Annotated in this window: 54 protein-coding genes and 1 riboswitch (2 of these 55 running past the window's edge); of the genes, 12 read left to right on the top strand and 42 right to left on the bottom strand. The window is 39.3% G+C overall.

Annotation, left to right across the window (positions count from 1 at the left end):
• The 22 genes from ACFPU1_RS10415 to ACFPU1_RS10310 all read right to left on the bottom strand — a co-directional run.
• Nucleotides 1–245 carry the 5' portion of a hypothetical protein gene (locus tag ACFPU1_RS10415; protein WP_054636753.1) on the bottom strand. It extends 151 nt beyond the left edge of the window, so only the first 245 of its 396 coding nucleotides appear in the window; it begins with the start codon at nt 243–245; the stop codon falls past the left edge of the window.
• Nucleotides 246–450: 205 nt separating this feature from the next.
• On the bottom strand, nt 451–900 hold the full coding sequence (locus tag ACFPU1_RS10410) for a hypothetical protein (RefSeq protein WP_385940802.1): 450 nt from the start codon (nt 898–900) through the stop codon (nt 451–453).
• A gap of 67 nt (nt 901–967) precedes the next feature.
• Entirely contained in the window at nt 968–1,318 is a 351-nt protein-coding gene (locus ACFPU1_RS10405) for a DNA primase (RefSeq protein WP_385940799.1), read from the bottom strand.
• 133 nt (nt 1,319–1,451) lie between these two features.
• Entirely contained in the window at nt 1,452–1,937 is a 486-nt protein-coding gene (locus ACFPU1_RS10400) for a hypothetical protein (protein WP_385940796.1), read from the bottom strand.
• 115 nt (nt 1,938–2,052) lie between these two features.
• Nucleotides 2,053–3,360, bottom strand: coding sequence for a lysine N(6)-hydroxylase/L-ornithine N(5)-oxygenase family protein (locus ACFPU1_RS10395; RefSeq protein ID WP_385940793.1), 1,308 nt, complete (start codon nt 3,358–3,360; stop codon nt 2,053–2,055).
• Between the two features lie 327 nt (nt 3,361–3,687).
• Complete coding sequence (locus ACFPU1_RS10390; RefSeq protein ID WP_385940790.1) at nt 3,688–4,992, bottom strand: Na+/H+ antiporter family protein; 1,305 nt, start codon at nt 4,990–4,992, stop codon at nt 3,688–3,690.
• Between the two features lie 161 nt (nt 4,993–5,153).
• Complete coding sequence (locus tag ACFPU1_RS10385) at nt 5,154–5,381, bottom strand: hypothetical protein (protein WP_054636747.1); 228 nt, start codon at nt 5,379–5,381, stop codon at nt 5,154–5,156.
• A 67-nt stretch (nt 5,382–5,448) separates the two neighbouring features.
• Nucleotides 5,449–6,216 (bottom strand): TspO/MBR family protein, encoded by a 768-nt coding sequence (locus tag ACFPU1_RS10380; protein WP_385940787.1) that lies wholly within the window; start codon nt 6,214–6,216, stop codon nt 5,449–5,451.
• A 97-nt stretch (nt 6,217–6,313) separates the two neighbouring features.
• Nucleotides 6,314–8,002 carry a M20/M25/M40 family metallo-hydrolase gene (locus ACFPU1_RS10375; RefSeq protein ID WP_385940784.1) on the bottom strand — a complete coding sequence of 563 codons (1,689 nt, stop codon included), beginning with the start codon at nt 8,000–8,002 and terminating at the stop codon, nt 6,314–6,316.
• Between the two features lie 167 nt (nt 8,003–8,169).
• A complete protein-coding gene (locus tag ACFPU1_RS10370) occupies nt 8,170–8,625 on the bottom strand; it encodes a precorrin-2 dehydrogenase/sirohydrochlorin ferrochelatase family protein (RefSeq protein ID WP_385940781.1) in 456 nt (151 codons plus the stop codon).
• Nucleotides 8,600–9,376, bottom strand: a complete 777-nt coding sequence (locus ACFPU1_RS10365) for a sirohydrochlorin chelatase (protein ID WP_385940778.1) — start codon at nt 9,374–9,376, stop codon at nt 8,600–8,602. Before ACFPU1_RS10365 ends, ACFPU1_RS10370 begins: the two co-directional genes overlap by 26 nt.
• 12 nt (nt 9,377–9,388) lie before the next feature.
• Nucleotides 9,389–10,828 (bottom strand): uroporphyrinogen-III C-methyltransferase, encoded by a 1,440-nt coding sequence (cobA, locus tag ACFPU1_RS10360; RefSeq protein ID WP_385940776.1) that lies wholly within the window; start codon nt 10,826–10,828, stop codon nt 9,389–9,391.
• Nucleotides 10,829–10,830: 2 nt separating this feature from the next.
• A complete protein-coding gene (locus ACFPU1_RS10355; RefSeq protein WP_385940773.1) occupies nt 10,831–11,880 on the bottom strand; it encodes an anthranilate phosphoribosyltransferase in 1,050 nt (349 codons plus the stop codon).
• A 368-nt stretch (nt 11,881–12,248) separates the two neighbouring features.
• The gene (gene cysC, locus ACFPU1_RS10350) at nt 12,249–12,848 is read right to left on the bottom strand and encodes an adenylyl-sulfate kinase (protein WP_100397990.1); all 600 of its coding nucleotides are present in this window, start codon (nt 12,846–12,848) and stop codon (nt 12,249–12,251) included.
• A gap of 41 nt (nt 12,849–12,889) precedes the next feature.
• Nucleotides 12,890–13,969 (bottom strand): inorganic phosphate transporter, encoded by a 1,080-nt coding sequence (locus ACFPU1_RS10345; RefSeq protein ID WP_100397989.1) that lies wholly within the window; start codon nt 13,967–13,969, stop codon nt 12,890–12,892.
• Between the two features lie 20 nt (nt 13,970–13,989).
• A complete protein-coding gene (sat, locus tag ACFPU1_RS10340) occupies nt 13,990–15,129 on the bottom strand; it encodes a sulfate adenylyltransferase (RefSeq protein ID WP_054636741.1) in 1,140 nt (379 codons plus the stop codon).
• Nucleotides 15,130–15,161: 32 nt separating this feature from the next.
• On the bottom strand, nt 15,162–15,869 hold the full coding sequence (locus ACFPU1_RS10335) for a phosphoadenylyl-sulfate reductase (RefSeq protein WP_385940770.1): 708 nt from the start codon (nt 15,867–15,869) through the stop codon (nt 15,162–15,164).
• Nucleotides 15,870–16,051: 182 nt separating this feature from the next.
• The gene (locus ACFPU1_RS10330; RefSeq protein ID WP_385940768.1) at nt 16,052–17,143 is read right to left on the bottom strand and encodes a serine hydrolase domain-containing protein; all 1,092 of its coding nucleotides are present in this window, start codon (nt 17,141–17,143) and stop codon (nt 16,052–16,054) included.
• Between the two features lie 70 nt (nt 17,144–17,213).
• Nucleotides 17,214–17,585 (bottom strand): DnaJ family domain-containing protein, encoded by a 372-nt coding sequence (locus tag ACFPU1_RS10325; protein WP_385940766.1) that lies wholly within the window; start codon nt 17,583–17,585, stop codon nt 17,214–17,216.
• A 21-nt stretch (nt 17,586–17,606) separates the two neighbouring features.
• Nucleotides 17,607–18,047: a hypothetical protein gene (locus ACFPU1_RS10320; protein WP_385940764.1), complete on the bottom strand. Its 441-nt coding sequence runs from the start codon at nt 18,045–18,047 to the stop codon at nt 17,607–17,609.
• 411 nt (nt 18,048–18,458) lie between these two features.
• Nucleotides 18,459–18,692, bottom strand: coding sequence for a hypothetical protein (locus tag ACFPU1_RS10315; RefSeq protein WP_385940762.1), 234 nt, complete (start codon nt 18,690–18,692; stop codon nt 18,459–18,461).
• A 560-nt stretch (nt 18,693–19,252) separates the two neighbouring features.
• The gene (locus ACFPU1_RS10310) at nt 19,253–19,615 is read right to left on the bottom strand and encodes a hypothetical protein (protein ID WP_385940760.1); all 363 of its coding nucleotides are present in this window, start codon (nt 19,613–19,615) and stop codon (nt 19,253–19,255) included.
• A gap of 267 nt (nt 19,616–19,882) precedes the next feature.
• Here ACFPU1_RS10310 and mreBH point away from each other — a divergent pair, with 267 nt between their 5' ends.
• The 5 genes from mreBH (at nt 19,883) to ACFPU1_RS10285 (ending at nt 27,954) form a co-directional block, all read left to right on the top strand.
• Complete coding sequence (gene mreBH, locus ACFPU1_RS10305; protein ID WP_054636732.1) at nt 19,883–20,887, top strand: rod-share determining protein MreBH; 1,005 nt, start codon at nt 19,883–19,885, stop codon at nt 20,885–20,887.
• A 586-nt stretch (nt 20,888–21,473) separates the two neighbouring features.
• Entirely contained in the window at nt 21,474–22,892 is a 1,419-nt protein-coding gene (gene treP / locus ACFPU1_RS10300) for a PTS system trehalose-specific EIIBC component (RefSeq protein ID WP_385940758.1), read from the top strand.
• Between the two features lie 103 nt (nt 22,893–22,995).
• Nucleotides 22,996–24,672: an alpha,alpha-phosphotrehalase gene (treC, locus tag ACFPU1_RS10295; RefSeq protein WP_385940756.1), complete on the top strand. Its 1,677-nt coding sequence runs from the start codon at nt 22,996–22,998 to the stop codon at nt 24,670–24,672.
• Between the two features lie 24 nt (nt 24,673–24,696).
• A complete protein-coding gene (treR, locus tag ACFPU1_RS10290) occupies nt 24,697–25,410 on the top strand; it encodes a trehalose operon repressor (RefSeq protein ID WP_385940754.1) in 714 nt (237 codons plus the stop codon).
• Nucleotides 25,411–25,668: 258 nt separating this feature from the next.
• On the top strand, nt 25,669–27,954 hold the full coding sequence (locus ACFPU1_RS10285) for a 5'-nucleotidase C-terminal domain-containing protein (RefSeq protein WP_385940752.1): 2,286 nt from the start codon (nt 25,669–25,671) through the stop codon (nt 27,952–27,954).
• A gap of 156 nt (nt 27,955–28,110) precedes the next feature.
• Here ACFPU1_RS10285 and ACFPU1_RS10280 read toward each other — a convergent pair whose 3' ends face one another.
• Entirely contained in the window at nt 28,111–29,199 is a 1,089-nt protein-coding gene (locus ACFPU1_RS10280; RefSeq protein ID WP_385940750.1) for a PRK06851 family protein, read from the bottom strand.
• Between the two features lie 182 nt (nt 29,200–29,381).
• Here ACFPU1_RS10280 and ACFPU1_RS10275 point away from each other — a divergent pair, with 182 nt between their 5' ends.
• Nucleotides 29,382–30,332: a PD-(D/E)XK nuclease family protein gene (locus ACFPU1_RS10275; protein WP_385940748.1), complete on the top strand. Its 951-nt coding sequence runs from the start codon at nt 29,382–29,384 to the stop codon at nt 30,330–30,332.
• 226 nt (nt 30,333–30,558) lie between these two features.
• Here ACFPU1_RS10275 and ACFPU1_RS10270 read toward each other — a convergent pair whose 3' ends face one another.
• Entirely contained in the window at nt 30,559–31,104 is a 546-nt protein-coding gene (locus ACFPU1_RS10270; protein WP_385940746.1) for a cysteine hydrolase family protein, read from the bottom strand.
• A gap of 294 nt (nt 31,105–31,398) precedes the next feature.
• Nucleotides 31,399–31,644, bottom strand: coding sequence for a mechanosensitive ion channel family protein (locus ACFPU1_RS10265; protein WP_385940937.1), 246 nt, complete (start codon nt 31,642–31,644; stop codon nt 31,399–31,401).
• A 154-nt stretch (nt 31,645–31,798) separates the two neighbouring features.
• Here ACFPU1_RS10265 and ytvI point away from each other — a divergent pair, with 154 nt between their 5' ends.
• Complete coding sequence (gene ytvI, locus ACFPU1_RS10260) at nt 31,799–32,929, top strand: sporulation integral membrane protein YtvI (RefSeq protein ID WP_385940744.1); 1,131 nt, start codon at nt 31,799–31,801, stop codon at nt 32,927–32,929.
• A gap of 84 nt (nt 32,930–33,013) precedes the next feature.
• Here ytvI and ACFPU1_RS10255 read toward each other — a convergent pair whose 3' ends face one another.
• Nucleotides 33,014–34,378, bottom strand: coding sequence for a hypothetical protein (locus ACFPU1_RS10255; protein ID WP_385940742.1), 1,365 nt, complete (start codon nt 34,376–34,378; stop codon nt 33,014–33,016).
• 594 nt (nt 34,379–34,972) lie between these two features.
• On the opposite strand from ACFPU1_RS10255, the gene ACFPU1_RS10250 reads away from it, so the two are divergent.
• Nucleotides 34,973–36,352 carry a peptidoglycan-binding protein gene (locus ACFPU1_RS10250; protein WP_385940740.1) on the top strand — a complete coding sequence of 460 codons (1,380 nt, stop codon included), beginning with the start codon at nt 34,973–34,975 and terminating at the stop codon, nt 36,350–36,352.
• A gap of 55 nt (nt 36,353–36,407) precedes the next feature.
• On the opposite strand, the gene ACFPU1_RS10245 is transcribed toward ACFPU1_RS10250, so the two are convergent.
• From ACFPU1_RS10245 to ku, 11 genes are all read right to left on the bottom strand, one after another.
• Nucleotides 36,408–37,187, bottom strand: coding sequence for a (2Fe-2S)-binding protein (locus tag ACFPU1_RS10245; protein ID WP_385940738.1), 780 nt, complete (start codon nt 37,185–37,187; stop codon nt 36,408–36,410).
• Nucleotides 37,188–37,613: 426 nt separating this feature from the next.
• On the bottom strand, nt 37,614–38,612 hold the full coding sequence (pdxA, locus tag ACFPU1_RS10240) for a 4-hydroxythreonine-4-phosphate dehydrogenase PdxA (protein ID WP_385940736.1): 999 nt from the start codon (nt 38,610–38,612) through the stop codon (nt 37,614–37,616).
• 15 nt (nt 38,613–38,627) lie between these two features.
• Nucleotides 38,628–39,824, bottom strand: a complete 1,197-nt coding sequence (locus ACFPU1_RS10235) for an iron-containing alcohol dehydrogenase family protein (RefSeq protein ID WP_054637265.1) — start codon at nt 39,822–39,824, stop codon at nt 38,628–38,630.
• Nucleotides 39,825–39,836: 12 nt separating this feature from the next.
• Nucleotides 39,837–41,273 carry an aldehyde dehydrogenase family protein gene (locus ACFPU1_RS10230; RefSeq protein WP_385940734.1) on the bottom strand — a complete coding sequence of 479 codons (1,437 nt, stop codon included), beginning with the start codon at nt 41,271–41,273 and terminating at the stop codon, nt 39,837–39,839.
• Between the two features lie 29 nt (nt 41,274–41,302).
• The gene (locus ACFPU1_RS10225) at nt 41,303–42,556 is read right to left on the bottom strand and encodes a nickel pincer cofactor-dependent isomerase, group 22 (protein WP_385940732.1); all 1,254 of its coding nucleotides are present in this window, start codon (nt 42,554–42,556) and stop codon (nt 41,303–41,305) included.
• A gap of 12 nt (nt 42,557–42,568) precedes the next feature.
• Entirely contained in the window at nt 42,569–43,843 is a 1,275-nt protein-coding gene (locus ACFPU1_RS10220) for a TRAP transporter large permease (RefSeq protein ID WP_385940730.1), read from the bottom strand.
• 5 nt (nt 43,844–43,848) lie between these two features.
• Nucleotides 43,849–44,322 (bottom strand): TRAP transporter small permease, encoded by a 474-nt coding sequence (locus tag ACFPU1_RS10215; protein WP_232725383.1) that lies wholly within the window; start codon nt 44,320–44,322, stop codon nt 43,849–43,851.
• Between the two features lie 69 nt (nt 44,323–44,391).
• The gene (locus ACFPU1_RS10210; RefSeq protein ID WP_385940728.1) at nt 44,392–45,423 is read right to left on the bottom strand and encodes a TRAP transporter substrate-binding protein; all 1,032 of its coding nucleotides are present in this window, start codon (nt 45,421–45,423) and stop codon (nt 44,392–44,394) included.
• Entirely contained in the window at nt 45,420–46,703 is a 1,284-nt protein-coding gene (locus ACFPU1_RS10205; RefSeq protein ID WP_385940934.1) for a four-carbon acid sugar kinase family protein, read from the bottom strand. Before ACFPU1_RS10205 ends, ACFPU1_RS10210 begins: the two co-directional genes overlap by 4 nt.
• 121 nt (nt 46,704–46,824) lie before the next feature.
• A complete protein-coding gene (locus ACFPU1_RS10200; RefSeq protein WP_385940726.1) occupies nt 46,825–48,687 on the bottom strand; it encodes a sigma-54-dependent Fis family transcriptional regulator in 1,863 nt (620 codons plus the stop codon).
• A gap of 160 nt (nt 48,688–48,847) precedes the next feature.
• A complete protein-coding gene (ku, locus tag ACFPU1_RS10195) occupies nt 48,848–49,681 on the bottom strand; it encodes a non-homologous end joining protein Ku (RefSeq protein WP_385940724.1) in 834 nt (277 codons plus the stop codon).
• A 130-nt stretch (nt 49,682–49,811) separates the two neighbouring features.
• On the opposite strand from ku, the gene ACFPU1_RS10190 reads away from it, so the two are divergent.
• The gene (locus ACFPU1_RS10190) at nt 49,812–51,647 is read left to right on the top strand and encodes a DNA ligase D (protein WP_385940722.1); all 1,836 of its coding nucleotides are present in this window, start codon (nt 49,812–49,814) and stop codon (nt 51,645–51,647) included.
• A gap of 152 nt (nt 51,648–51,799) precedes the next feature.
• Nucleotides 51,800–51,979 carry an SE1832 family protein gene (locus tag ACFPU1_RS10185; RefSeq protein ID WP_054637259.1) on the top strand — a complete coding sequence of 60 codons (180 nt, stop codon included), beginning with the start codon at nt 51,800–51,802 and terminating at the stop codon, nt 51,977–51,979.
• A 7-nt stretch (nt 51,980–51,986) separates the two neighbouring features.
• Here the strand turns inward: ACFPU1_RS10185 and cls are convergent, their stop codons facing one another.
• The 4 genes from cls to nhaC all read right to left on the bottom strand — a co-directional run bounded on the left by cls (nt 51,987) and on the right by nhaC (nt 55,928).
• Nucleotides 51,987–53,435, bottom strand: a complete 1,449-nt coding sequence (cls, locus tag ACFPU1_RS10180) for a cardiolipin synthase (protein WP_385940720.1) — start codon at nt 53,433–53,435, stop codon at nt 51,987–51,989.
• 195 nt (nt 53,436–53,630) lie between these two features.
• Nucleotides 53,631–53,765, bottom strand: coding sequence for a hypothetical protein (locus ACFPU1_RS10175; RefSeq protein ID WP_269758338.1), 135 nt, complete (start codon nt 53,763–53,765; stop codon nt 53,631–53,633).
• A gap of 133 nt (nt 53,766–53,898) precedes the next feature.
• Entirely contained in the window at nt 53,899–54,300 is a 402-nt protein-coding gene (locus ACFPU1_RS10170) for a hypothetical protein (RefSeq protein WP_385940718.1), read from the bottom strand.
• Nucleotides 54,301–54,539: 239 nt separating this feature from the next.
• Nucleotides 54,540–55,928 carry a Na+/H+ antiporter NhaC gene (gene nhaC, locus ACFPU1_RS10165; protein ID WP_385940716.1) on the bottom strand — a complete coding sequence of 463 codons (1,389 nt, stop codon included), beginning with the start codon at nt 55,926–55,928 and terminating at the stop codon, nt 54,540–54,542.
• 166 nt (nt 55,929–56,094) lie between these two features.
• Between nhaC and ACFPU1_RS10160 the strand changes: the two genes are divergently transcribed.
• Together ACFPU1_RS10160 and ACFPU1_RS10155 are read left to right on the top strand one after the other, a co-directional pair.
• Nucleotides 56,095–56,331, top strand: a complete 237-nt coding sequence (locus tag ACFPU1_RS10160; protein ID WP_054637257.1) for a hypothetical protein — start codon at nt 56,095–56,097, stop codon at nt 56,329–56,331.
• A 522-nt stretch (nt 56,332–56,853) separates the two neighbouring features.
• Complete coding sequence (locus ACFPU1_RS10155) at nt 56,854–57,204, top strand: helix-turn-helix domain-containing protein (protein WP_054637255.1); 351 nt, start codon at nt 56,854–56,856, stop codon at nt 57,202–57,204.
• A 213-nt stretch (nt 57,205–57,417) separates the two neighbouring features.
• Here ACFPU1_RS10155 and ACFPU1_RS10150 read toward each other — a convergent pair whose 3' ends face one another.
• A complete protein-coding gene (locus ACFPU1_RS10150; RefSeq protein ID WP_385940713.1) occupies nt 57,418–57,552 on the bottom strand; it encodes an anti-repressor SinI family protein in 135 nt (44 codons plus the stop codon).
• A 37-nt stretch (nt 57,553–57,589) separates the two neighbouring features.
• Nucleotides 57,590–57,671: riboswitch (cyclic di-GMP riboswitch) on the bottom strand (it continues 1 nt past the right edge of the window).

Raw genomic sequence — 57,671 nt, 5'->3', positions numbered from 1 at the left:
TATGCATAGAGAAAAGCAGTTCCCCAGCCATTTTCGCTGATCCCTCCCCTGACCACGCCGCTTATAGAAAGAGAAATCGTTCCAAATGTCATAAGGGTAAATATAACATTAAACAGATGAAAAGCAAAAACAGGCTGTTTATTATTTACCTCTCTCTCTAGCATCCATTTCATTTTTAAAGCAATAACCATTGTAATCAAAGCTCCTGAAAATGGCAGTAAAATAAGAAAAAGCAAGTTTCCCATGATCCTACCCACCACCCTATTATCGTTGCTCTAATTATAGAAGAAGCCACCCGCCATTAAAAAGTTAGTGGACTCTCATTATATATAATTCTTCTTTAGTAAAAAGCATACCTTTGTTTCTTTAATACATGTTTTCTATTTTTATATTATTTTCAACGAAAAAGAGCTCTCAGAAATTGAGAGCTCTCATACTACTATTCAAATATTATTCTTCCTCGTCCTCTTCGTCTTCTTCATCTAAGCCTTCTTCTGTGCCTTCACCATCTTGATCAACATCAAAACCATCTTCATCTTCTTCTAAGCCTTCTTCTGTACCCTCATCTTCCTGGTCAACATCAAAGCCGTCGTCGCCTTCTTCACCATCTAGAAAGTCTTCATCATCTTCTTCGTCCTCTTCATCACCATCTAGAAGGTCGTCATCCTCATCTTCGTCTTCTTCATCTAGCTCAGCGTCGTCATCCTCGTCTAGATCAGCATCGTCGTCATCGTCTAGACCACCGTCATCCAAACCATTTTCGTCTGCATCTCCGTTATCTTCTACTCCTGGATCCTCTTCCATTCCGCCATTGTCTCCTCCGTCATCTTCACCACATGCTCCCAGCATACTTACTGCTAACGCACCAGATAAAGCAGAATATAAAACTTTCTTATTCATAATATATTCCTCCTTTTAAAAATCTATTTTTTAAATCTCGTAAACAATGATTCTTCCTTTGAACCCTCTATTCATCATCATCTAAAATTTCAGGTTCCTCATCTTCCTCTTCTTCGCCTAATCCCGCATCATCACCGTCATATTCTGCGTCCTCGTCCAAGGCGTCTCCTTCACCTTCATCTTCTTGCATCCCATGATCGTCAGTTTCTTGCATTCCATCTCCATCTAACCCTTCATCATCTTCCAAATCTCCATTTTCATCCATACCATTTTCCTCCAGGGTACCTTCGTCCTCTTCCATCCCTGGATCATCATCTATACCATTGTCAGCATCTTCTCCTCCATCTTCACCGCATGCTCCTAAAACACCTATCGCAACCATACCAGACAATGCTGAATATAATAATCTTTTATTCATCATGTCCCCTCCTGAGGAGTTTCTAGTTTATGAAAATATAAAATATAATAAATAAGTTCAAAATCATTATTCTGATAAAAAGAGGGCGATCTATTGATAGCCCTCTTTATTTAAAAATTAAATTGTCATTCTATTAAGCATCATCATCGTCATCGTCATCGTCTAAAACATCATCGTCATCATCGTCATCATCGTCGCCTAGCATATCATCATCGTCATCATCGTCATCATCGTCATCATCGTCGCCTAGCATATCATCATCGTCGTCATCGTCATCGTCGTCAAAAGCATCATCGTCATCATCGTCGTCATCGTCGTCACCTAGCATATCATCGTCATCATCATCATCGTCGTCAAAAGCATCATCGTCATCGTCGTCATCATCGTCGTCAAAAGCATCATCGTCATCGTCGTCATCATCGTCGCCTAGCATATCATCATCGTCGTCATCGTCCATGCCATCGTCATCCATGCCGTCGTCTTCCACTCCGCCATCATCTTCCATGCCTGGATCGTCTTCCATTCCGCCATTGTCACCGCCATCGTCTTCGCCGCATGCTCCTAGCATCCCTACTGCTAACATTCCAGAAAGTGCTGAGTATAATACTTTTTTATTCATTGTTATATTCCTCCTTACAACGTTGTCTAAGGAGTGTTTTTCCACAATGGCACGAAATAAAACGAATAAAATAAAATTCACATGTTTTCACAAACTTCTGCCAAACTCACACATATTATTTTTCATCAGGCATAAACTGCTGAAAAATAGTATCTTCTTGAATAGCATACCTTTCATAACCTGCAATTTTATTTATGATCCGCTGATTTCTATAAACTGATAAAGCGAGATTTGTCGCTCCGGTTCCGTGGGATTGGTCCAAATTAGTAAGAGTAAACAAATGATTAGGCCGCTCTTTTTTAAACAGAAATTCATAATCCTTTCCAACCACCATGGTGTTTTCATCTTCCCAGTAAATTTTATCCTTATACTTTTTTAACCATTTTGGCACATTTGGTTTATATCCTGTTGCGACAATCACTTTGCTTGTAATGTGGGAATAGGACATGTTTTTTTGCCATTGATGCATAGTGAGCTCATAATTCCCTCCAGAAAGTGAGCGAATCCCTCTAAGCTCAGTCATAGGCTGAAGAAGGACGTCAGGATCCTTTCGTTCAATGGAGCGATGATACAGCTCATTATAGATGTTCTCTAACACCCCAGGCTCTATTTGCTTTCTTGCCTGGTCAAGATAGGGAAGAGCACTTGTCCTGCTATCGAAGCTTAAGGACTGAAAATAATCAACAAAATCAGGGGAAAAGATTTCTCTCCCTACTTTCGCATCCTCGGTTTGAAAAAACTGGGGTGATCTAGTAAGCCAGGAAAGCTTATAACCATAATGCTTTTGGTCCTGTAGCAGATCATAAAAGACCTCTGCCGCACTTTGACCAGAGCCTATCACCGATACATGGCTTCCTCTTTTAATATTTTTTTCATTGTAAAGATAAGAGCTGGTGTGACAAATATCTTCATTCATTTCATCTTTAATGTCTTCAGGAATCATCGGAGTGCTTCCTGTACCGATAACCACATGCCTGGCCCTGTATGAGTGATTTTCTCCTGTTTCAATATTAAAAACAGTCACATCATACCAGTCACCAGTACCATCTTCTACATTTGTGACCTGTCTCCCGAATTTACAATCACCGAGTTGGGAAGCAACCCACTTTGCATAACTGTTATACTCTTTTCTTGGAATGTTAAATTTTTGATAAAAAAAGAATTGGTACATTCGATTATGCTTATGTAAGTAGTTCAGAAATGAATAGGGATTTGTTGGATCTGCAAAAGTAACAAGATCGGATAAAAAGCTTGAATTGAGAACAGATTTGTCTATGAGCATACCAGGATGCCACTCAAACGAAGTATTCTGTTCAAAGAACAAGCCATCTATTTCTTCTAATGGATCCAGAAGGGCTGCCAAACCCAAATTAGAGGGACCTATACCTATTCCAATTACGTCATATAACTTACCAGCATCCATTCTTATGCCACCGCCTTGTATATATTTCATCTTTATTTTTTTACAGGATATGAACAGACCTATTCCCCAATATAACCCTTCATAAGACAGGTTTTCGGATGTTTCAATAAGCTTGCCGCATCGAACCGCTTATCAATCAAACCAGACCAGTTACCGGTTATTATTTTATACAAAAAAGCACTGTTTTCCTAATGAAAAAACAGTGCTTTTTCTATCATTTACGTCTCGCTATAATTTTACGATATGCTACAGATGATTTTCGTTAAAAGACGAAGCTCAATCAAATTACTTATAGAATTCACCATTATCCTTTTACAGAGCCAGCTTTTAAAATATCATTACCGCAAGCAGACCAAAAATAAACAAAGGTATATTGTAATGTAGGAACGTAGGCACACAAGTGTCCCATATATGATGGTGGCCGCCGTCAGCATTAAGACCCGAAGTTGGTCCAAGTGTGCTGTCTGAAGCAGGGGAACCTGCATCCCCCATTGCTCCTGCTGTTCCTATTAAGGCAGCAGTCGCCAGAGGAGAAAAACCAATCGTTAAAGCAAATGGCACAAACAGTGCAGCCAGAATAGGTATCGTACCAAAGGAAGTCCCAATCCCCATAGTAATTAACAGGCCTACCAACAGCATAATCGCAGCAGTAAGAAGGTTAGCTTCTCCGCCAGTTGCTATAGCAGAAGTAACGAGAGCATCTACCGCACCTGTTTCTTGCAGGACGGTTGAAAAGCCAGAAGCTATGAGCATAACAAAAGCAATCATACCCATCATTTTAATCCCGTCATTTACCATTTCATCACCTTTGGTGAACGGAATAACTGTCAGCATAAACATGATTATTATTCCTGTTAACGCTCCAAAAATTAAAGATTCTGTTAGCAGCTGTACGACCAACGCTATTACAATGGCAAACAAAGTAAAGATATGCTTTCTCTTAAATTGTGCTTCCTCGTTGGAGACAGCAGCATTTTCTTGATTTTCTTGATTTGTGACCTTGCTGTCCTTTGGCTTTCGATAAGTAATAAAGACAGCGATAAGCAACCCAACAATCATGCCGATTCCCGGAGCAAGCATAGCTCTCCATATTTCCCCGACAGCAAGCTCCATGCCATTAGCACTCATTTCAGTTGAAATGATGTTATGGAAAATAAATCCGTATCCAAGGGGAAGCATTACGTATGGTGCTTTTAACCCGAAGGTCAATGCTGCTGCAACTCCCCTTCTGTCAACCCTCATTCGGTCAAATAACTGAAGGAGAGGAGGAATTAAAATTGGAATAAAAGCAATATGCACGGGCACTGCATTTTGGGACAAACAAGCAATCCCCGCTATTGTCATTAGCAAGAAGCCTCTTTTGCCTTTTAAGACTTTAATCAGCCTTTTAACTAGTACCCCTGTAATTCCAGAGTAAGCAATCATCATGGCAAATACCCCAAGCAGAATATAGCTAAGTGCTGTTTCTGCCTGGCCTCCCATGCCAGAGATGAGGAGCTCCAAAGTTTCATTTAAATTTAAGCCGGCAACCAGACCCGCTGTTAATCCAGCAAATAAGATGGCCAAAACGACATTTACTTTTAATAGACTCAAAACTATCATCACTAGAACAGAGATAATTACAGCATTCATTTATACTAAACTCCTCTTCATCTATTTAGCTCTCTACCAAAGTAAAGTATACAAGCTGCCTGTAAGGAGTTCAATTCAATTTAAAAAGCTTTAATAGTTTGATAATTTTCTAAGGATAAAAATAAAACTGCCTTCAGCAGGGAAGGCAGTGGCATTACAGTTTATAACGGATCTCTTCTTGACAGATCTTTTCCAGCTATTTCATCATTTACACTATTTTCGCTTTCAAAATATACTTCCTGGTCTCTTAAACCGTCTGCTTCCTTCATCGACATTTCATCCTGCTCTTCTACTTCTTTCATTTCACGGATAAGTGTATATACCTCTTCTAATTGATCAGGTGACAGATGATCTATAAGCTGACGGACTTCTTCTTTTGTTACAGCCATTTCCGTTCCCTCCTAATGGTGTTTCCTATTAATGACCTTGTTTTTCACTACCCGGTAGCAAGAAAAATTAATCGTAAGTTTTTCTGTTAAAGAAACCATGCCGGGCAATATTCACCACTGTAAGGATAAGCAGAACCATGGCCGCGAACCAGGCAGTATACGTAATAGAAATAAATTCATCAATTCTTTCAATTCCTATCCCAAAAAAAGCCCAGACAAATACCAAAGGATACACAGGATTTTGCTTTATTAGGACCATAGCAAGTGCAATCCCTAAAGCAAGAACCAAAGCTGTATTTGTCCAAAAGACATCTGAAAACAGCAATTGGTTCGCATCATTTACAGTAAATAAAATACCAACATTCACAATGGTTGCAACAGAAATCCAGCCTAAGTAGAGGGAAAATGGTATCGTGTGTACAGCATTTTCTTTTGTAAAAGAACCTATTTTCGTGTAGATCATAATCAAGCTTATTAAAAGCCCGCCCATAGCAGCCATGGTTAAGTTAAAGAAATTATAATGAAAGAATAGAAGCCAGGCCACATTAAACACGCAGCTTAAAACAAACCAGTACCCAATGTTTTCGTATACTTCCTCTTCTTTAGGCTTTGAAAAAAACTGCTTAAAGACCCAAATCGCCAGCAGAATGTAAATTACAGTCCAGATAGAAAAGACATAACCTGCCGGGGTGAAAAGAATGTTCAGCGCTTCAGCAATTTCTCCGGTTGTCTGATTATTCAGCGGAAGTGAGTTTGCCAATGCGTTCATAATTACGACGATAAACAAGGCAATAACATTCCCCCATTTTATTAAAGAAGGTTGTCTTTTAAACATAATCTACACCCCTAACTGAAAATGCCCTGCCTTCTTCACTGTTACCCTATTAAACAAAAACATATTACCTTGGAATTTTACATTTTGTTTACAAAGCTTATAAACTGAGAGACCTTATGGTGAAATCCCGGATAATCCTGGGCAGTTGTTCGAAAGTATAAGGTTTGTAAACCCTCTCTGTTCTTTTGTGAGCATCTTTTCCATAGGTCCCTATGTTTATAGCAGGAATATTTAACGACCGAATGTGATCAATAGGCAAGGGAAATATTTCATCCATAGCAGGAAAATTACTTCTCAGGTGATTTACGTCGTCTGTGTTACCAGGAAATGACAAAAAGCTGCTATCTGATAAAAAAGGGAAAAACTTCTTAACAAGAAACTTTTCTCCATTTTTGTTCTCTTCTTCGCTTACGATATCCAGCAATTGTTTATTTATCATCTTTCCACTGTTTTCTTGCAAATAATTACATGGAAGAAATGGGGGAGCAAAGAAAATAATTACCTTTGCACGGTCATCCGGGTCTTTTTCAACCAGCATTTCCGTAATTTTAAAACATAGCTCACGCTTATCTAGATCACTATAAGTGTCAACTGTCTTCTTGACGATATCATCAACTGAAATTCCTTTTTGAACCAGGTTCTCTTTGTACTCTTCAAAAGACAAGACATCAACTTTCCACTCGAGATGCTGCGAAAAAGGCATTTGGGTTGTGGACAAAAATACATGATGCTGCTTTTCCATGTGCTTCTCCACCACACGGCAAGCTTCCCTTGTTTCTCTTATCAACAGTTTCATCACATCTTTAGGTGTCGTTTCATACATAAAATAATTAAAGTACATCCGGCTTGACGGGGGTGTCTGTACATTATAAGTGTCTTTATTATCTCTTTGATATAAACATGTAGGAGGAAGAACCAATTCCCCTTCAATTTGTTCTGTTAAATCCATGTTACAGCTTATTCTCCTATTAATTTCAGAGGAAATAAATGTTGGGTCAATCCCTCTCAATATTTCTCCAACATGGGACTCTCTGCCATGAATTGAAAAACAGGGTAGAATCTTTCCGGCTGACCCGGTATAGATATACCGGTGACTGTCTCCCTCATACAGTGATGTTGTATAATCATTGTTTATTGCCACCGAAAAATTTAATCCCTCACTTTTCAAACGTGAAAACTCCTTGGATGCTTCAATGATACCGGCATGATCATTTTCCTCAGCCGGATTCAAAAGTAAAAGAATGTTACCATTTAATTTTTCCAGGTGTTCAGTAAAATAAAGAAGGTTAACAAGATGTATCGCTGCCCCGCTTTTCATATCTACTGAACCTCTTCCAAAAAGCCATTTCCCGCTTTGGGCTGCCTCTCTTATCTCTGGATCGTGGTGAGCAGAGTAGTATTCTTCCAATCGATCAGGGTCATAAGCGTGCTCTTTTAAAGATCCAAAGTCATGTATACCTACTGTGTCGATATGGGCGTGAAAGATCACCGTATCAGATGATGTACCTGAACCTTGGACAAAAGCAAATATATTCTTTCTTCCTAAATTATCATTACTAAGGGGCTGCACCCATGCTTGCTCAGGATTCTCTTTAAAGTAAGGAAATTCTTTTAAAAATTCAAACAGAAAATCAGCAATTTCCCTTTCCCCTTTCGTGTCGGTCACACTAGGCAGTCTCATTAACTGTCTTGTTATGAGTTCAATTTTTTCAGCAAGCGGCTTATTAGAAATGGAATCTAAAAGCTGCTTTGGATCTTTACAAGTATTCTCTTTGGTATTTCCCATAAACGACCCGTTCCTTTCTCTACCTTCTTTTTAAAAGCCTCTGTTACAGTTACTTACATTATGTTGTGATGTGTAAAGTGTGATAAGGACTGCAGGCCACGTACAAAACAAGGATAACACGCCAAAGGCTGTCTTCTAGATAGTTCCTTGAAGACAGCCTCTTGGTTTTATTTTTCCTCTTTATTAAGCATCTTTTGCAGCTTGTGTTTCATTCTCTTGGCTAAAGACGGGTCTTTTCCTAATGTAGAAATTGAGATCATACAATCTTCATGTTCAATGGTTGCTGTAAATGCCACATTGCCGATAGCCGGATTATCGGCTCCGTTGATCAGCTGTCCAGGCTGCGCTGATCGCTGGATAATGCTTTGAGCTTCCTTTGATCCAGAAGCAGAGATAATCATGAATGCGTGCACCAGGTATGCCGGCCTGCAAACGTCTTTAACCCACTTAATTTTTCCTTCATTTGATAAATGCTCCAATTTTTCCGTAATCTGTGGAGCTACTACAGTCACAATTCCTCCGGCAGACAGGACTTTTTCTGTCTTTCTTGCTGCTATGGGTCCCCCTCCCACAACTACCACTGTCTTCTGAGAAATATCAAGTGAAAGAGGCAATAACCGCATGAGATTCAAGTTTCCCTTCTTGAGCTTTTTTACACTCAAGAACCCTTTCCTTTAATATATCAGCCAGTTCGTGGTCATAGCCCAAAAAGGAGCAAAGGCGAAATGGAACATTGGTTTCCAATGAGGAGATTGCCTCTTCCATTTCTTGTATTAATACGCCAGTAAACAATAAATAAGGAAGTACATACACCGTTTTTGCTTCCGTCTTTTTCATGACCTCTAATCCTTCCGGAAAGCTAGGAGAAGCTGCTGCCAAAAATGATGCCTTTACTCGTGAAAGCCCGGCAAATTCTTTGAATTTATGACAGATGGTATGAAAGTCCTCAATAGCCTCCGGGTCACTGCTTCCCCGTCCGACAAGAAGCACGTCAGCCTCGTCTCCCGGCTTCCAGCCTTCTCTTCGCAACCGTTCTTCTAATACATTAAAAATCTTTTCCTCAATTCCAAATGGCCGGCCATAGGATACCTCTAGTTCAGGATATGGTACTAAGGCTTTTCTTAGCTCCTCTGGTATATCCTGCTTTGCGTGGCCTGCAGTCAAAAGAAGAACCGGAATGACAAGAAGCTTTGTTACACCTTTCTCTTTACAGCGACGGACGCCTTCAGAAATACCAGGGTCAGCCAGCTCCAAGAAACACGTTTCCTGTACTGGAATATCGATCATTGACATGGTGTCTTTTACAAAGTTTTCAAACTGCCTGTTCCCTTCTTGAACACGGCTTCCATGTCCAATATATAATACACCTTGCATATTTATCACCTGCTAACTGTACGTAATTTGTGTGGCAGCTAAAGAAGCTATTAAATGATCGACATCAGGCTGTTCTAACTCTATACAGTTCTCATAACCTGTTTCTTCTGCCTTCATGCGGCTCTTTGGGCCGTAACATATAAACAGCTTATCTTCTTTCCACTCTTTAAAGGAGATGCCGGCCTCTTCTACTTCCCTTGTTACTGTTTCTACTGCTTCAGCACAAGGAAAGACAACGGTTGTTAACCTCTTATCCTGATGCAGCCTTACAAGCGTAATATTGCTTTTTTCATTAGTCACGGCCCTGTGGCTGATCCAGCCATCCTCACTAAGAGGAGCTATCTGATCTTCCTTTCCGATATAAAGTACTCCTTCTTCTTCCTGTATAAACGAGTCTATTTCAGAAAAAATTCCATGCTCTTCTAAATACACAGCTCCCCTTTTAGTCGTTGCCGTGATTTCAGAGGGTAAGCTCCTTACGTCTATTCTTCGTCTTTTAATTTCTTTAAAAAACGGAGTTACGCTTTCAGAAGCAAGGAAAACGATCTTAGAAAAAGATTTTAGATTTTCAGGAAAAGATTCTGATTCCGGAGTCTCTCGAAATGAAGGAAATTCAAACGCTTCTGCCCCGTTTTCTCGAAGCTTTGCAGCAATGGAGCTTTTTTTACTATTTGTTTGTCCTACAAGAATAGTTTGGTCTGTGAGTTTTTTCTTTTCAAACCAGTGCAGACTTTTCCGAAGTCCTACTACGTCACCAACCAAAGTAAGCGCTGGGTTTTTTATATTTTCTCTTTCTACGACTTCCGTAATATTCTCAAGTGTCCCCTCTACCGTTCTTTGTCTGCTGGTCGTTGCCCATTCTACAAGCATAATAGGAGTATCTTTGCTTTTTCCATGCTTTATTAAGTTTTCAGCGATGAAAGACAAGTTTTTCACTCCCATATAAAAAGCGATGGTATCGATGCTGGTTGCAAGACCTTCCCAGTTCGGAGAGGGTTCTCCTGTCTGGGCATGACCTGTCACAATAGCAAAGCTGCTCGCATGCTCTCTATGAGTGACTGGCACTCCTGCATACGCCGGAGCTGCGATGCCAGCTGTTATGCCAGGAATGATTTCATAGGGTACTTCGGCTTCTGCCAATGCAGCTGCCTCCTCGCCTACTCTTCCAAAAACACCAGGATCTCCACCTTTTAAACGAATGACATGAAGACCTTCTTTTGCTTTTTCTATCATAACTTCCTGAATGGCTTCTTGACGCAAGTGATGACGGTCAGGAAGTTTCCCACAATAGATCAGCTCGGCTTTTGGTTTTGCTTCGTCCAAAAGCAGGGGGTTTACCAGACGATCATACAGGACTACATCTGCAGTCCGCAGATATTCAAATCCTCGTACTGTAATTAACTTTGAATCACCAGGCCCTGCACCTACAAGGTAGACCGTTCCAACTCCCATACTTATCTCTCCCTTTCTTCCTGAGTTCGCCATCTTTCCGCTCTTTTCCATGGACCGCCACTCTTCAATATCGTCTCAGCTGTTTCAATTCCTTCTTCTAAGGAGGATGCTTGTTTTACTAAGTATAACCTAAGTGCTGCGTTAAAAAGAACTTGAGCATAAAGAGGTTCTGTTACATCGTCAATATTGTTTTGCAGAATGTTATTTATCCATCCTGCTTGTTCATGAACAGACGGGTATTCAGGAAACAATTCTTTAGATCTGTTGAGCCCGTAATCAGCTGGTCGGAACGTTAAGGTTTCAACTGAATCTTTTTGCACATGGTACACAAAGGTAGAATTCCTGAATACCGGTACATCCTCTGATCCTTCGATTCCTTGCACCACAAAAGCTTCTTCATATGGAAGGTTTTGTATCAAAGGAATGATGGTCTCTGCTGCTTTTTTATGAAATACTCCGAAAAAAAGGATGTCTGTTTCAATTAAATGAAGGAGTTTCTCTACTGTATTAATAAATGTTCTGATTCCAATTTCATCACGTATGCGATATAAACGGTCTAAAGCTTCCGAACGTTGGTATGTATCTGAAAAAACTACTCCCCGTTCAATATCTTTTTCACGTACAGCGGAAACTGCTTTGCAAGGGTTCCCAATAAATTGAGAAAATAGCTCTGGCATGCTTGTTCCATACTTAGGGGGCAGAGACCTTCCGCCGTGTATGTAAGTTTTGATGCCAGCTTCTGCTAAAATAAATGCAACAGGGATAGTAGCCGGAAACGTTTTTCTGCCGTCATAAGGACCGGCAGAATCAATGGATGGTGACTCGCCTTTCATTGACCCGCCCAATTGTGATTTTTCCCTGATTGCGTCCACAAAAGCCTTCATCTCTTCCCAAGACTCTCCATTCAACCGTTTTGAAGCAAGGAAAGCACCAATTTGTGCATCTGTAGCTTGATTAGAAGTAATAGCTGTTGCCGCTTGATATGCTTCATCATACGTTAAGTTTCTGGAACCTTTTTCACCTCTTGCTACTTCCTTCAGCCACTCCTTCATCTTTTTTCCTCCTTTGCTGCCCACTCGATTTCGCTTTTTTCTAAAGGATTTATGACTTTTTTAAATACGCTCTCTTACACCTCAAGTTACAAGTGCGGCGTTCACTCATGTTTCCCTTCATTCACATTCACGGCATTCATGCCTTGGTCCTTCCTCGGGAACCCCCCCTGTTATGAGGGCTCTTCGCCGATAAGATCTTGCTCTTTTATCTACAATCGCATGACTATTAATAATCAACCTGTATTTTTAACGAAACCTTTCTAAAAAAAAAGACTTGGCTAATGCCAAGTCTTTTTGCCGGACTCCGCCAAGAATCCCCTTGATCGTGCCGTTTAATCATTTACACTGTAATCGGTGCTCATCAGCTCTTAAATGAGGTCTCTTTTTTTCAACTCACGTAATAGTTGTTCAACAGACTCTTCCACATTCTGTGAGTCACTTTCTACTACAATTTCCGGATTTTCCGGTTCTTCGTAAGGAGAATCAATTCCAGTGAAATTAGGAATTTCGCCTTTTCTTGCTTTTTTGTAAAGCCCCTTAGGGTCACGTTGTTCACAAGTATCCAAGTTACACTTTACGTAAACTTCCAGAAACTCGCTTTCTCCTAAAAGCTCTCTGACCGTATCACGATCCTCACGAAAAGGAGAAATAAATGCTGTACTTACAACATGGCCTGCATCTACAAATAACTTGGCAACCTCGCCGATTCGGCGGATGTTCTCCTTACGGTCATCGTCATTAAAGCCGAGATCTTTATTTAAACCATGACGGATGTTGTCTCCGTCCAGCACATAGACCTTTTTATCGTTTTCAAACAGTTTACGTGTAAGAGCATTTGCTAACGTAGATTTCCCTGAACCAGACAACCCTGTAAACCAAAGGACAAAACTCTTATGGCCATTTCTTTCCTGTTGCTCTTCTTTGCTTACTGAGGCGTCATGCCAGACAATGTTTCGATCAGAAGCCATGTTTATCCCTCCACTATTTTATACGCGTATCAATTAACGTGTTATATTCCGCTTCCTTCATCATGAAAGCTTCTCTTTTCTTTTTTTATCGTTTGCATTAAATGAATTGAACCTATCGTAGCTAAAAATACACTTACAATAATAATAAATGTATAGATATCTCTGTGAATAAAAAGCATCATAAGGGAATATGAAACGACAAGAGCCACTATCGGCGATAATATCCACACATTAGCAATTTGCTTTAAGATAGATTTCTGCCACAGCCGAAATCCGTGCTCAGCTGTTCCAATTCCTACAATGGCAGATGTAGTAACCTGGGTAAGGGGAACAGGAATCCCTAGTAAGGAAGCTATAATTACAAGTGTTCCTCCTGTTGTAGACACAGCAGTCCCCTGTAGTAAAGACAGTCTCGTAATTTTCTTCCCGTTTGTTTCTAAAACTTTTCCGCCCAATAAAACACAGCCTGCCGCTAAAAAGAATCCGCCAATCAAAACAGCAGATGGGATCGAAATCAACCCGGCACCTACCAGCGGCCCTACCGCATTTGCTACATTGTTCATACCGGCAGCGAAAGCTTCCATCATCCCGGCTAGAATAAGTAAAATTGCTAATCCTTTACGCCATTTGCCAGTCCCTTTCAAGTGAGGCCATTTCTTCTCTGCCTTGAGAATAAGAACACCCGCTGCTAAAGCAAGAAAAAATGAAACAAATGGCACAATGATCCAAAAGGATATGATATACAAGAGGTTATTAACAAGCAAGGCCTGAAAAGCAATTCCTACACCGACAATGGCCCCAACGACCACCTCGCTTGTCGATAAAGGGATTCCTATTAGGTTTGCGATAAATAAGGTTAAGCATGCTCCGGTTAATATAATAACTGCTATCTCAACATTTATCAGGGATTCGGAGATAATTCCTCCCCCGATGGTCTTCACTACTTCTCCGCCAGCTAAAGCTCCCAAAAAAGCACTGACAGCGACTAACAGCATAGCAGTCTTTTTGCTGCTCACTGCGCCGCTGCCATATGCTGGTCCCATTGCAGCAGCAGTTCCGCTTGCCCCAATATTCATGGCGAAAAAGAAAGCTATAATATAAGCTACAATGGTCCAATCCATTTTTTCACCTTCCTACGCCCTTAAACCGTTTCCTTTACTCCAGCTATAAGGACTTTTACAACTTCCGGCCGGCTGAATTCTGCAGGAGGCATTTCACCGTTCTTAAGCATTTCTCTAACCTTTGTTCCTGAAAGAATTACATGATGTTCCTTATCGTGAGGACATGTTTTGGCAGAAGCCATATTTTCACACTTCTTGCAGTAAAAACTATGCTCAAAGAAAAGTGGAGTAATTCCCAGCTCATCAATATCAAAATTACGGAATATCAACTGGGCGTCATAAGTGCCGTAATAGTCGCCTACCCCAGCATGGTCACGTCCGACAATAAAATGAGTACAACCGTAGTTCTTTCTTACCATTGCATGGAAAATTGCTTCACGTGGACCTGCGTATCTCATTGCAGCAGGGAATACGGCCAAGAAGGTACGATCTTGAGGGTAGTAATTTTCCAGGATTACCTCATAGCTCTCCATCCGTACATCAGCAGGAATATCTCCGGCTTTGGTTGCTCCAACTAACGGATTCAAGAATAAACCGTCTACTGTTTCAAGGGCTGTTTTTTGAATATATTCATGAGCACGGTGAACAGGGTTTCTAGTCTGGAAGCCAACAACTGTTTCCCAGCCTCTTCTTTTAAATTCCTCCCTTGTTTCTGCCGGCTCTAAATAATAAGATTCAAAGCGTTCGTGTGAAACGGGTTCAGTAAGCGTAATTGGACCTGCTACGTAAACGTCCGGGCGATCAAACACTTTCTTTACACCCGGGTGCTCAAGGTCTGTCGTCTGATACACCTTCTCCGCTTCCCGCGTTTTATCAGGAGTGTACGTTTCTTCGACAACGATATAGCCGTAGTCTTTTCCTTCAAACGAAAGCCTTGCTTTCTCCCCAATCTGTAATTGCTCTGCAGCTTCTTCAGTTACAGGCAAAGTAATAGGAATACTCCAAATGGCTCCGTTTTTCAGCCTCATGTTTTCTACAACAGATTCATAATCCTCTTTTGATAAAAAGCCTTCAAGAGGACTGAATGCTCCATTTGCAATAAGCTCCACATCAGATAATGCTACGTCGTCAAGTTCAATTGCTGCTTTGATGGATGATACATCTTCACCAAATTGTCTTCTGTCAATTAGAGTACCGCCATGAGGTTTGCTAGCTGTCATTTTTTCCACTCCTTGAATTTAGTATATTCTGCTTACTTATGAAGTCCGCATTCTGTTTTGCCGGATCCGCTCCATCTGCCGCTCCGGGAATCCTGACCGTCTAAAACGGCAGATGTGCAATGAAAACAGCCTATGCTGGGAAAGTTCTGGTCGTGAAGAATGTTATATGGAAGATTGTTGTTTTTAATGTGCTCCCACACTTCATCCCAGGTCCAATGAATTAATGGACATATTTTAATGGAATTAAATCGGTTATCGATATTCACAAATTGAGTATTTTTCCTTGTAGGTGACTGCTCACGCCGAAGCCCTGACATCCAGGCTTTGTGTTTAGCCAGTTCATTTTCCAGTGGTTCCAGCTTTCGCAGAGCACAGCATTTATCAGGGTCTGTTTCCCATAATTTATCTCCGTGCTGTTCGGCTTGTTCTTTTACAGTAAGCTCTGGCTTAACTGCTTTGATCTCTAAATCAGGAAAAAACTCCCGTACCTTTTTTAAGAGGTCATAAGTCTGCTTAAAATGAAAATCCGTATCAAGAAAAATAACTTTCGCACCAGGTTGGACTTTGTTTATTAAATCAAGCAGGACCATTCCTTCAGCCCCAAGACTGCATGCATAAACTAAATCATCCCCATAGGTTTTATATCCCCATTCAATTACTTCAGATGCGTTTTTACCTGTTAATTCTTTGTTAATATTATCTACTTCTTCCGGAGTAGTTGTTTGATATTCCAAAAGCATCCGGTCACCTCCACTTTCCATTCCCCTAAAAAATGTAAAACTGAGGCTGCTTATATTTACAGTCTCATTTTAATCCCTACTATTTTTATATACTTTATATGGTTAGTCGTTAAGTGTATTTTAGAAAGGATAGGAAGAAAAGTCAAACCTTTTTTGGGGAATTCTGATATTTTTACTATGCTTTATATATTAAATGAAGCAGGAAGCTCCGGTGTTCGAAAAATCCCTCTCTCCTTCAGTCTTTCCTGCACCACTTCTCGTATAATAGCCAGTCCAGCTGCCGATATCTCCGTCCTAGTGGGGGTTTCTTTTCGTTTTGCCCCTTTGTTACTGCAGATGACTATTCCTGCATGAGCTGGTTTGCACCAGCCAATGAAACATTGAGAACCTGCCGTGCTGCCGGAAATAAAATGAACTGGATACTTTTCTCCAAAAGGAAAGACAATCATCCAGCCGCGAGAAACTCCTTCCGCTCCTTTGATCCCTTTTCTGCCTTTTTCTTTTATGCCATGGGTATCTGCAAAGTAAGCAAATGCCGGGGAAGGGGAAAGGTGCGCTTCGAGATAATATAATAAATCCGCAGTTGATGAAATCCATCCTCCTGCGCCCTGAAAGGTCGATGGCCTGTCCAAGTGTGTCTTTTTAAGCTGGTAATTGTAAGGAGGAGCTATTCTCTTCAATTTTTCAGCGGGAAAGGTCAGGGTTGTATCCTCCAGGCCGAGGGGGGACATGACCAGCTTTTTTGCCAGGATTTCAAAAGGCTCCTCCCATATCCTTTCTAAAAACCTACCTAAAACCGCATAACCAGTGTGGGAATAATGCAAATCATCGACTTTGCTCTTCTGCTTTGTTTTATATTTGCGTAAGTAAACAATCCAGTCTTCATCATTGTAATAATGGTGGGGATTCTTATAATTCCTTAACAAATAACGTTTTATATTGGTAGGCATAAACGGCATTCCTGACGTGTGAGTGACCAGTGTGTAGGGCGTGATTTCATCAGGAAGATTCGTAAATTCCCATCCGAATGAAGAGATAGGTTCATGGTAGGGTGCCTTCCCCTCCCTGATCGTCTTTGCAAGTAAAGCTGCAGTTACTGTTTTACCAATATCTCCCGTTTCATATAAAGTGTATAAATCAGGAGGGTTTTTGTTATTATCGGACAAACTGCCAAACCCTTGGTAGGAATGCTTCCCCTCCAGAGTGATCCCGACATGAATACTCTTGCTTTTCTTTGTTAAAGGTGTAATGACGGATTGAATCAGCTCCTGCAATGTTTTAGCCCCCTTTATAACAAGCTGGGTAAAAAAACAAATCTAGGTAAAAAAAGCGATAAAAAAGCTCTCAAAAGAGACGTTTTTTTACCGCTCCACTATACGTATGGTAAGCTTTGGAGTTTTTAAGTTTACGTTGCTCTGCAAGCTGATGAAAACGAAGGGCTTTTTGGCTCAGCTTCTCTTTCAGCTCTGTTTGTTCATTCTCATCGTCACAGCAAGAAAGAAGCTCTTCCAGCGTAATCATCTCTTTTTTTAACTGAAGCTCTTCTGGAAGAAATCCAGCATTCTTCATGATTTTATAGCCCATTCTCAGCTCGTCGGGAATCATAGAATCATTTTCAATCACCAGAGGTTTCCCTGCCCCTCGCAAATTACTAAACTCCCCCTTCTCTATGGATGCTTTGATACGCTCCTCCGACAGCCTAGCCGAGAACTCCATAAACTGCTGCCCCCTTTCCCCTTACCGTTTCTTCTGTGCAACATACCTTCTCACTCTGGTTACAGCTAGATATATATGAAAATACAAAACTGCTCCGACTGCGCCAAAAACACCATATCCTATAAGGTCAGTAAGAAATGTCAGAACATGCCCACCTGAAATAATGACAACAGCTGCACACATCACTCCAAAGCCGGCAGCGCTGTATAATAATAAACGATACACATAAGAAGCCCCTTGGGAAGCCCTGATTTTTCTCACAGTTTTTTCGAGGAGTATGGCTGATGGAATCCCTCCGATAAAATAAACTGGCAACGCATACACAAGTGAAAATAACAGCAATTCTTGAAAGGAAAAATAATATACCTCGTCCACTTGCCGGGAAGCCGGCTCAGAACCGGCTAAGGCAAAACCGGCCGAGTAAATAAAGGCGGAAAAAAACGCAGTTATCACATGTGTCATATAAAAACCTTCCTTTTACGTATAACTCCTATAACATCTTCTATCATACCATGCAACAGCCATCCTAATTAATAAAAAAACAAAAAATCCAGGTGTAATAAAACCGGCCTTGAGAAAAGCACTCAAGGCCGGTTTTATTACATTTAATTGTGAAAAAAGACGGGGCCTTCACTTCAAACCGACGCTTTCCCAAGGGCTTGCCTTCAGCTAAATTTTTCTTGCTGCCGCTTCGCAAAATTGGATCTTCAGACTGTGCTTCATCCTCCGGGAATAGCAAGAGCTGAAGATCCCGCAGGGCGGTGTTCCCGAAGGTAGCTGAAGCCTTGCCCGCAGAAAGTGTCCGCCTGCAGTGAGGCAATCGTCAAATTGTATACTTTCTTATCTTTTTAAAAAAAGCGTGCAAGCACTAAATCATGCTTCACGCTCTTTTCCTTTAAACATGTGCAAAAGTTTATCCACTAAAGAATAAACGGCAAATAATACAATAGTACTTGAAACGAAACCCATGTAAAACCCTACGAAATTGTCTCTGGCAGCAATCATTGTAGTAAAATAAGCTCCTACGGCAGCAGAAATTATTAGTATGAGTAAAACAATGCTGTACTCAACTTTCCGGGCTTTTACCTCAGCGATCCATTTCTTCATTGCTATCACCTGCTTCATTATAATCCAGGAACAAGTTAACGGACGAACATATTCTGTATTAAGGATATCTTTTTGTTATTTTATTATAACACAGGGCTGGAAAACCATCATTTCCACGAAAAAAAAGCATTCCTCTCTAAACAGAAGAATGCTCCCTATGTATTCAATTTACTTTTTCTAACACAACTTTCATGGACTGGACTGAGGGATCCTTTTCAATCATTACTTCTTCCAGCTCTAAACCGATTGAATTTGCTTTTATAAAGAAGCCTATCTTACCTTCCCATTCACTTTTTTCTATTAGACCCGGTTTTATAGCATGATATAGCTCAGCTCTTCGTTTTATTTACTTAGTTGATTTCTTAGGTCTTGTTGCCTTTTCAGCTATCACTAATACATAAATAGTAAGAACCAGTGTAAGTAACAGAGAAAGCCAATTAACCTCTCGATATTCTATTAGTTGATAGAAAAAGTTTGCTAAATGAAAAAACAACATAAAAATGACTATCCCATTGATGATAAGCTTTAACACTCAATTTCCCTCGCCTTCTCGGTTCGTACTAAGCAGCATTTTTAGAACTTCGTAAATCAGAAACAATCATAAAGACCATTAAGAACATTGAGATAACAGCCATGACAGCTATCAAACCAGGGAGAGCAGCCCCCTCCTGCCTTGTAGCAAGGTATGTAGTAATAGCAAGCATCATCAATATATTCATGCTATTCTTCCGCTGAAACCCTTTTTCCTCTTCCTTATCCGTAAATTTTTGGATATACTGTTTATATAGAAATAAGACGTTATAAAGAACAATAAGGACTCCTATTGCATATTCCACTGGATGAAAAGTCCGCAGGCTGAGTGTGAGGATCATAATGATTAACGTCACCCAGACAAGCAGATTTAATATGAAAGAACGATTCATTCTATTCCCACCTTTTTGTTAGCACTCTCACAACTTCTAATCTTGATTTTATCAAAGAAAACCTCCCATATATATATTAACTCTTGAAATCTATGTTTCAATTACAACTAAAGAAGTGGAAAAAGATATGAATATTTGCCTGCATTTTCTTTTTATTCCATAGATAACTTAGACAATATGTGCTAAACGCCTCTTTCTATCTAAAACGATAAGCATTAGAATGAGCGCTAAGGTGAGACTAATCTAGTATAAAGGGTGAAGAAATTAATGTTTGCTACCTCCGAAATTGGAATTGACCTTGGTACTGCCAATATTCTGGTATACACCAAAGAAAAAGGAATTATACTTAATGAGCCTTCTGTTGTAGCGATTAATACAGAAACTGGTGATGTACTGGCTGTGGGAACTGACGCTAAAGACATGGTAGGAAAGACTCCAGGGAAAATTATAGCCATGCGTCCGTTAAAGGAAGGAGTTATCGCGGACTACCAAATTACTTCTACTATGCTCAAACATATTATGAAAAGTATACAGAAAAACATAGGATCCATGAGGAAGCCCAAAGTAGTAGTCTGTACACCATCAGGCTCTACCTCGGTAGAACGACGAGCAATTCGGGATGCGGTGATGAGCTGTGGAGCCAAATACGTAAGCTTAATTGAAGAGCCTATAGCGGCTGCTCTTGGAGCCGGACTGCCAGTTGATGAGCCAGTGGCAAATGTTGTAGTAGATATCGGCGGGGGAACCACAGAGGTAGGAATCATTTCCTACGGAGGTGTCGTTTCTTCTGATTCAATCAGAGTGGGCGGAGATAAAATAGATGAGGATATTATCCAATACGTACGCAAAGAATATAACATGCTTATTGGGGAGCGGACTGCTGAAAATATCAAAATTAATTTAGGCCATGCTTTACCTGATCATGAAGAAGAAACGTTGGAAGTTTTTGGACGTGATCTAGTGACTGGCTTGCCTAAACCATTAACTTTAAACTCTAAAGAGATTCATGAAGCTATTAAGGATACACTTCAAAACATCTTTGAAATTATTCGTAATACACTGGAAAACTGTCCGCCAGAATTAAGCGGGGACGTTGTGGATCATGGAATTACTCTTACAGGCGGCGGATCATTATTAAATGGAATGCAGGCATGGCTCGGTAATGAAATAGATGTACCAGTCATTTTAGCGGACACTCCATTAGAATGTGTCGCAAAAGGAACCGGAAAGTCCCTGGGGATTATAAGTAAACTTCAAAAAGCGGGAGTTTAACAACGCTGAAGTATGAATGGCTATCTCATTTGTGCCTTTATGAGCAAGCGAGTGTCTTTTACCGAAGATCACAAATCCAATAGAATAAAAGGTGCTGGGACAAAACGGTCTCATATACGTAAATAAGGCTCCAATTATCAAGACGATAATTGGAGCCTTATTTTTGCATTTATAATTGTTTAGTTATACAACTGAGCGGTGTACGTTTTCAAGTTCACCGCCATCAGGACAAGCCTTATTCGTTACTACACTCCGATTTTGTTGATGGTGAGAGCTCTTCTCTTTTTTGATTTTCTCCCATTCCTTGTTTTATTTCCTTTCCTAAATAGGCGTCACATTTTTTCGCGTGTTTCTTCCATTTCATGGTTTAGATTATCTATTTCTGGGAAGCATACAACATGGAATAAAATGAATTTTATAATTTTCACCGTTTCTATTGACCAATTTGTATATACAAGTTAATATTATCCCGAAAGATAAGTTGTATATACAAGTAAAATGTAAGCGGATTAACACCCGTTACTTCTTTACTTCTTTCAATTAAACTTGGGTTTTAAATGAAACCGTTTACCAGGAGGGTGAAAAGATGGCGAAAGTTACAAAGGAAGCAGTCGAAAGGATCATTGAGGCCATCGGCGGGAAAGATAACATTGCTTCTGCCACTCATTGTGTAACACGCTTACGCTTTGCTTTGCATGATGAAAGCAAGGTTGACAAAGAAGCTCTGGAAAATCACGAGCTTGTCCGCGGATCTTTTTCTACCAGCGGCCAGTTCCAGGTAATTATTGGTCAAGGAACAGTAGAAAAAGTGTATAAGGAAATGATGGCTATTACAGGGATGGAGGATTCTTCAAAGGAAGAAACAAAAGCTGCCGCTGAGAAAAATTTGAATATCATCCAAAGGCTCGTAAAAACACTTGCCGATATCTTTATTCCGATCATTCCGGCGATTGTTACTGCAGGTTTACTTATGGGTATTAATAACCTTCTTACCGCTCCGGATATTTTCTTTACCGGACAATCTGTTATTGATGTATATCCCCAATGGGCAGATCTCGCTGATATTATTCATCTAATAGCTAATACAGCCTTTGTGTTTTTACCCGGGTTAATAGGCTGGTCGGCAGTGAAAAAGTTTGGAGGGAGTCCTCTACTCGGTATAGTATTAGGTTTGATGCTCGTACATCCTGATTTATTAAACGCATGGGCATACGGAGAAGCTCAAGAGGCTGGAGAAATTCCAACCTGGAACATTTTTGGGTTAGAAATTCAGCAAATTGGTTATCAGGGACAAGTACTTCCTATACTTTTTGCATCTTATATATTAGCTCAAATCGAAATCTTTTTAAGAAAACGGGTACATGATTCTATTCAAATGCTCGTAGTTGCTCCTGTTGCGCTGTTGATCACAGGTTTTCTTGCTTTTATTGCGATTGGACCAATAATGTTTACTATTGGTGATGCAATCACTTCTGTTTTTGTTGGAGTATTTGATCAGGCTGCTGCAATTGGTGGTTTACTATATGGGCTTATTTACGCCCCGCTTGTTATTACAGGATTGCACCATACCTTCCTGGCTGTAGACTTACAGTTAATTGGAAGTACAGGTGTTACATTCCTGTGGCCAATCCTTGCATTGTCAAATATTGCACAGGGAGCTGCTTGTCTGGCTATTATGTTTGTTACAAGAAATGAAAACACCAAAGGCTTGTCTATTTCTTCTTCCATATCAGCGTTCCTTGGTGTCACAGAGCCAGCAATGTTTGGTGTAAACTTGCGTTTCCGTTTCCCATTCATATGTGCGATCATCGGTTCTGGAATTGCAGGAATGTTTATTACTATCAATAACGTAGTGGCTCCGGCAATTGGTGTCGGTGGATTGCCTGGTATCTTTTCAATTCAGGCAGGCGGATGGCTGGCGTTTGCAATCGGAATGGTTATAGCCCTTATTGTTCCGTTTGTCTTAACTTATCTTTGGGCTAAATTTAAAAAAGTGGAAGTGTAAATCAGAATAAACAACAATACCATTGTTCTTATGGAATCATCCTGCAGACAATGGTATTGTTTCATTTCCCCTACTTTAACTATTATATGATGGTGGTGTCTTAATGAACGAATGGTGGAGAAATTCAGTCGTTTATCAAATTTATCCAAAAAGCTTTAATGATACAACAGGAAACGGTGTTGGAGACCTCCCTGGTATTATTGAAAAGCTCGACTATTTGAAAAAGCTGGGAGTGGATGTCGTTTGGCTGACTCCTCCGTACAAATCCCCGCAAAACGATAATGGGTATGATATTAGTGATTATTATTCAATCCATGAAGAATATGGAACAATGGAAGACTTTGACCGACTGTTAGAAGAAGCACATAAACGAGATATTAAGATTATTATGGACATCGTTGTTAATCATACTTCAACAGAGCATGAATGGTTTGTTGAATCGAAACAATCAAAGGACAACCCATATCGGGACTTTTATATTTGGAAAGACCCCATTGATGGGGCGGAACCAAATAACTGGGAGTCTAAGTTTGGGGGGGCTGCCTGGAAGTACGATGAAAATACTGGTCAGTACTATCTTCACCTCTTTGATGTCACACAAGCAGATTTAAATTGGGAAAATGATGAAGTTAGAAAAAAAGTTTACGAAATGATGCATTATTGGTTTGAAAAAGGAGTAGACGGCTTCCGCCTGGATGTCATTAACCTTATTTCCAAAGACCAGGATTTCCCAAATGATGATGGCTCAAAAGCGCCGGGAGATGGACGAAAGTTTTATACTGACGGTCCTCGCGTCCATGAATTTATGCAGGAGATGAATCAAGAAGTCTTTTCTAAATACGATATAATGACTGTTGGGGAAATGTCTTCTACAACGATTGACCACTGTATAAAGTATACTCGCCCAGACAGAAATGAACTAAGTATGACCTTTAACTTTCACCACCTGAAGGTTGATTATCCAAATGGAGAAAAGTGGGCGCTGGCTGATTTTGACTTTCATGCGTTGAAAGATATTTTATCAACCTGGCAAGTCCGCATGCATGAGGGCGGCGGATGGAATGCGTTGTTTTGGTGCAACCATGACCAGCCAAGAGTTGTAACTCGTTACGGAAATGACCAGGAATACCATGAAAAATCAGCTAAGATGCTGGCTGCTGCCATTCACATGATGCAAGGTACCCCTTACATCTATCAAGGGGAAGAATTTGGCATGACTGACCCTAAATTTAACCACATTGATGAGTATCGAGACGTAGAAACTCACAATTACTATAAGATCATGAAAGAAAAAGGCATGTCAGAAGAGGCTATCATGGAAATTATTAAGGCTAAATCCCGGGACAACTCAAGGACTCCTGTCCAATGGGATAACAGCAAAAATGCTGGTTTTACAACAGGTACTCCATGGATAAATGTAGCTGACAATTATAAAACCATAAATGCACAAGCTGCCCTTGAAGACGAAAATTCCATCTTTTACTTTTATCAAGCTTTAATTAAACTTAGGAAGGATTATGAGATTATTACAACAGGAGATTATACCCTCCTTACCCCAGATCATGACCAAGTGTTTGCTTATCTTCGTACTTCCGGGGACGAAAAACTGCTTGTCGTAAACAATTTTTATGGGAAAGAAACAACATATTCGTATAAAGAGGAGCTTTCGAACGAGGAAGTTAATGTACTTCTTTCGAATTACGATGAACCCTCTCGTAATTTATCTGAGCTTTCTCTTCGTCCTTATGAATCGATTGTCTTTCACATTACTGGAAAGTGATTATTAAATCTTTGGTGATGCCTGATGAAAAGAAAATATGATTTAATATATGATGAACTGGCAAAGCAGATTCAAGAGGGTGTTATTAAGCCAGGTACTCTCCTCCCTTCTGAAAAAGAATTAACAGAGCAATTCGAGACATCAAGAGAGACTATTCGAAAAGCCTTAAACCTTTTATCTACTCATGGGTATATTCAAAAGGTTCAAGGAAAAGGCTCCATAGTGCTTGATATCAACAAACTAAATTTCCCAATCTCAGGTCTGGTCAGTTTTAAAGAGCTTTCTGAAAAAATGGGCCAGCGAGCGAAAAGTCATGTGGAAAGCCTTGAACTCCTGTCCCCTGGCCCTCACCTTCAAGAACAGTTGAAAGTACATGAGGGAGAATTTATTTGGGAAGTAATCCGGGTAAGAGAAATTGACAAAGAACACATCATTTTAGATAAAGATTACCTGCTTCAATCAAAAATTCCCAACTTACCCTTGGAGCAATGCAAGAATTCTTTATATGAATATATTGAAGGGGAATTGGGGTTATCGATTGCTTTTGCCAAGAAAGAAATTACCGTTGAAGAGCCAACCGATGAAGACAGAAAATATCTTCATCTTAACGGCTTTTCAAACATCGTCGTTGTAAAAAACTTTGTTTATTTAGAAGATGCCTCCCTTTTTCAATACACAGAGTCCAGACACCGTCCAGATAAATTCAGGTTTATTGACTTTGCCAGACGGAATAAATAAACCCGCCATTTTGGCGGGTTTTAACTATATCAAAAGACTCTCCTACGATTCTATTGTCATTTTCCTTCCTACCCATTTTTCCCTGTATCTTCAGCATAGTGTTTTCATAGTGGAAAATTTTTTCAAATATAGTGGTCTTTTTGACGATTCATAACGCCCTACCCTTTACAAAACTGCAATTTCTTTTTAATCCTTCTGTAAACACCACCGATAGTTTTTTCACTATTATGAAAATACATCTTATTTAGGAGGATTCTTATGCAGAAAACAAAATTATATATGCCTTTATCTTTAGCTGCAGCAGGACTTATTTTCACACTGTCTCCTGCTTCAGGAGAAGCTTCAGGAGAAGCTTCAGAACAAGAAACAGAAGTCACGATTATACATACGAACGATATTCACTCATCAATCGAGGACTTTGGAAAGTTAGCTGCTTTCCTGGAAGAAAAACGATCTGAAAGCGATCATGTGGTCTTTCTGGATGGCGGAGACATTTTTAGTGGTGATCCAATTGTTGATATACCTCAAGGTGCGCCGATGGTTGATCTGTTAAATAATGTAGGGCTTGATGCCATGGTTATTGGAAATCATGAGTTTGATTATGGACAAGAAGCCTTTGCTGTGAACATGGAGAACTCTGACTTCCCATGGCTTAGTGCAAATACTAAAGTAGTGAGTGATGAAGTGCCATTTGCTGAACCCTCTCCCTATGAAATAATTGAAGTTAATGATGTCAGTATAGCTGTTCTTGGAATAACCCAAGCTCCTCCCGCTACGGCACCTGCAGGAATAGAAGGTTTGGAATTTCCTGAAAATTACGCAGAAGTCGCTAAAGAATTTAAATACTTAGAAGATGAATCAGATATCTTTGTGGGCCTTACTCATATTGGTCACGGTGCTGATCAAAGCCTGGCTGAAGACGTGAATTTCTTTGATGTCATAATCGGCGGCCACTCTCATACTGCTTTAAGTGAACCTGCAACAGTGAATGGCACTCCCGTAACACAAGCAGGCGCTAACTTGGATTATATCGGCGAGCTCACAATCACAGTAGATTTAGAAACCTCTGAAGTCACCAATGTCAATGGCCAATTACATAACATAGATGAACTTGAAGCCATTGATGAAGACATTCAGGCGATGGTGGACACATATACAGAAGAAGCTGAAGAATTACTTGGAGAAGTCATAGGCTATACAAATACGGGCCTTTCCAGAGATGGAAGAGACCATGGAGACGTCCCTTTAGGCAATTTTTGGACTGATGCTATGCGTGATTCCATTGGTACAGATATAGCGGTTACTAACAATGGAGGAATCAGAGACAGCATCGCCCCTGGTGATATCACAGCCCGGGATATTTACACTGTAGAACCTTTTGCAAATGAAATAATGGAAATGACAATGACCGGTGAAGCGATTAAAGATGTCATAGAATACTCGTATACCCGCCGCGACAATATTGATCTGCAAACTTCCGGCTTAGAGTACACCATTCTTACAAACTCTTCCGGAAGCTATACAGATGCAAAATTAACAGTGGATGGAGAGCCACTTGATCCAGAAGCTACCTATTCTGTAGCTGTTCCTGACTATATTGGTACTGGAGGTTCGGGATATGAGTTTGCGGGCACTGTAGAACAGGCAGGCGCAGGCTATATGACAAACGCCATGCTTATGTATGCAAACACTCTTATGAATACCGAGGGAGCAATTGATTATGAAAGTGAAGGCCGTATATCCATTGATATCGAGGCTGAGGCAGAGCCTGGGGGCGAGGAAATAGGCAATACTGCTAATGGTTTATATTCTGAGAATAAAACTGAAATGGATGCAGGTCTTGGAAACCTGTATACAGATGCCCTCCGTTCAGAAGCTGAAGCTGATTTTGCCATTTTAAATAATTCTTCTGTCACAGGGGAAATCCCTCCAGGAGTCATTACTGATGAACAACTTGAAGGATTAGACCAATTCGAAAATACGGTTGTAGTGGTGGAAACAACTGGTGAACAAGTAAAAGAAGTCATCTTAGAGCAGTCAAACTACCATGGAAGCGTCGATCTTCAAGTTTCTGGTCTCCACGTGCAATTAATAGAAGCAGAAAGTGGTGAAGAAAGGTTTTCCGATGTCATTGTCACATTAGAGGACGGTACGGAATTACAGAACAATGAAAGCTATCTCGCAGCCTACAATGACTATATGCACGGGACGAGCTTTTACAGCCTTTCAGAACACATCGTTACTGATGAAATCGGCTTGGTATGGGAAACCGTAGTTACCTTTATCGAGGCTCAAGAAGAACCTATTGATTATGAAGAAGGACTTCGAATTGCCCTCAACGATGAAGCTGAAGAAGAAGAGAAGGTAATGCAAACCTGTATCATCAATAAAGTCCATGAACTGATTCCGTCTCCACCAAACAATGAGATTGGTTATAATCGCGGACAGCTGACGTCAATGCTTGTCCATTACAAAAACGGAAAAAATGTAGATCTACCTGAAGAGCTTTCTCCCGCAAAAGAATGCATTGATACAGCAAAATAAATCACTTTATTGATAACCCTATAAAAGGTGCCTGTTACTGGGCACCTTTTATAGTTTAAAACTATCTAAACGGCTTCAGAAGCCCTTCTGTCAATATTTAAAGGATACCCTTTCCCTCATCTGTTGGCAGCCTTCCATTCTCCCTTGCCTTCGGGTTCATAAAATATTTTTTATTTCCTCTTCTATCTCCATCGTTATTTGATCTATTATTTTAAAATCCATTGCCTTTATATATACTTTCTCCAGTTGGTCATGTATTTTTTTTGCCTGTTGTAGATAGAAGGTTCCTAGTTTCATATTTTCCTTATACTTGTTTTCAATTTGTTTAATAGAGTCAGCGTACTTTTCATCAGTACCTTCTGTAATGGTGTTTACATACATATCCACTACTTCATCTGTTTCCCTTTCTGGGAAATATTCATGAGGAGAGGTACTATCAAAGATAGCGATCCCAATTTCCCTGACAATGACCATGTCAACACTCATCGGGTCAAAGCCGCAGTGGTAAACTTCTGTATCAGCCCCGCTCTCTTGCGCAGCCGCCGCAATTTTCTTTAACATGGTTGATTTTCCCGATCCAGGCCTTCCTTTTATAAAATACCGTTTTTGAACATCCCCAGTTAAATTTTGTATAAAATCTTTTGGGCCTTCAGGAGTAGCCGCCCCAAGAAACCGGTGAACCACCCTGCTCTCTTTATTAAGTTGAATATGGGAAAACATTGTTTCAATCAACTGACTGGACAGATTATTAGCTTTAGTAAAATCCATATTATCTATATAAATCTTTTCCCAGTCATCATGGATTGTAAGAGCCTGGGCATATGCCTCATGTGCTTTGAGGTAAAAATCCTTTCTTTGCTTGTTTAAAAGCAGGATCTCATCTCTACTTCCTGCTAATTTTTTTGAATCCCAGCCCTTCCCCAGGTTTACATATTCTTCAATAGCTCCTGGTGCTTTTGGTTCTATGACATGAGGAGCAGTCCCATCAAAAATTCCTGCTTTTAAATGGGGGAAAATCACACCGTCAAGAGAGCCGGGTGCTGAGGCACAGTGAATTAATTCAATATCTTCTCCAGTTTGGTTTAATGAAGATGCCACTTTTTTTAGTAAAGTTGATTTTCCTGTTCCCGGTCCTCCTTTTAGAATAAATACTTTTTCTAAACCCTCGGTAATGGAATCAAATAAATCATAAAACCCTCTTGCTGTATTGCCTCCTGCATAATAGTTCAAAACCTTCCCCGCCACCCCGAACACTCCCTTCGCTAGTATAGAGCTTCATTGGCATTCACCTCTCATACATTATGCAAAACATGCCGCCTGGGTGATTACCCACCCTCCGCGCAAAAAATTTATCAATTCTTTATTCAACTCCACTTCTCTTTTATTCTTTGGTAGGATAATAGAAGAAAGCAGGTGTATTTTAACGTATGTTTGAAATAAAAGATTACCCGGAATTTTCCTGGTCTTTGTCCAGGCATAAAACATTAATGGAATGTCCTAGACAATATGCTTATCAATACTACACTTCTCACAATGGCTGGCTGAAAAATGCCGAACCGGTTTCAAGACATGCCTACCGGCTGAAAAAGCTCACGAGTCTGGAAATGCTGTTTGGGAGTGAAGTCCACGATATTATAGAAGAAGTCATCACCTACTACTTAAAGACAGAAAGAGTTCCATCAGAAGAGCAGCTTACTGAACGAGTAAAAGATAGAATGAACAGAGCGTTTATTCATTCTACAAGACACCTTGATGATTGGCTTAACAAGCCGAAGCACTGGGATATGCTGCACGAGATATACTACGGGGAAAGCAGGCTGCCCTCTGATAAAGTCAGTAAAATGAAAAGCCGCCTTGAGGTTGTTATTGCCCACTTTCTATCAAGCAGAACATTTCAAGATATTTTAAACAAAGAGAAAATGCAATTTATTGAAGCAGAGAATTTCCGCCATTTAATGGTGGGACAATTAAAGGTATTTGTTGTTCTTGATTTAGTTTATAAGGACAAAGAACAAAATAAATGGATCATTGTAGATTGGAAAACGGGAAAAAAATCAGAAGAAGACCCTTACCAGCTGGCTCTTTACGCTCTTTATCTTCAAGAAGCTTTTTCTATCAAAGATCTTGATGATATCGTCATTCGTAATGAATATTTGCTTGAAGGAACATATGAAGAACACCAGCTTAGCCCTGTCACCTTGGAAAAAGTCCAAGAACTAATGGGGATGAGCGTTGATCGAATGTTCGATTATCTGGAAGAACCCGGAATTAACCGTCCTCTTTCAATTGAATCATTTGAACAAACCACAGATACTAGAAAGTGTTCTCGCTGCAACTTTTTGGAGTTTTGTTTTCCTTCAAAAGAACCTCGCTCGTAGGCTTTGTGGGGTTTTTGTATCTTTATATTGATAGCTAGGAAAGAAAAAAACTGGTTAAACAGGGAGATGTAATGGAAAACCTTGTTCCTTTTAAAAAAGTAAGAGAATAATCCACAAACCTTCCTTAGTAAGGAGGGTTTGTTGGGTACTTTTTACATATGCACGCATTTCCCCGTTAATCAGAAAAACTGTTTTCCATAATGGAAAACAGTAGATTCATAATTTCTTATAAAACTTCAGCCCCTAACACATTTGTAAAATGGGTTAACGCCCAATCATGTCCTCTCTGGTCAAAGCTGGCTACTCCATTCTTATAAATAACAGTCTTAAAACCTTTATTATATGCATCAACAGCTGTATGCAAAATACAGATATCGGTGCACACTCCAACTAAGTGCACCTCATTTATGCTTCTTTCCCTTAGCCGTACTTCCAAATCTGTGCCTGCAAATGCACTATATCTCGTCTTGTCCATCCACTTTACGTTAGTGTGATCTTTGTAATGGTCATAAACCTTGTTTAAACTACCATATAATTCTCTTCCTCTTGTTCCTTTAATATTGTGGGGTGGGAAAAGCTTCGTTTCCGGATGATGAGCATCTTTTTCATTGTGCAGGTCGATGGCAAATACTACATAATCACCTTGCTCAACAAACTGATTGGTAGTTTCCGTAATAAACCCTTCAATTGCCTGTCCAGGCTCTCCACAAGTTAAAGCTCCATCATCAGCAACAAAATCGACTGTGTAATCAATAACCAGCAAAGCTTTCATCCTACGCTGCCCCTCTCTATAATTTCCTCTTACTATGCCAGCTTATTAAAGGGTTGTAAAGGGTTGGAACATCAGTCGGGTAAGCTGATTTTTTTAAGATCAGATGAAATACCGGGCGATTTAATCGGAAAATTCAGCATTTGCAAATATCAACATGAGCGGTCTTTGCTCACGTTCGAAAATGAAGTGATGCCTGCTGCATAATTATTAATATACAGGTAAACCATGATACAAAAGCGAAAGTATATAAAAAGACGAGGCTGAGACCTCGTCTTTTCACTCACTCCTCATACATTAAGGAGTTGGACCATTAAATGGCTTCAACTGTGAAAAAAGGATAATGATAACCTTTGTAATTTGACCAAGAAGAGAAGCTAAGCCAAACTTAGAATCTGCTGCTGGTCTTCTGTCCCAACCTAAATAATCATACACTGAATTAATCCCTGTCCGTTGCAGCAAGCTTGTCAGCAGCTTAGATACAAATTTAGCAAGATAGTACCCGGCAAGCCATAGAATAATAGCAACAAAAGTATTCGGGATGATAGTTGCATTAAACCATTATTACTCAATAAGCAAAGGACATACTTTTATTACAGATCTGTTACATTCATATATGGTGCCAGGCACCAGGTGTAATTGTAACTTCATTAGGGGAAAGGAAAGATAAGCCTGTTTTTGTGTTAGGAGGGAAAGAATGACAAAAGAACAGGGATGGATGATCTTTAGGTTTGCAGGATCAACCCTAACAATCGTTATACTCATATGGCTTATATCGCAAATTTTCTCGCTTACATACCCTTTTTGGATTGCGGCATTTATTACATGGATGCTCATGCCTTTAGTCCGTATTCTCCAGGAAAAATTACGGTTTCCTGCTGGTTTAGCCTCACTAATTGGATTACTAACAGGCATTAGCTTAATAGGCGGTGTTATTACTGGCATTACCTTTCTCATCATTTATGGCGTGAGAAATTTTTCTGAACAGCTTCCTCAGTGGTTTGCAACAGCTTCCATTAACATTCAGCAGTTTTTTAATGAAGTAGTGCTCCCTTTTTGGCACCAGCTGACAGGGTTGTTGGATAATATGAACAGTCAGGAGAGACAAACGCTTGAAGAAGGGATTGTCCAATTAGGTGCACAGCTTGGAAATATATTAGGAACACTGGGACAAGGACTAGCTGATTGGCTCACCTCCGTAGCAGTGGCCCTGCCGACTCTACTCGTTGTATTCTTTTTCGTTCTTCTTTCTGTTTTCTTCTTAGGAAAAGACTGGCAAAAGATAACGAAGTGGGTAACAATAAAGGTTCCTGAATCAATAAGGATGAGGGGACTGTCTTTTGGAAGAGCAATGAGAATCAGGGTCTTCGGTTTCCTTAAAGCCCAATTTATACTGATGACAATTACCTTTATAATTGTTCTCTTGGGGCTCGCCATTTTAGACATAGAGCATGCCCTTACGATTGCAGTTGTGGTTGGTGTTGCCGAACTTCTTCCTTATCTGGGGACCGGTACCATCCTTATCCCCTGGTTTGTTTATTTATTTATTACCGGCCAAATTGGTCTTGGTGTCACCCTGGCCATTTTGTATGGGATCATTGTAATCGTCAGACAGCTTGTTGAACCAAAGGTGCTGTCATCAAGCATGAATCTCCATCCTCTGGCAGTATTGATTTCGCTGTTTGCAGGACTGCAGCTATTTGGAGCCATTGGCTTGTTTTTAGGCCCATTGCTTTTAGTTATCATCGTTATCCTAATTGACATAGGAGTAGTAGAAGATATTAAGAATTTTATCCTTTATGGTTGGGCTCCATCAAAAAAAGAATGAAAATGTAAAAAAAGACAGCCTCTTCAAAGGAAGGCTGCCTTTTTTTACGTGTGTTTTAACAGACAAAGTTCCTAAACCTATTAGTTAGAGAAGCAAATAACCCATGATTACGCCGACTGCACCATAAGTCAGCGCGAATGGCAGGTTTCTCAACGTGATTCGATAGGGGTTTTGCTTAGTATTCATAGAAGTCATCGTAACGGTAATACCATACGTACCCGCACAAGCGGTCGCTAAGGCCCCAGTGACGAGGACCATTCCTATGCTCATCGGATTGATAATTTCATAGAGAGGAGGCAGCACTTCAATCAAAACGCCAACTGTAGCTACCGGGTGTACTCCAATCATACTCATCGCCAAATAAGTAAACTGAATAAGAAACAATATAATTAAAGGGTACTCCGCTGCTCCAAGAAAAGGCTGCTGAATCAGATCAAGGAAAGGTGTTTCATTTAAGCTGCTTGAAAAAAAAGCTAAGGATAAAAATAATACTACGAAATTCTGCATTCCGTTTGTCCGTTCTTTCCATGTTACCCAGCCAATAACCTTAAAGGTCTTCCACCGTTTCATTAGAAACGACCAGCCGATGGCAAAGGGAAGAATAACAAGGGTCACGGTTAATATGAAATCAAGCCCCGTTACATTTCCGATTGACACTACTAGAGCCAAAAAGATAGATAGTGCAAAGAACAGTTTCATGATTTGAACAGCCACCTGTTTAGGATGAAAGAATTGTTCACTTTCAATCGCAGGCTGATATCCGTGTTTTCGAAAAGCCATATACCCCCATAATAAGTCAATGAAGAGTACAATAAGAGAACATAATAGCAGCCAAGGTAAGTAAGTTAAGTAACTAACACCGGTAGCGTCTACAGTAATAGCAACCATAATTTCCATAGGGCTCCAGGCTAACGCAACAGCAAAAGCCCTTAGGGTTGTCCTGGTGACAAATGAGTCCCGCAGCTGCTTTTTCATATTAGACAGATTTTTTAACAACACTCCTTGTGCGAGGGGAAGGGCTGACAAATTGATAAAGGCTACTAGAATATAGGATGTAAAAGAGCTTCGTGTATAAAGCTTTCCCAAATCTGAAACATTAGCTTTCATCAATTGATTAATGCGGCGATCAAAACGACCGGCACGAACTACCCCATTCATCCAAGGAAGAATGGTCAAAAAAGCAAGAAGCGGCATTGTAGAAGTCATATAAAATGGAAGTTCCACGACAGGAAGCCCCGCATAAATAAACATCCCGACCCCTGCACTAATAAATAGCAAACCTAAGATACGAAATAGATTTGCAGCTCCATGGAACGATATGAAAAGCATGGGAATCGCAAGGGTACCTATAATGTACTCTAATGCCCGATTTTCAATAAATACATTGCTGATATATAAAAGCAGAACTAAAGAATAAAAAATATATAATTGCCCACTTATTCGTTTCATCGTGATGCTGCTCCTTTTTTATTGCTAAATATTTAGTAGATTGCTTCTCTTTTGTACCCATTTACTTTACGCTTATTAATCTATCGTTTCAATTGCCCAGCCTTCTCACCTAAAAAACAGGAGACTTACCAACTACAAAAGAAGTTTTTCCATCTTCTTCTACTCCACTGTCTGGTAATTTTATTCGATTTGCTTTTTTGTGCTTATAAAAAATTCATAGTTTAACTTGCTTCTAAAAGGAGAATAGTATTAATTATTATTTTTTTATAATTTGCTCTTTCACTATCTTCTTATATCTATTACACTGAATACATACTCGTAAATTCGACATTTTGTTTTACATGTTCTCCTATATTTCTTCATTTCTTATCCCCATTTTTTGGAAAAACCTCGTCCCATACTTTTTGAGATTTTCGATTATTTTCTCATTATCCCTGATATTATTTCCAATTTGTATTAACACAGCATTGCCAATGTTACATAAACATTTCAATTCATTTAAATAGCTTAGAAATCTATTGTCTCTCCTGGAAAGTCTTGATACGATTCAAAGCGTCGAACAAATCATGACTTCTCTATTGGAGGTTTTCACACATGAAGGTAAAAGAATCAACATTAAACAAGTTAAAGCCGCAAATGAAATGGATCGGTGCGCCGGCTTTAGCAGCAGCAGTATTTTTAGGATTACCAAATGACGATGCAGCAGGAGCAGAACTTGGATCGAAGCTTCTTTATGAAGGCAAGGATCACGTTCATGTAGAAGAGCTCCAGTCAATGTTAAACGAAAATAACCTTTTAAAAGATAAGCACATAACTGGAACATATGATGCTAAAACTACACAAGCAGTAACAACATATCAGGAAAAAAATGGTCTGATTGTAGATGGCTTAGCAGGCGTTCAAACTATCAGCTCCCTTTCCATTCTTGAACAAGGGGACGAAGGAGCAACAGTAAGCTCTCTGCAAGAAGATTTAAACACTCTTGGATTTTATGAATATAAAATAGATGGAATCTTTGGTCCTATTACTCATCAGGCAGTAGTAGATTTCCAAAAATCTCAAGGTATTACTGTAGATGGCTTAGCAGGCCCAGAAACATTCTCAGCACTCCATGAAGCAGTTAACGGAAGCGATGCTGAGACCGTAGGCACTGCATCAGTTGAAGAAACAACTGTAGAAGTAGCTGAGGAGCCTGTTGAAGAATCTCCGGCTGAAGAGCCTGCAGAAGAGGAAGTTCCGGCTGAAGAAGAAGCTCCAGCTGAAGAGCCTGCAGAAGAAGAAGCTCCAGCTGAAGAGCCTGCAGAAGAAGAAGCTCCAGCTGAAGAGCCTGCAGAAGAAGCTCCGGCTGAAGAAGAAGCTCCAGTTGAAGAACCTGCAGAAGAAGTTCCGGCTGAAGAAGAAGCTCCAGTTGAAGAGCCTGCAGAAGAAGTTCCGGCTGAAGAAGAAGCTCCAGCTGAAGAGCCTGCAGAAGAAGTTCCGGCTGAAGAAGAAGCTCCAGTTGAAGAGCCTGCAGAAGAAGTTCCGGCTGAAGAAGAAGCTCCAGCTGAAGAGCCTGCAGAAGAAGTTCCGGCTGAAGAAGAAGCTCCAGCTGAAGAGCCTGCAGAAGAAACTCCAACTGCAACAGAGGAGCCTGCAGCTGAAACTCCAGTTGAAGAAGACACAGCTGACGTAAGCGAAGCTGAAGGACAAACTATGACTATGGAAGCTACTGCATATACTGCTAACTGTGCAGGATGCACTGGTGTAACAGCTACTGGTATTGATCTTAATGCTAATCCGAATCAAAGTGTAGTCGCAGTTGACCCTAATGTTATTCCACTTGGTTCTACTGTATATGTAGAAGGTTACGGCGAAGCTGTTGCCGGAGATACTGGCGGGAACATCCAAGGAAACCGCATCGACCTATACATGCAAGATCGTGGAGATGCCGTTAACTTTGGTCGCCAAAATGTACAAGTAACTGTCATTGACTAATAATATAAGAAGATCCCCGGGTATCCTGTTTCAGGATAAATCCGGGGATCTTTTACTACCAAGGCTTTCGGACACCGTATTGCTGTTGAAAGGATGATGCTGCCTTCTCTCTCTCTTGTTTCGTGAGTTTAGGACAGGTATAACAATACTCTTTACGTCTGCCTGTTTTGTACATTAAACAGCAGGTAGCCTTTAAAGGGAGTTTTTCGACTGGTTTCCACCAGCTGTCTACAGATCTGCGTTTAACATCAAATGGATTACGCACAGATCCAAAGATTTCAGGCGGCAGACGTTTTAATGCAAGTCTCCCTTCTTCTACTCTTGCTCGTTCGTGTAGAGTTAATCTAAAAAGAGAAGAAGCACTTAAGAACCCATGATCATATAACGCCCAGCATTGATTAAATGGAAGGCTGCTTAGTGCAGAAAGTGTATGTAATACTCTTTGCTGGCTGTGAAATAACTTTCCTGCAATACTGAGACTTACTTCTTCCGTTATTTCCACCCTGGAAAACTCTAAGTCTTGTAGAAAAACAGATAATGTTAACGGCCTTTCCATGCTTTCTCCAATCATAGAATCTCCCCAGATAAACGAGGGAAAGACTTTATTCTTTAATGAAAAATAATAAAGACCAGCGGTGGCAAGCGCTATATATGTGATGGTGTTCGCTGCAGCTGCCTTCCTATCTTCTCCCTGGATGACTTTTATTCTATGAGCCAGGAAATCAGCAGCAACACTATCTCTTTCTAACTCTGCAAAAGAGAAAGCTTTTTTTATATGTGCAGTACTACTTTTTATCCCACATATTGCTAATTCTCCAGTATTTACATCAACCACTGTATTACTCTCCTTTTTTCTATACTCTCCTTTGGCACAAGAGACCTGGCTTAGGAAAATTTCCTTCTATAGACTTGTAAGGATATTACAATGTCCTCTTTATCTGAGGTAAGGAAGTCCTGCAGCTTAACTATGACTGCCATTGAATGATTAAGGGGCTTACGCAATAAAGATGAAACCTGAAGGTAGTCTTATACTAAAGGCCAGTATGACTTTCACAACATTGTACTCTTTGTATTTGTGCCCTTCTATTCTTTTTAATACTTATTAATGTAATTATTAATAAAATACCAAAACGTCTGTTGTTGATTGAGTTGTATTTTATAAGACATAGCTGTAAATGAAAACAAAAAACCTAAAGAAGACCAGCTACTAAAAACGAGTAGCTACGTTCGGTCTAACTTTAGGTGTAATACGCGTTTTCCTCTATTGAATATTCTTTGGTGCTAATTCTACCCCTTGACGAATAGCTTCTTTAAGGCTTGCCTCATCAGCAATGCCTTTCCCTGAAATATCAAAAGCCGTTCCATGATCTACACTTGTTCTTAAAATTGGTAGTCCCACAGTAATATTAACCCCAGATTCTAAACCTAATACCTTAATAGGGCCGTGTCCCTGATCATGATACATAGCTACTACCACATCAAAGTCTCCTCTAACTGCACGGAAAAAAAGAGTGTCAGCTGGAAGAGGGTCTGTAGCATTAATCCCTTCTTCTTGTGCTTTCTTTACTCCAGGGAGAACTTTCTCTTCTTCTTCACCATAGCCGAATAAACCATTTTCACCTGCATGTGGATTAATCCCACAGACAGCAATCCGAGGTTCCTTTATTCCAGCTTTGACTAAGGTATCATTTGCCATTTTTATAACGTTATAAACCCTTTCAGGCTTTATACTCTTAACAGCATCTATCAAACCAATATGGGTGGTTACATGAATTACCTTCAGTTTAGGTGAAGAAAGGAACATTGCAAATTCCTTTGTATCTGTTAAATGAGCTAATAACTCGGTGTGTCCTGGATATTTGTGACCACCTTTTTGTAGAGCTTCCTTGTTTAAAGGAGCAGTACAAATGACGTCTATTTCTTTATTCTTAGCTAGTTCAACCGCTTTTTCAATATAACGATAAGCGGCGTCACCAGCCTTTGAAGAAACTTCTCCAAAAGGAAGATCCTCTGGTAGCAAATCTAAATCTACACAATCAACCTTTCCTACTTCAAATCGAGCCTCATTAACAGATTGAATGGAATTTATAAGCATATTAGAACCTACTATTTCTCCAGCGCGTTGTAATATTTTGGCATCTCCCACGACAAGAGGATGACACCATTCGTAAACTTCCGAGTCTGTAAGAACCTTCATAATGATTTCCGGTCCGACACCTGCCGCATCTCCCATAGTCATGCAAATTACTGGCTTATTCATAGGAACCCTCTCTTTCTACAATGCATTCTTTAGTAACGTTTTAAAGCTTTCGACTGTTGGCACTCTAGGATTATTTCTGATCAGTCTTTCTATTTTTAGTGCTTTTTCAGCAATGGTATCAATATCTTCATCTTTTACACCAATCTCAGATAGACGAGCCGGTAAATTAATATCAACTAATAACTGTTCGATACGTGAAATAAACGAATCAGCAGCCTCATCCTTATTAAGATCTGCTTTTGTAGAATCTACCATTCTTTCTGCAAAAGCTAGTTTATCAGTTATTACCGCTTTATTGTGTTTCAATACATGAGGCAGTAATAAACCCGTTAGTTCACCATGGGGAGACTTTACGATTCCTCCAATAGGGTATGCAAGTGCATGCGCAGCCGCAGTGCCAGCGTTTGAAAATGCTTGTCCGGCAAGTAGGCTTCCTAGTAACATATAATAACGAGCCTCTTTATTAGTCCCTTGGTTAACTGCTAATGGCAGGTATTCAACAATGTAACGGATAGCCTGCAGTGCAAGCGAATCACTCATAGGATTTGCACCCTGAAATAAAAGCTCTCCTTCAGCGTCAATGTACTGTGACTCTTTTGCTGTATAAGCTTCCACAGCATGACTTAATGCATCTATTCCAGAACATGCAGTCACATAAGCAGGCAACTTCAGCGTTAATTCAGGATCAAGTAAAGCAGCTTTTGGCCTTAAGTTGTTATCAGAAATACCAGTTTTTATTTTATTTTCATTATCAGTTAAGACAGTCACTGAAGTAACTTCAGACCCCGTACCTGCAGTAGTAGGAATAGCAATTAATGGGGCTATCGCTCCAGGCACTTGGTTTTCGCCAAAATAGTCCTTAGGCTCGCCTCCGTGTTCTAATAAAAGCGCCACAACTTTTGCTAAATCAATGCTGCTTCCACCGCCTAAACCAATAATGACATCGACCTGCATTTGTTTCTTGGCTTCTTCCAAACATTCCACGGCACTTTCTACTGGTGGTTCTGGCACAGCTTTATCGTAGACTTCTACATTAAAATCAGATAGTACGTCTAAGATCACCTCGACTAAACCCGCATTCCTAATGCCTTGGTCAGTCACAATTAATACGTTCTTGGCATCAAATTTTCTGCAAAGCTTTGGTAGTTCCTGAATAGCTCCATTGCCAAAAACCATCGTTTCAGTTGAGTGTACTGTCCATGTATTCCTCATACTATCCCTCCGCTACCTATTATTTAAAACAATAATTTTCTCATCAGTCATTTCTTCGATGGCATATTTAGGCCCTTCTTTTCCAACACCACTATCTTTTATACCGCCATATGGCATGACATCAGCTCTAAATGTGGATACGTCATTTATAATTACTCCACCAAATTGTAAAGTTTTTGCTGCTTCCATTGCTAAGTGGATATTGGAAGTAAATACACCAACTTGAAGTCCGTACCGGGAATCATTAGCTTGTTTTATAGCATCATTAAATTCTTTGTAAGGAACAACTACAATAACTGGAGCAAATACCTCGTCACATACTACTTTCATTTCAGGTTTAACGTCTGTCAATACTGTTGGATAATAGATAGAGCCTTCCCGTTTCCCACCTGAAACCACAGTAGCACCTTGTTCTACTGCTTCGTTTACCCAGCTTTCAATTCTTTCAGCAGACTTTTTATCAATCATAGGCCCGACTTGAGTTTCATCCTTCATTGGATCGCCTACCACTAAGGATTCAGCTGCATTTTTTGCCTCCTCTAAAAATGCATCAAGAACCTCCTCTTGTACGTAAACTCTTTGAACAGAAATACAAGCCTGGCCATTGTGGATAACACCCTTTTGAACACATGATTGAGCAATTTCAGAGAGGTTTTCTACATCCTTATGTACGATATTAGGAGCATTACTGCCTAGCTCTAATGTTACCTTCCTGATTCCAGTTTCACTTTTAATTAGACGACCAATATCTGGACTTCCAGTAAAGGTGTACATGTTTACATCTGGATGCTTTAATAAATGCTGTCCAGCTTCATGACCATAACCATTTACTACATTTAAATATCCCGCCGGAAAGCCTACTTCTCTCAATATTTCAACCATCTTAATAGCACTAAGTGGTGTTTTTTCAGCAGGCTTTAATACAATAGTGTTTCCTGCAGCTAAAGCAGGGGCAAGCTTATGAGCAGTTAAATTAAAAGGAAAATTAAAAGGAGTAATGGCCGCTACTACGCCTACAGGCTGACGAATTGTAAAAGCCATTCTATTTTCATTTCCACTCTGCCCTTCTACTGGAACAGTGTGGCCGGTAATTCTTTTCCCTTCCTCTGCTGCTGCCAGAAAGGTTTGAATGCCTCTATCTACCTCACCCCGGGCATCGTTAATTACTTTTCCAACCTCACGAGCAATCGTTTCAGCAAGTTCCTCCTTACGCTCTTTAAACTTTTGAGCAGCAGCTACTAAAAGATCAGCTCTTTCTGTAGGAGTTAGTTTGATGGTTTCAAACGTTTCTTTTGCAACTTTAACAGCTTTATCAATTTCCGTCTTTGACCCTCTTGAAATCGTGGCTAAAGGGGTATTTTCAAATTTGTCCTCAACATTAATAACTTCATTGTTCGTAAGTTTCTCTTCACCAATATAGTGGGGATAATGTACTACTTTTTCATTCATTCTAATCACCTTCCATTTAATAAAAATATTTAAAAGTTAGGGAAGTTACCCTTATCATCAAAAATTATATCCCGGGGAGGTTCTAGGACTTCAATAGAGTTATCGTCTTTTATCTCTTCAAATACCGTTTCTGAAACATATAACGTAGAAATCTCAAGAGTATTTGGTATTCTCACAAAACGTGTGTCCTGGCCATCAACTCCCCAATTACCACGCATTGCTGCTTCTAATGCCCCTTTATCATTTTTTAAAACAATCGGAATAGAAGCACGTGCCAAAAAGGTGCTCGTAATTACATTTTCATTCATTGCCTGAAAGTTAATTTTATTAAGTAAACGTTCAGTCGTAAGGTCTGCTAACCCAATGCCTAAGGCATTACCATGAGAAGGAGCACTCACATCACCAACAATAATATATTTAATTTGGGGATTTTCAGGTTCTCGCACTCCACTAATCCTAATCCTCCCTATTATGTTTGTATCCATCCCCGTCCCGCTGAAATTCTTTCCAATTTCATCGACAAAAAGGATGTCACAATTTTTCACAGGGAGGGAAGGCATAAACTGGCTAGCTTGCTGTAACAGTTCAGCTTCTCTTTCAAAAATATTCTTAGTAGGTATCGCCTCAATAATCGCTGTCTCATCATAAGCGTTTTCGACAATTCCAATCCCAAATAATACTTTCCCGGAATCAAAAATCACTTTTGCAGCCTTAGGCATCACATCCCTAATTCCGTGAATGCCTAATGTATGCAAAGCTAAAGCCTGATCATGTTTCCCCAGTCCAATGGAAGCCATCTTGCAAATCCCGCTTTCAATGATTGCACGAAAATCCGTATGGGGCTTTATTCTTCCCATAACAATTACTCCATCAGCTTCATAAGCATTTTTATCCATATAAACGGGAAGGTCTTCTTCAGTTGTGCCTATTTGCACTGTTTGCATAGAAGATTTGATAGGGGCTCCGCTATATTCTTCCGTAATACCTAAACTATTAAGCACTTTAACCTGTCCTTCAGCTGTGGCTCCGCCGTGACTTCCCATGGCTGGGACAATAAATGGGTTTGCTCCCTTTTCTTTTAACTGCCTGATCACTTCTTTAATGATTAATGCAATATTTGCAATCCCTCTGCTTCCAGCTGTAATAGCAATACTTGCACCCGGTTTAATTTGGCATTTAATGGCTTCTTTGTCTAATTCCTCAGAAACCACTTGTTCAATGGCCGTGACTTGTGGTCGATCAAAAGATTGACGTATCTTAGCAACTTTGGGATAAGAAGTCATAATAAATTCCTCCTAATTTGAGATTGAAGGCAAGAAAGTTGAAATTTCAGGTATATAGCTGATGATCAGCACATTTATTATGAGTACAATCAAGAAAGGAATGACCGCCCAAGCTATCCGCTCTAAGGTAGTATTTGCTATTTGGGCTGCTACAAATAGGTTGACACCTACTGGTGGTGTAACCATTCCTACAGCCAAGTTTACAACCATGATAATACCAAAATGAACCGGATCAATTCCCATAGTCATAGCTACAGGCACTAAGATTGGAGCCAAAATAATAATTGCGGCTGAAGTTTCAAACACCATTCCCACGATAAGCAAGAACACATTTACAATCAATAGAAAGACAAGCGGACTTTCTGTGAATTGTGTGAACTGTTCTGCGATTGTTTGAGGCACTCTCTGCCTAGTTAGTATATAGGCAAATACACCGGCATTTGCAATAATAATCATGATAATAGCCGTTGTAATAGAGGACTTTATGAAAATATTCATAAGATTTTTTACAGTAATTTCTCTATACACAAAGAATCCTACAATAAATGCATACACTACAGCTACACCTGCAGCTTCTGTTGGAGTAAAGATCCCCCCATAGATACCACCAAGGATAATAACCGGCATCATTAATGCCAATAATGCCTCCTTAAAAGCAACGCCTTTTTCTTTCCAATTTGAACTTTCCCCGCCTTTGTAATCTCTCATTTTAGAAATGATATAAACAGTAATAAGCAATAAAATGCCTAACATTACTCCAGGAAGGATACCTGCCAGAAACAAACTACCAATTGAAACCTGAGCTGTTACCCCATATAAAATCAGAGGGATACTTGGCGGAATAATAACCCCGATTCCACCAGAAACAGCCTGGACAGAAGCAGCAAAATCCTTGTGATACCCTTTTGCAATCATGGCTGGAATCAAAATAGAACCAATCGCGGCAACTGTTGCTGGACTTGAACCAGAAATAGCTGCAAAGAACATTGAGGTGACAACGACAACTGCGGCTAAGCCACCCTTCATTTCACCAACAATCACATTAGCAAAATTAATCAAACGTCGTGAAATACCTCCTGTTTCCATTAAGCTCCCCGCAAGTATAAAAAACGGTATGGCCAGTAATGGAAAAAGGTCTAACGCATTAAACATCCTTTGCACAATACTCTCTAGTGGCATAGTTCCCGATAACCATATAGCCACTGTTGATGATATCCCTAATGCAAATGCAATGGGAACACTAAACATGAACAACAGGATGAGTGTAATAACTAGGATTGTGACCAATTAACTCATTCCTTTCTAAACATCTCAATAAGTACTGCAACACTATTTAAAAGCATAAAGAAAGCTCCTATAGGCATTGCTGCATAGGCCCATACCATTGAGATCCTCATTGCAGGAGAACGTTGATTGCTTACAGATTCTAAAACGTTTATCCCTTTATACATGATGAAAATAAAGAACACCATACAAACTATGTAAGAAAAAACTTTTAGAATTCTGTGTATTGTTTCAGGAAATCGTTCTACAAACATTTCTATCCCAATTAAGCTTTTTTCCCTTAAAGCTACTGCTGCACCTAAAAAAACCACCCAGACCATCAGGTACCGTAAAAGCTCTTCTGACCAAGAAAGAGAGGTTCCCAATACGTATCTAGAAAATACCTGGTAGGCAATAATTACTGCCATAGAACCTAGTGTAATTCCTATGACGTATTTAATTACCCAATTTATATAATCAATACCACGAACGATTATACTCACATTCAGTCACTACCTTTCAAAAAGGGGGCCGAGTAAGAAACACTCGCCCCACAATTTCTTCCCTTTTCCTTACTCGTGATTTTGAATTGACTCAATAAGGTCTTCTCCAAACACGTCACTATACTTCTCATAAACTGGTTGTACTGCATCAATAAACGGCTCTAGGTCAACATCTTCAATAACTTCCATACCTTCATCTTTTAAGCTTTCAATGTACTCTTCTTCCATGCGTTGCACAATCTCTCTCTCTAACTCAGCACCCTCTTGAGCCACTTCACGGAGGATTTCTTGTAAGTCTTCAGGCATGCTGTTGTAGACTTCTTCTGAGATAACTAGAATTGATGGATTGTATACATGGCCTGTAAGGGACAAATAGTCTTGAACTTCATAAAACCTAGAGGTTTGAATTACAGGTATAGGATTTTCTTGTCCGTCAACCACTCCTTGTTGGAGTGCTGTAAATAATTCACCAAAAGCCATAGGTGTTGGGTCAGCGTCCATAGCCCGGAAAGCATCCATATGAATATCATTTTCCATTGTTCTTAGCGAAAGACCGGCTAGGTCTTCAGGTGTTTCTACTGGACCATCGCTATTTGTTACATGACGGAAACCATTTTCCCACCATGCAAGTCCGATTAATCCTGTTGGTTCAAGCTTTTCTAGTAATTCTTGTCCAATTTCCCCATCCAGAACTCCATGTGCGTGATCATGATCACGGAATAGGAATGGCAAGTCAACAACTGTAACTTCTTCAGCAAATCCACTCATAGGCCCAGTAGAAGTCAATACCATTTCTTGGTTTCCAAGTTGAACGCTTTCTATCATATCTCTTTCGCCGCCAAGGGCACTGTCAGGAAATAACTCTACTTCAATTCTGCCATCACTACGCTCTTCTATCATATCCTGAAACTCTAATAATGCTTCTTGGTAATGGGAAGTATCGGCTAAAGTGTGCCCTATTGCAAGGGTATAGGTTTCTTCCCCGTTTCCGTTTCCGTCTCCGCTTGCCTCGGTGTTTCCATCATCTCCATTACCTCCACATGCAGACAGAGATACAGCTCCCAGTACTAGTGCACTACCTACTAACCATCTTTTTTTCATCGTACTAATCCTCCTTGGTTGTTTATAATATTAATAGCTTTTAATAATGAATCTTCTTTACCAAAACCTCCGGCCTTAGTGACAACGATCATCCCTTTATATGCTCCTTTTGGAACTATGCATATTGGGATGCCCTCATCTAGACGACCTACAATATTTAATGTATCTATATTTGCAGAACAACATGTTTGATAAGCTATGTCTCCGCCAGTTAGAAAAATACCGTTAATTTTATGTTTTGATAATAAATAACTTCCTAGCGTTCCAAGCCCTTTCGCAATAAGATTTCCAATATATGAGTATTTGCTTAAATATTTTGCCCACTCTTCTGAATTACTGCTTTGAGTTTGGACAGAAAATACCGATATGTCTTTAATTTGTTCTAACTCATGCAAGGAACAAGGTTCTACCTCTTTCAACCCTAGCTTTGTCAAACTTAGAGGGTCTAGAGTTGTGATAGAGGTCCCGTTTCTTTCTGCGTAATTCACTTGTAAGTTACTTGCTTCATTTTGGCTTCCAACAATCCCTAAGAACCTACTATCATCAAGAGCAAGGTTCCTATTATCTTGCGATGAAGGATTATGGAGATTTAATTTGCTTTTTAAGACCCTTGCTAACGAATTAGCCAAGCCAGCTGATCCAACCCAAAAAAATCTCTCTTGGACAGCAAGACTAGCAGCAGCAATGCAATCAAGGTCTTTTTGCTCCCTTGTATCAAAAGATAGTAATTTTACTCCGTCTCTTTTCGCTTGATAAATCTCTTCTTGTATTTCAGCTACAGAGAAACCGCTTTCAAATCCAACATGACGAGTTAAATGTTTAGATTGACTTTCTAATAACTTCTCCACCGATGAGGTTTCTATAGGAAATTGTTTATCTTTTGCAAACTGGGTTTCATGCAGAGGCACTTCTTTTACGTACTGTACTCCCGACCTAATAACCCTTCCATTAATGGGGTACGATGGAGCTATAATAGCTAAGTCAAACTTTCCTTTTTCAATTAAGGCATCTATTTCTACTCCAATATGTCCCCTGAAAGTAGAATCTACTTTTTTATAAACGATAGATTCAGAGTCTATTAGTTTCGTTGAGAATTGCTCAAAACATTTTCTTGCCTCTTCCTCATTTTTCGAACGGGTCTCTAAATTTAAAACGTTTACCCAGTTCTCTTTAAGAGTAGCTCTTTCCGAATTAACTACCACTCTGGTTGAAAACCCTTGTTCAAAGAATTGCAACCCTGTATCATTTGCTCCTGTTAAATCATCTGCTAGTACTGTGATACTCTCAATAAGTCGCTCCTCCTTTCTAGGAACATGGTATTGATTGTTGAGTGAATATCTAAATTATAACGCTTACATGTTTAATATTTCAATAGTATTTATTTTTTAAATTGTTTCATTTTTAAACACTTTGGTTCTTTATGTCCATTTCTTTTAATTTCCTCCATAAAGTAGTCCTATTCACTCCTAGTTTTTTTGCCACTCTAGATTGGTTAAAATTTTCAAGTTTCATAACCAATAGGATAGCTTCCTTTTCAATCTCTTCTAACGTTTTACCAGTTATGTTAACTGCTGAATTTGTTGAACTTTTCGCTTTTGTCTCCTTGTGATCCAATTGTTGCAGGATATCCTTAACGTCTGTGTTCTCGATAAATGGCCCGTTACTAACCAAACACATTTGATAAATAATGTTTTTTAATTGCGTTACGTTACCAGGCCAATCGTACTCTAGCAAAAAAGTCTTCACTTCATTACTTAATCCCACAATTTGTTTGCCTAACTTCTTATTGGAAGACGCAATGAACCAGCGAATTAAATCATTTATATCTTCTTCTCTCTCTCTTAATGAGGGCACAGTTATACTAAAAGATTTCAAAGATCTATACAAATTTTCATTTAATAGTCCTTCATTTACTAAAATATCTAAGGGTATAGTGTTGGACACTATTATCCGGAAACTTTCATTAGAAGAGTTATATACTAATTCTTTTCCTGCATGTGTTAGGAACTTCGATTGGAGACTGCTTGGCATAGAACCAATTTCTTTAATAAATAAAGTGCCACCTTTTGCTCTCTCTACCGCTCCTGAACGAGGGTAAGCACCCTTGTCCCTGCCAAATAAAATTTCATCTAGTTCCTCAGCACTGGAATCCCGACAAGATACCGTAACAAATCCTCCTGTCCTAGAGCTTTCATTATGGATGGCTTGCGCTAACACTGTTTTCCCACTGCCGTGTTCTCCATAAATAAGAAGTGGCAGGTTTGATTTGCTTAATTTTTTCGCGGAGCTAATTACATGACTCATTTTTTCAGAGTTAGCAACGACATGATTAAAGTGAGTGTAAGGTTGGCTATAATTAACTACTCTTCCTCTTTTTCTTTGTATTCCAAGAGCAGCAGGTGAAGGTTTTACGAACACAAAGACAGCAATGACCACTGACTTCTCTACAACTGGTACTTTTCGTACATGTATCGCCCTTCCATTGTATGGTATTTCTAATTCCTCCGTCTTTTGCTGTAGTGATGTCTGGCTAATATCCAGAAAGGAGGATACCTTATTTATATTCTTGTGTAGAAGAGTGTCTGGCTCCACTCCCAAAAGAGTACATGCTTTAGAGTTTGCTTGTATGCATTCTCCTGATCTGCTCGTTAGAAAAACACCTTCCTCTATGTTACTCACAAGAGTTAACAGCTTCCTAACTTCTAATCTTTGATAATAAAATACTTCCTCAGCCTCTTCTATAGCTTCTATACATGCCTCTTTTCCACTATTAATCAAAACGCCGTGAAGTCCCATCTTTTCCGCTTCAGTGGTTGATATTACATCACCAATAATAACTTGCACGCCATCCTTCCAAGCTTTATCAAGCTCTTTTTTTATATCACTTTGTGTATTGATAGGTAAAAATGTAAGGTCAATATCCAGCAATTTACTTATTGAATCGGCACCATGAATTACATTAAAATAACTCATGATTCCGATTTTCCCCTGATACCCTTTCATTAGAGCCACTGTTCTCAAAATGTCATATCCTGTAATATTTATGTTGATTACAGGTAAGGAGCAGTTTTCACGAATCATTTTTGCTGTTGCTCCCCTGCTAATAATAATATTGTACCCATTTGATTCGGCTGCTTTTGCTAACTCTACCCCATCCTCTAGATTACCAATTTGAATATCAATGTTTTTGTTATGGTCTTGCTTAACTTCGTTAAATACATCGGCTAACCCCGAGTAGGGAGCTATGACTAGGATTTTTTCCATTTCTTTCACCCTGTTTCATTATTCAACATGTGTTAGTAACATATTACAACACCTTCACAGGATATGAAAGGGCTTTCTTTTATTGACTAAATCTAAAATGGAAAAATCAGTTATTCCGCTTTAGATGTTAGATCCTGTTCCCTGACTATACACGCCTCTTCTATTGAGCTTTCTTGCTAGGTGAAGACTTTTTCTTTCCTGATTTTTTTTTGGTTTTACTTTCCTTATTCTTATCTACGGATCTTTGGAGAGCTTCCATTAAGTCCGTAACGTTAGAAGGTTCTTCTTTTTCTGTTCGAGTGACTACATCTTTTCCGGCTTTTTTTGCTTCAATTAATTCTTGAAGTTTCTTCCGGTAATCGTCCTCATATTTACCAGGCTCAAATGTGGTTGTAAGCTGGTCGATTAGTAAACTGGCTGTATCCAACTCTTTTTTCGTTATATTATCCTCGGCTGGAATGTTAGGAACTTCTTCTGCATTTCTGACTTCATCGGGAAAATGTATCGTTTCCATTAAAAGAGTATTGTTGTACTCGCGGATGACAGCCATTTGCTCTTTAGAACGTATGATAATTTTGGCCAGGCCTACACGGCCGGATTCCTTGAGGGATTTCCTTAATAAAGAGTATGCTTTAGCGCCTCCATCATTTGGTGACATAAAATAACTTCTATTAAAATAGACGGGATCGATCTCATCTATGTTTATAAAATCCACAATTTCTACTGCTTTTTCTTCATTTGGCTTTCTTATTTCTTTAAGCTCTTTTTCCTCAAACACAACAAATTTCCCATCTGTAATTTCATACCCTTTCACTACCTCTTCCGTATTGACTTCTTCTTCACATACTGGACAGACCTTTTCATATTTGATGGGTGTATGACATTTTTTATGAAGAGTTCTTAATGAAATGTCTTTATTTTCTGTTGCTGCATGAAGTTTGATTGGTATGTTAACCAGTCCAAAGCTTATACTTCCCTTCCAGATTGTATGCACGAATATGCCTCCTTCTTTTTTGTGTTATTTTGCACCAGAAGGATACCAATCCATTCATTAATCCATAATAAATAACATAAACTCATCCATCATGATGGTTCAGTTACTTTATCCTTGAAGGTGGTTTGTAATGAAGATAATGCTTCCTGTGCTTCACAATGACCTGCCAGAGAACTCCCAGTGGGCTTACGAAGTGAAGTATGACGGCTTTCGAGCTCAGTTACTATGGTCCTCACATAAGCAGTATTCTTTCATAAGCAGAACCGGTAAAGATTTATCTAAATTATTTCCAGAGATCATTGATTTTTTGTCAGCTAATGACAAAACTTTAAAATCCCACTCTCCTTTTTTGTTAGATGGAGAAATTGCCGTTCTTGGAAACGATGGGAAATCTCTTTTTTCTGAAGTCCAAAAAAGAGGAAGAATGAGATCAGAGAAATCTATTCAAAAAGCAGTACTACAACGGCCGGTTTGTTTTCTGGCTTTTGACTTATTAATTTATCGAGGCTCTTCGATTACCGATTCTCCTTATGAAAAAAGAAAAAAGAAACTGGAAGACTTTTTTAAAGAAGAAGATTTTCCGATATGCCCTACTATGACCTTTACCAAGCTTCTCCAGTCCATACCATCTCAGAGCCGCAAAGAAGCTCTGCACCAGGTACTTGAATGTCAAGGCGAAGGAATTGTAGCAAAAAACAAAAAAAGCAGGTGGGAGAAGAATCGTTCAAACAACTGGGTGAAATGGAAAAATTGGCGTCTGGTTAAATGCTTTATTACAGGATACAATTCAGAAAATCAGTACTACGATATCGGTGTATTCAAGGGAGAAGAAGTGTATAAAGCTGGTGCTTTTCTTCACGGGTTAGGAAAGAAGGAAAAAGAGATTCTAAACAAGATTATTAAAAAAAACGGTCTCCTTCAAAATAAAAATATGTATGCTATTTCTCCCTCTATTTGTGTAGAAGTTAACTACTTAGAGCGAGGAGAACAGGAACTAAGAGAACCATATTTCAATCGTTTTTTACTGGATTCAGAGCCTGAAGAGTGTACGTATGAACAAATGCTGTTAGATGAGCTCCAGCTTCCTCAAAACGTCCCAGTTACCAACATAGACAAGCCCTTGTGGAGCTGTCCACCCATCCTGAAATTAGATTACCTTCGTTACATGAGAGCGATAGCTCCTTTACTGCTTCCCTATTTAAAGAAGAGGCTTCTTACAGTGATTCGTTACCCCCATGGAATGTATGGCGAAAGTTTTTATCAAAAACAATGCCCTGATTATGCTCCTGAATACGTACAAACATCTAATCATGAAGGAACTTCTTTTATTGTCTGTGACTCTGCAGAAACACTGTTATGGTTAAGCAATCAGCTCGCTATCGAGTATCATGTGCCTTTTCAAACAGTTGACTCAGATTTTGTGAGTGAAATCGTTTTTGACCTGGACCCTCCCTCCCGGGAATTCTTTTCCCTGGCAGTAAAAGCAGCGAAAGAGTTAAAAAGAATCTTTGATACCCTTCAGCTCACAAGCTTTGTGAAGTTTTCAGGAAATAAAGGTCTTCAAGTATATCTTCCTTTAGAAAAGGAAACTTTCACCTGGGAAGACACTGAACAGTTCAATTCGTTTATCGCCGCATTCCTTGTTAAACAGTCCCCAGAATTATTTACCGTAGAGCGCTTAAAAAAGAATAGGGGTAACAAGCTTTATGTTGATTATATTCAACATCGCAAAGGAAAAACCATTATTGCTCCGTACTCTCTCAGAGGCAATCAATCAGCTCTTGTGGCTGCTCCCCTTTTTTGGGAGGAAGTTGAAGAAGGACTTGATGTAGAAAGCTTTACCATGGAGAAAGTCATACAAAGAATAAAGAGACAAGGGTGCCCCTTTTCTCATTTTTTCGAAATAAATAACAGCTCATTAAAAAAAATCATTACCGATTTAAAGTCAAAAGGCCATGTCTTTTAAAATAAGCTTCATCCTTTGTGGTCTTTTGACATATTTCTCGGGAAATAATCTCTCTTTTTTTACCTTTCAATCGTTCAATCTTTTATTGTGAATCTATCCTCCCTATGATAACTTCAAAGTGTATAACAAATATTATTGGGAGGGAAAGTTATATGAGCAGAAAAGAAATTGAAGACAGAATTCAAATGTTGAAGGTAGATTACATAAGGGTGCAAGGAGATATTGAAAAGTTGGAATCCGTAGGGCGTGGTGTGGAAAAGGCCGAAAGCCAGCTCACTGAAATTGAACAAGAGCTGACTGACCTAAATCATAAACTGACTGCTCTTATTTAATACAAGTCTATAGTATGGGTGAAAGCAGTCTTGCGATGGACTCTTTAAACTTAATCCAGACTGATCTTTTAGCATAGAGTTCCTTTGTTAATTCCCTGGAGTCTTTAATGTCATTTTCAAAGGCTAAGGCAAGTTCTTTTGACGTTTGAGCATTGTATAAAAAAGCATTTACTTCAAAATTAAGCCGAAAACTTCGCACGTCTATATTTGCCGTGCCAACAGAGCTTACCTTTCCATCCACAACAAGTGTTTTCGCATGAATAAATCCTTTTTCATAAATAAAAACCCTGGCCCCAGCTTTAAGCATCTCAAATATATAGGAGTATGTAGCCCAATATACAAATGGGTGATCAGGTTTATTTGGAATCATAATAGATACATCTTTTCCAGATAGTGCAGCGATTCTTAACGTGTCAAGTAAGCTTGCATCGGGGATGAAATACGGTGTCTGAATATATATAGATTTGCGGGCGGAATGAATCATTTTAATATACCCATTTTTTATTTGCTCCCATTCAGAATCCGGTCCGCTAGAAACAATTTGGGCAGCTACATCCCCTGCTGTTTTTTTTGGGGGGAAATACCGATCTTGATAATTAATTGAAGCACTCTTGGATGCCTGGTTCCAATCCAGAATGAACCTGGTTTGAATCGCATTTACAGCCTCACCTTTGAGCTTCAAGTGAGTATCACGCCAATAACCAAATTTCTTACTTAGCCCTAAATATTCATCCCCAACGTTAAACCCTCCGACATAACCAATTTCCCCATCAATAATAACAAGCTTTCGGTGATTTCTATAGTTTAAGCGAAGGTTAATAAACGGGATACGCGACGGAAAGAAAATCCCCACTTCCCCACCAGCTTGTGTCATCGCTTTAAAATCTTTTTTCGTAAGGAGCCTAGATCCCATGTCATCATATAAAACGCGTACCTTTACCCCTTCTTCTGCCTTTTTTGCAAGGGCATCGATGATCTGTCCTCCCAGTCCATCATTACGAAAGATATAATATTGAAGATGAATGTGGTCTTTTGCCTGTTCAATATCTTTTAAAAGAGAAGCGAACTTTTCTTCTCCATCCAAAAAAATATCAACGCTGTTCCCTTCTGTTAAGACAGCATCATTATTTATCAAATGCATGTAGATAAGGTTTCGATAATCATTAACGTATGATTCCTTAAAGAAGAAATCAGGATTTCGGATGTTAGCTGTTTGATTATTAATTAGGTCCTCTATCCCTATTTTCTTAATATCACCCCAGTCAAACAATCTTTTTCGGCTTAAGTTCTGGCCGAAGATAAGGTACAAAATAAATCCCGCCACTGGGACAAAGAAAAGAATCAGTACCCAGGCCCAAGTGGCCCCAGCATCTCTTCTTTCTATGAAGATAACCACAGCTGCAAAGATAATATTTAATAAATAGAGAATCCCTAATAAAATTGTAACTATATCCATATACTATCCCTGCCTTTTAATGGTAGGTTTTTTATTCCTCAACCCCCATATTTTATCATTTAAAACTTTATTTATATAGCCATTTGATCATTCCCTTTATTTCCTTCTTCATAGTATATTCATAGAAAAAGCTAAACATAATAAAATAGCCTTGATATCCAGGTCTCCAGATAAGCAAGGCTTTGAGTTACAGGATTATTCAGTTAGTTCGAATGTCTCTATCTTTGTACCACCGTCTATAGAATAAGAATCAGGTGAATCATTTACATAAATAACAACAAAGACTGCCACAAGCGCGAAAAGAAAACCTACAAGAATGCGTTGAAACAAAGCACTTCTCTCCCTTACCTAATACTTTTGCCCTTCATTATTATAGTTGATAAAAGACCATCGTACTATTCTTTTTTTCCTCACTTTCTAAAATATTCTTCTTGTTATTCCATTGGCTTGAGTTCTGTCTCTTTTAAGGTTCAATAAAATACTTGACTAATTCATCTTTCCCCTGGGGATTCTCTGGTTTTCTAATAATTTCTATACCGAATATCCCGTATTCATTAAAGTCAACAAGGCATTCTTGTTCATGCATTTCCTTTATTGGGGTGTCCTTATCGAATTTCAATTCTACATACCGGTCTGCATCTTCCACACTTCCGCTGAAAAGTGGATAGTCGATTTTTTTTATCTTTGGAAGAGTAATGGACTCATGGTCTCTAACGGTTCTCATGAGCCGATATCCCAACCATTTATTGTCATCCGAATAAAGGAGGTAGCCATTTACATCTGGATAAGTACCAATAGGGAGGTCTTTTGAAGCTTTTCCTTGAAAATAAATATAAATAAGTTCATCTTCCATTGTTATTAGCATCTTGTTCCCTCCTTTTTCTATATTCTTTATCGTAAGTATATAACTAACAGAGATAAAAAATGAAATATCCTGTATTTATCCTTTACTTTTCTTTTTATTGGCATCCTCACGGTTAAAAATTGCTGATTGCTGAAGAAAACACTCTATTCACTTGTGAGAAATCCTTTTTAAACAACCAAATAATATTTCATTTGCTGATAATAAAAGGCTCCTGTTATATCCCAGGAGCCTTTGCTTTATTACTTTTCTTCCGTTTTTTCCATAGTTATACCGGTAAAACCATATATGACGGCAATAATAGGGCAAAGCAAACAAAAAAACGCGTATGGTAAATAACTCAGTACATCCACCTCAAGGACACTTGCCATAAACACACCACTAACTCCATAAGGAATTAAAGCATTTATGACAGTTCCTCCGTTTTCTAGTGCTCTTGAGAGATTTTTTCTCTTTAAACCAAGTTCTTCATACTGTTTTTCATAAGCTTTCCCAGTCAAAATGACTGACATGTATTGCTCCCCAAGAGTTATATTAATCCCCATTCCTGTAACCACGGTTGATAATACAAGACGCCCGGTTGAGGCCACTAAAGCACGAATGGTTTCAAGAAGCTTTTCAATGATACCGAGTTTATTTAATAAGCCACCCATACTTAATGTTAATACTAATAGTGAAAGGGGCCACATCATGTCTTGAATACCGCCTCTTGTGAGCAATGCATCAATTTGTTCATTACCTGATTCGGCTGTGTAACCGTCCTGAATGAATGAAATATAGTTTTCGATCGTATATTGCGGCTGCATGATTAAAGCAATAAGAAAGGCAGCTGCTATCCCTGCTAACATTGTCGGCAAAGCTGGAGTTCTCTTTATAGCCAGAAGAACAATAACTACTGCAGGGAGTAAAGCTATCGGGCTAATAAGGGAAACCTCTGTTAGTTCAGCCATAAGTTCATTGACACCTGCAGTTTCTATCTCTGCTTCGGTTCTCCCAATTAATATAAACAACAACAGGCTGACACCAAAAGCAGGAACTGCAGTCCAGATCATATGTCTAATATGTTCAAACAAATCTACCCTTGTTACAGATGCAGCAAGATTTGTCGTATCTGAGAGCGGAGACATTTTATCTCCTACTAAAGCGCCAGAAACTACAGCACCGGCCACCATGGCGAGATCAAAGCCAAGGAGGCTTCCCAACGCCATGAAGGAAACACCAATCGTTGAAGCTGTCGTAAAGGAGCTTCCCACGCATGCTCCCACTATGGCTGTAACAATAAATACGCTGGGAAGAAAATAGCTCACAGAGACAACTTGGAAGCTATAGTGAATCAACGTAGGTATAGTGCCCGAACTCATCCAAATACTGATAAGCACGCCAATAAACATAAAGATTAACATAGGAATAATTCCAGATGATACCCCTTCCACAATCCCTTCCTCTACCTTTTTCCAGGGTGCTTTCTTTATAAAAGCATATACTACCAAAAATATAAACGCTGTAAAAATAGGGACATGTGGAGGCGCCTCAAATACGATAAGAGCCGTTCCTATAAGTGATAGAATAACTAAAATGACCAATAATGCTTCTATTCTTGTAACTGCTGGCAATTGTTTTTGATTTTCCATATTTACCTCCATTATCACTGCTTGAACGCTTTTATGCGTTGAAGCACAACGTTAAACATAATAGGAAATTCTTTTTTTGTCAAGACAGGGAGGAAAAACAATTTTTAAAGAATAGGCGCTCCTTACTGATCAAATGTCATACGATAACAATAAGAGGTGAAAAGAAATGAAGTGGTACAAAAAAGCTCAATATTTAATTGGTGAACCTGTAGGGATTGCTTTAAAAAACGGCCGAGGCACTTCTGGTATTCTCTGCAGTCTGGGAAACACAAAGATCTATTTACTGGAATATAATAATGACCGCGAATTTTCACTAAAGCAGTACCATTTTGAGGATATTCATAATATCCATCCCTTCCCGCCAGTGCAGCACTTATCCTTTTACAGCAAGCTTGTCCACTAATTTTAATATATCCTTTCTTGTCACAATTAATTGTCCTTTTCTTTCTGCTTTTGATGCACTGTGAAAACACGAATTTGTTTTTTTGTATAAAATAGCCTGTCTGCCGGGCAGACTCTTACTAGATCCTTTTTTTAAGTATTGAGCCTCGTTCGTCCTTATAGGAAAGTCATGCAGATTGCTGCATCGGTACAGATGGTATAATAAATCCCGCATGGATCCAGCCAATACATTAAGCCTTTTAAAGAAAGACAGTACCTTCCTTATTTTCTATAGATACTTTCAAGCATTCCTTTATCGAGGTTTATATTTTACTTTTTATTTATATATTTTGTTCGCTATAAGGAAATTTGTTCTATAAATTAGAAAACGTTAAAAACGTTAAATTAGTTCGTTTGTTCCTAATAATGAACGAATATGTTCTTTATATATTATATTTCTTTAATTTTCTCTGGTTTACTTTTTTCCCAAAACGGAAATTGTTTTATATAATGAACAAATAACACCCTAACTGGAGGGGGGAAGATGATAGGTGAAAAGATTAAGGTCAGAAGAAAAGAAAAGGGATTAACCCTTTCTGAATTGGCAAACCGTACGAAGGTTTCTAAATCCTATTTAAGCTATATAGAAAGAGACCTGAAGAAGAATCCTTCTATTGATGTTCTTAAAAAGCTTTCCAGTGTATTAGACCTCTCTATTGAAGAATTGATAAATGAACAAGAGCTATACAACGAACATAGCGGGGAACACCTGGACGAAGAATGGCTTCAGCTTCTGCAGCAAGCCATTAAGTCAGGAATTACAAAAGAAGAGTTTAAGCAGTTTCAGGATTTTGTGAAATACAAAGCATGGAGCAATGAAAAAGATAAAGGATAATGATTCATTTTTTAAGTCACGAAGCTACTGAAACCCAGGTTTCAGAGTTCCTGTCCTGAAAGACTCTTTTTGACCTGGGGCTGTTTTCAAAAGTAACCCTTTTGCAAACAGTCTTTTTTAGGTTTCAATACACTGAAAACAATTAGAATAAGGCCTGGGTCCGGCACCCCCGGACTCAGGCCTTATTTATCAGTATGTTAAAGCATGTCATTCTTAATGCAGTTTATTATTGCAGGATTCACGTCGGAAAAATGCTCTGATTTCTTCAGGCGTCAATCCTTGAGATAATGCTTCCTGAATCAAAAATACCCATTCTTTGTCAATTTTTGTATTAGCTTTACTATTCATTTTAGCACCACCTCAAATATAAGAAATATTTGAGTGCTTAGGCAGCCCAGCCATCCTAGTAAACACCTTAGACCTGTGACTTTGCGCACCTGCTTTTCAACAGGGATGCCTTGTTCTTC

Source organism: Thalassorhabdus alkalitolerans (assembly GCF_042656525.1).
Taxonomy (GTDB): Bacteria; Bacillota; Bacilli; order Bacillales; family Marinococcaceae; genus Thalassorhabdus; species Thalassorhabdus alkalitolerans.
This window is presented reverse-complemented; position numbering and strand designations above follow the sequence as displayed.

Bases quoted from the DNA above. Each gene is read 5' to 3' on its own strand.
- ACFPU1_RS10410 (WP_385940802.1), bottom strand. From the start codon at position 900: ATGAATAAGAAAGTTTTATATTCTGCTTTATCTGGTGCGTTAGCAGTA.
- ACFPU1_RS10405 (WP_385940799.1), bottom strand. From the start codon at position 1,318: ATGAATAAAAGATTATTATATTCAGCATTGTCTGGTATGGTTGCGATA.
- ACFPU1_RS10400 (WP_385940796.1), bottom strand. From the start codon at position 1,937: ATGAATAAAAAAGTATTATACTCAGCACTTTCTGGAATGTTAGCAGTA.
- ACFPU1_RS10395 (WP_385940793.1), bottom strand. From the start codon at position 3,360: ATGGATGCTGGTAAGTTATATGACGTAATTGGAATAGGTATAGGTCCC.
- ACFPU1_RS10390 (WP_385940790.1), bottom strand. From the start codon at position 4,992: ATGAATGCTGTAATTATCTCTGTTCTAGTGATGATAGTTTTGAGTCTA.
- ACFPU1_RS10385 (WP_054636747.1), bottom strand. From the start codon at position 5,381: ATGGCTGTAACAAAAGAAGAAGTCCGTCAGCTTATAGATCATCTGTCA.
- ACFPU1_RS10380 (WP_385940787.1), bottom strand. From the start codon at position 6,216: ATGTTTAAAAGACAACCTTCTTTAATAAAATGGGGGAATGTTATTGCC.
- ACFPU1_RS10375 (WP_385940784.1), bottom strand. From the start codon at position 8,002: ATGGGAAATACCAAAGAGAATACTTGTAAAGATCCAAAGCAGCTTTTA.
- ACFPU1_RS10370 (WP_385940781.1), bottom strand. From the start codon at position 8,625: ATGCGGTTATTGCCTCTTTCACTTGATATTTCTCAGAAGACAGTGGTA.
- ACFPU1_RS10365 (WP_385940778.1), bottom strand. From the start codon at position 9,376: ATGCAAGGTGTATTATATATTGGACATGGAAGCCGTGTTCAAGAAGGG.
- cobA (WP_385940776.1), bottom strand. From the start codon at position 10,828: ATGGGAGTTGGAACGGTCTACCTTGTAGGTGCAGGGCCTGGTGATTCA.
- ACFPU1_RS10355 (WP_385940773.1), bottom strand. From the start codon at position 11,880: ATGAAGGAGTGGCTGAAGGAAGTAGCAAGAGGTGAAAAAGGTTCCAGA.
- cysC (WP_100397990.1), bottom strand. From the start codon at position 12,848: ATGGCTTCTGATCGAAACATTGTCTGGCATGACGCCTCAGTAAGCAAA.
- ACFPU1_RS10345 (WP_100397989.1), bottom strand. From the start codon at position 13,969: ATGGATTGGACCATTGTAGCTTATATTATAGCTTTCTTTTTCGCCATG.
- sat (WP_054636741.1), bottom strand. From the start codon at position 15,129: ATGACAGCTAGCAAACCTCATGGCGGTACTCTAATTGACAGAAGACAA.
- ACFPU1_RS10335 (WP_385940770.1), bottom strand. From the start codon at position 15,869: ATGCTTTTGGAATATCAAACAACTACTCCGGAAGAAGTAGATAATATT.
- ACFPU1_RS10325 (WP_385940766.1), bottom strand. From the start codon at position 17,585: ATGGAGTTCTCGGCTAGGCTGTCGGAGGAGCGTATCAAAGCATCCATA.
- ACFPU1_RS10320 (WP_385940764.1), bottom strand. From the start codon at position 18,047: ATGACACATGTGATAACTGCGTTTTTTTCCGCCTTTATTTACTCGGCC.
- ACFPU1_RS10315 (WP_385940762.1), bottom strand. From the start codon at position 18,692: ATGAAGAAATGGATCGCTGAGGTAAAAGCCCGGAAAGTTGAGTACAGC.
- ACFPU1_RS10310 (WP_385940760.1), bottom strand. From the start codon at position 19,615: ATGAATCGTTCTTTCATATTAAATCTGCTTGTCTGGGTGACGTTAATC.
- mreBH (WP_054636732.1), top strand. From the start codon at position 19,883: ATGTTTGCTACCTCCGAAATTGGAATTGACCTTGGTACTGCCAATATT.
- treP (WP_385940758.1), top strand. From the start codon at position 21,474: ATGGCGAAAGTTACAAAGGAAGCAGTCGAAAGGATCATTGAGGCCATC.
- treC (WP_385940756.1), top strand. From the start codon at position 22,996: ATGAACGAATGGTGGAGAAATTCAGTCGTTTATCAAATTTATCCAAAA.
- treR (WP_385940754.1), top strand. From the start codon at position 24,697: ATGAAAAGAAAATATGATTTAATATATGATGAACTGGCAAAGCAGATT.
- ACFPU1_RS10285 (WP_385940752.1), top strand. From the start codon at position 25,669: ATGCAGAAAACAAAATTATATATGCCTTTATCTTTAGCTGCAGCAGGA.
- ACFPU1_RS10275 (WP_385940748.1), top strand. From the start codon at position 29,382: ATGTTTGAAATAAAAGATTACCCGGAATTTTCCTGGTCTTTGTCCAGG.
- ACFPU1_RS10270 (WP_385940746.1), bottom strand. From the start codon at position 31,104: ATGAAAGCTTTGCTGGTTATTGATTACACAGTCGATTTTGTTGCTGAT.
- ytvI (WP_385940744.1), top strand. From the start codon at position 31,799: ATGACAAAAGAACAGGGATGGATGATCTTTAGGTTTGCAGGATCAACC.
- ACFPU1_RS10255 (WP_385940742.1), bottom strand. From the start codon at position 34,378: ATGAAACGAATAAGTGGGCAATTATATATTTTTTATTCTTTAGTTCTG.
- ACFPU1_RS10250 (WP_385940740.1), top strand. From the start codon at position 34,973: ATGAAGGTAAAAGAATCAACATTAAACAAGTTAAAGCCGCAAATGAAA.
- pdxA (WP_385940736.1), bottom strand. From the start codon at position 38,612: ATGAATAAGCCAGTAATTTGCATGACTATGGGAGATGCGGCAGGTGTC.
- ACFPU1_RS10235 (WP_054637265.1), bottom strand. From the start codon at position 39,824: ATGAGGAATACATGGACAGTACACTCAACTGAAACGATGGTTTTTGGC.
- ACFPU1_RS10230 (WP_385940734.1), bottom strand. From the start codon at position 41,273: ATGAATGAAAAAGTAGTACATTATCCCCACTATATTGGTGAAGAGAAA.
- ACFPU1_RS10225 (WP_385940732.1), bottom strand. From the start codon at position 42,556: ATGACTTCTTATCCCAAAGTTGCTAAGATACGTCAATCTTTTGATCGA.
- ACFPU1_RS10210 (WP_385940728.1), bottom strand. From the start codon at position 45,423: ATGAAAAAAAGATGGTTAGTAGGTAGTGCACTAGTACTGGGAGCTGTA.
- ACFPU1_RS10200 (WP_385940726.1), bottom strand. From the start codon at position 48,687: ATGGAAAAAATCCTAGTCATAGCTCCCTACTCGGGGTTAGCCGATGTA.
- ACFPU1_RS10190 (WP_385940722.1), top strand. From the start codon at position 49,812: ATGAAGATAATGCTTCCTGTGCTTCACAATGACCTGCCAGAGAACTCC.
- ACFPU1_RS10185 (WP_054637259.1), top strand. From the start codon at position 51,800: ATGAGCAGAAAAGAAATTGAAGACAGAATTCAAATGTTGAAGGTAGAT.
- cls (WP_385940720.1), bottom strand. From the start codon at position 53,435: ATGGATATAGTTACAATTTTATTAGGGATTCTCTATTTATTAAATATT.
- ACFPU1_RS10170 (WP_385940718.1), bottom strand. From the start codon at position 54,300: ATGCTAATAACAATGGAAGATGAACTTATTTATATTTATTTTCAAGGA.
- nhaC (WP_385940716.1), bottom strand. From the start codon at position 55,928: ATGGAAAATCAAAAACAATTGCCAGCAGTTACAAGAATAGAAGCATTA.
- ACFPU1_RS10160 (WP_054637257.1), top strand. From the start codon at position 56,095: ATGAAGTGGTACAAAAAAGCTCAATATTTAATTGGTGAACCTGTAGGG.
- ACFPU1_RS10155 (WP_054637255.1), top strand. From the start codon at position 56,854: ATGATAGGTGAAAAGATTAAGGTCAGAAGAAAAGAAAAGGGATTAACC.
- ACFPU1_RS10150 (WP_385940713.1), bottom strand. From the start codon at position 57,552: ATGAATAGTAAAGCTAATACAAAAATTGACAAAGAATGGGTATTTTTG.